Annotated in this window: 59 protein-coding genes (2 of these 59 running past the window's edge); 17 read left to right on the top strand and 42 right to left on the bottom strand. The window is 31.7% G+C overall.

Going from position 1 to position 57,671, the window contains the following annotated elements; all coding sequences use genetic code 11:
- Nucleotides 1–561, bottom strand: partial view of a cation diffusion facilitator family transporter gene (locus tag AC1EUV_RS01605; RefSeq protein WP_480196907.1) — the 5' portion only. The gene continues 357 nt to the left of window position 1, outside the view; 561 of the gene's 918 nt are visible here — the first part of the coding sequence; the start codon lies at nt 559–561; its stop codon lies off the left edge, out of view.
- Between the two features lie 68 nt (nt 562–629).
- Between AC1EUV_RS01605 and dusB the strand changes: the two genes are divergently transcribed.
- Both dusB and AC1EUV_RS01615 read left to right on the top strand, forming a co-directional pair.
- Nucleotides 630–1,622 carry a tRNA dihydrouridine synthase DusB gene (dusB, locus tag AC1EUV_RS01610; protein ID WP_480196908.1) on the top strand — a complete coding sequence of 331 codons (993 nt, stop codon included), beginning with the start codon at nt 630–632 and terminating at the stop codon, nt 1,620–1,622.
- A gap of 1 nt (nt 1,623) precedes the next feature.
- Nucleotides 1,624–2,475 carry a hypothetical protein gene (locus AC1EUV_RS01615; RefSeq protein WP_480196909.1) on the top strand — a complete coding sequence of 284 codons (852 nt, stop codon included), beginning with the start codon at nt 1,624–1,626 and terminating at the stop codon, nt 2,473–2,475.
- Here the strand turns inward: AC1EUV_RS01615 and AC1EUV_RS01620 are convergent.
- The 29 genes from AC1EUV_RS01620 to AC1EUV_RS01760 form a co-directional block, all read right to left on the bottom strand.
- On the bottom strand, nt 2,472–3,713 hold the full coding sequence (locus tag AC1EUV_RS01620; protein ID WP_480196910.1) for a cation:proton antiporter: 1,242 nt from the start codon (nt 3,711–3,713) through the stop codon (nt 2,472–2,474). The genes AC1EUV_RS01615 and AC1EUV_RS01620 overlap by 4 nt on opposite strands.
- The gene (locus tag AC1EUV_RS01625) at nt 3,714–4,139 is read right to left on the bottom strand and encodes an SRPBCC family protein (protein WP_480196911.1); all 426 of its coding nucleotides are present in this window, start codon (nt 4,137–4,139) and stop codon (nt 3,714–3,716) included.
- 3 nt (nt 4,140–4,142) lie between these two features.
- A complete protein-coding gene (locus AC1EUV_RS01630; RefSeq protein WP_480196912.1) occupies nt 4,143–4,811 on the bottom strand; it encodes an ion channel in 669 nt (222 codons plus the stop codon).
- Nucleotides 4,808–5,884 carry an adenylate/guanylate cyclase domain-containing protein gene (locus AC1EUV_RS01635; protein ID WP_480196913.1) on the bottom strand — a complete coding sequence of 359 codons (1,077 nt, stop codon included), beginning with the start codon at nt 5,882–5,884 and terminating at the stop codon, nt 4,808–4,810. The genes AC1EUV_RS01630 and AC1EUV_RS01635 overlap by 4 nt, the downstream gene beginning before the upstream one ends.
- 45 nt (nt 5,885–5,929) lie before the next feature.
- Nucleotides 5,930–9,049 carry an efflux RND transporter permease subunit gene (locus tag AC1EUV_RS01640; protein WP_480196914.1) on the bottom strand — a complete coding sequence of 1,040 codons (3,120 nt, stop codon included), beginning with the start codon at nt 9,047–9,049 and terminating at the stop codon, nt 5,930–5,932.
- A 17-nt stretch (nt 9,050–9,066) separates the two neighbouring features.
- Nucleotides 9,067–10,149 (bottom strand): efflux RND transporter periplasmic adaptor subunit, encoded by a 1,083-nt coding sequence (locus AC1EUV_RS01645; protein ID WP_480196915.1) that lies wholly within the window; start codon nt 10,147–10,149, stop codon nt 9,067–9,069.
- Nucleotides 10,150–10,175: 26 nt separating this feature from the next.
- Nucleotides 10,176–12,518, bottom strand: a complete 2,343-nt coding sequence (locus AC1EUV_RS01650) for a TolC family protein (protein ID WP_480196916.1) — start codon at nt 12,516–12,518, stop codon at nt 10,176–10,178.
- Nucleotides 12,519–12,615: 97 nt separating this feature from the next.
- Nucleotides 12,616–16,317 carry a metallophosphoesterase gene (locus AC1EUV_RS01655; protein ID WP_480196917.1) on the bottom strand — a complete coding sequence of 1,234 codons (3,702 nt, stop codon included), beginning with the start codon at nt 16,315–16,317 and terminating at the stop codon, nt 12,616–12,618.
- 62 nt (nt 16,318–16,379) lie between these two features.
- Complete coding sequence (locus tag AC1EUV_RS01660) at nt 16,380–16,655, bottom strand: hypothetical protein (protein WP_480196918.1); 276 nt, start codon at nt 16,653–16,655, stop codon at nt 16,380–16,382.
- Nucleotides 16,642–17,169: a peptide-methionine (S)-S-oxide reductase gene (locus AC1EUV_RS01665; protein WP_480196919.1), complete on the bottom strand. Its 528-nt coding sequence runs from the start codon at nt 17,167–17,169 to the stop codon at nt 16,642–16,644. Before AC1EUV_RS01665 ends, AC1EUV_RS01660 begins: the two co-directional genes overlap by 14 nt.
- Entirely contained in the window at nt 17,159–17,560 is a 402-nt protein-coding gene (locus AC1EUV_RS01670; protein ID WP_480196920.1) for a hypothetical protein, read from the bottom strand. Before AC1EUV_RS01670 ends, AC1EUV_RS01665 begins: the two co-directional genes overlap by 11 nt.
- 18 nt (nt 17,561–17,578) lie before the next feature.
- Entirely contained in the window at nt 17,579–18,523 is a 945-nt protein-coding gene (locus AC1EUV_RS01675) for an aldo/keto reductase (protein WP_480196921.1), read from the bottom strand.
- Nucleotides 18,520–18,987 (bottom strand): carboxymuconolactone decarboxylase family protein, encoded by a 468-nt coding sequence (locus AC1EUV_RS01680; RefSeq protein ID WP_480196922.1) that lies wholly within the window; start codon nt 18,985–18,987, stop codon nt 18,520–18,522. The genes AC1EUV_RS01675 and AC1EUV_RS01680 overlap by 4 nt, the downstream gene beginning before the upstream one ends.
- A gap of 18 nt (nt 18,988–19,005) precedes the next feature.
- Nucleotides 19,006–19,257: a peptide methionine sulfoxide reductase gene (locus AC1EUV_RS01685; RefSeq protein ID WP_480196923.1), complete on the bottom strand. Its 252-nt coding sequence runs from the start codon at nt 19,255–19,257 to the stop codon at nt 19,006–19,008.
- A gap of 25 nt (nt 19,258–19,282) precedes the next feature.
- Nucleotides 19,283–19,672: a YHS domain-containing (seleno)protein gene (locus AC1EUV_RS01690; protein ID WP_480196924.1), complete on the bottom strand. Its 390-nt coding sequence runs from the start codon at nt 19,670–19,672 to the stop codon at nt 19,283–19,285.
- 10 nt (nt 19,673–19,682) lie between these two features.
- Nucleotides 19,683–20,213: an N-acetyltransferase gene (locus tag AC1EUV_RS01695; protein ID WP_480196925.1), complete on the bottom strand. Its 531-nt coding sequence runs from the start codon at nt 20,211–20,213 to the stop codon at nt 19,683–19,685.
- Nucleotides 20,213–20,698 carry a peroxiredoxin family protein gene (locus AC1EUV_RS01700; RefSeq protein WP_480196926.1) on the bottom strand — a complete coding sequence of 162 codons (486 nt, stop codon included), beginning with the start codon at nt 20,696–20,698 and terminating at the stop codon, nt 20,213–20,215. Before AC1EUV_RS01700 ends, AC1EUV_RS01695 begins: the two co-directional genes overlap by 1 nt.
- Nucleotides 20,699–20,782: 84 nt before the next feature.
- Nucleotides 20,783–21,337 (bottom strand): peptide-methionine (S)-S-oxide reductase MsrA, encoded by a 555-nt coding sequence (gene msrA / locus AC1EUV_RS01705; protein ID WP_480196927.1) that lies wholly within the window; start codon nt 21,335–21,337, stop codon nt 20,783–20,785.
- The gene (gene msrB, locus AC1EUV_RS01710; RefSeq protein WP_480196928.1) at nt 21,327–21,788 is read right to left on the bottom strand and encodes a peptide-methionine (R)-S-oxide reductase MsrB; all 462 of its coding nucleotides are present in this window, start codon (nt 21,786–21,788) and stop codon (nt 21,327–21,329) included. Before msrB ends, msrA begins: the two co-directional genes overlap by 11 nt.
- Nucleotides 21,789–21,904: 116 nt before the next feature.
- The gene (locus tag AC1EUV_RS01715) at nt 21,905–22,405 is read right to left on the bottom strand and encodes a hypothetical protein (RefSeq protein ID WP_480196929.1); all 501 of its coding nucleotides are present in this window, start codon (nt 22,403–22,405) and stop codon (nt 21,905–21,907) included.
- Nucleotides 22,406–22,428: 23 nt separating this feature from the next.
- Nucleotides 22,429–22,734, bottom strand: a complete 306-nt coding sequence (locus AC1EUV_RS01720) for a DUF6787 family protein (protein WP_480196930.1) — start codon at nt 22,732–22,734, stop codon at nt 22,429–22,431.
- A gap of 102 nt (nt 22,735–22,836) precedes the next feature.
- The gene (locus AC1EUV_RS01725; RefSeq protein WP_480196931.1) at nt 22,837–23,457 is read right to left on the bottom strand and encodes a cytochrome P460 family protein; all 621 of its coding nucleotides are present in this window, start codon (nt 23,455–23,457) and stop codon (nt 22,837–22,839) included.
- Nucleotides 23,458–23,484: 27 nt separating this feature from the next.
- Complete coding sequence (locus AC1EUV_RS01730) at nt 23,485–24,591, bottom strand: cytochrome P460 family protein (RefSeq protein WP_480196932.1); 1,107 nt, start codon at nt 24,589–24,591, stop codon at nt 23,485–23,487.
- A 71-nt stretch (nt 24,592–24,662) separates the two neighbouring features.
- Complete coding sequence (locus AC1EUV_RS01735; protein WP_480196933.1) at nt 24,663–25,508, bottom strand: helix-turn-helix domain-containing protein; 846 nt, start codon at nt 25,506–25,508, stop codon at nt 24,663–24,665.
- 90 nt (nt 25,509–25,598) lie between these two features.
- A complete protein-coding gene (locus AC1EUV_RS01740) occupies nt 25,599–26,441 on the bottom strand; it encodes a helix-turn-helix domain-containing protein (RefSeq protein ID WP_480196934.1) in 843 nt (280 codons plus the stop codon).
- Between the two features lie 133 nt (nt 26,442–26,574).
- Nucleotides 26,575–26,934 (bottom strand): hypothetical protein, encoded by a 360-nt coding sequence (locus AC1EUV_RS01745; protein WP_480196935.1) that lies wholly within the window; start codon nt 26,932–26,934, stop codon nt 26,575–26,577.
- Nucleotides 26,935–27,015: 81 nt separating this feature from the next.
- Nucleotides 27,016–27,369, bottom strand: a complete 354-nt coding sequence (locus AC1EUV_RS01750) for a hypothetical protein (RefSeq protein ID WP_480196936.1) — start codon at nt 27,367–27,369, stop codon at nt 27,016–27,018.
- 102 nt (nt 27,370–27,471) lie between these two features.
- Entirely contained in the window at nt 27,472–28,506 is a 1,035-nt protein-coding gene (locus AC1EUV_RS01755) for a helix-turn-helix transcriptional regulator (protein WP_480196937.1), read from the bottom strand.
- A 12-nt stretch (nt 28,507–28,518) separates the two neighbouring features.
- Nucleotides 28,519–28,704 (bottom strand): hypothetical protein, encoded by a 186-nt coding sequence (locus AC1EUV_RS01760; protein ID WP_480196938.1) that lies wholly within the window; start codon nt 28,702–28,704, stop codon nt 28,519–28,521.
- A 143-nt stretch (nt 28,705–28,847) separates the two neighbouring features.
- On the opposite strand from AC1EUV_RS01760, the gene AC1EUV_RS01765 reads away from it, so the two are divergent.
- Nucleotides 28,848–30,047 (top strand): Pycsar system effector family protein, encoded by a 1,200-nt coding sequence (locus AC1EUV_RS01765; protein WP_480196939.1) that lies wholly within the window; start codon nt 28,848–28,850, stop codon nt 30,045–30,047.
- A gap of 60 nt (nt 30,048–30,107) precedes the next feature.
- Here AC1EUV_RS01765 and AC1EUV_RS01770 read toward each other — a convergent pair whose 3' ends face one another.
- From AC1EUV_RS01770 to rbfA, 3 genes are all read right to left on the bottom strand, one after another.
- Nucleotides 30,108–32,492, bottom strand: a complete 2,385-nt coding sequence (locus AC1EUV_RS01770) for a GAF domain-containing protein (RefSeq protein WP_480196940.1) — start codon at nt 32,490–32,492, stop codon at nt 30,108–30,110.
- Nucleotides 32,493–32,592: 100 nt separating this feature from the next.
- A complete protein-coding gene (locus tag AC1EUV_RS01775) occupies nt 32,593–33,792 on the bottom strand; it encodes an ABC transporter permease (RefSeq protein WP_480196941.1) in 1,200 nt (399 codons plus the stop codon).
- Entirely contained in the window at nt 33,793–34,185 is a 393-nt protein-coding gene (rbfA, locus tag AC1EUV_RS01780) for a 30S ribosome-binding factor RbfA (RefSeq protein ID WP_480196942.1), read from the bottom strand.
- A 96-nt stretch (nt 34,186–34,281) separates the two neighbouring features.
- On the opposite strand from rbfA, the gene mce reads away from it, so the two are divergent.
- From mce to truB, 5 genes are read left to right on the top strand one after another with little or no spacing between them, the layout of a single operon-like run.
- Nucleotides 34,282–34,689, top strand: a complete 408-nt coding sequence (gene mce, locus AC1EUV_RS01785; RefSeq protein ID WP_480196943.1) for a methylmalonyl-CoA epimerase — start codon at nt 34,282–34,284, stop codon at nt 34,687–34,689.
- 33 nt (nt 34,690–34,722) lie between these two features.
- The gene (locus AC1EUV_RS01790) at nt 34,723–35,601 is read left to right on the top strand and encodes a cell division protein FtsX (RefSeq protein WP_480196944.1); all 879 of its coding nucleotides are present in this window, start codon (nt 34,723–34,725) and stop codon (nt 35,599–35,601) included.
- 4 nt (nt 35,602–35,605) lie between these two features.
- Complete coding sequence (locus AC1EUV_RS01795) at nt 35,606–35,863, top strand: DUF3098 domain-containing protein (protein ID WP_480196945.1); 258 nt, start codon at nt 35,606–35,608, stop codon at nt 35,861–35,863.
- Nucleotides 35,863–36,657, top strand: coding sequence for an undecaprenyl-diphosphate phosphatase (locus AC1EUV_RS01800; RefSeq protein ID WP_480196946.1), 795 nt, complete (start codon nt 35,863–35,865; stop codon nt 36,655–36,657). Before AC1EUV_RS01795 ends, AC1EUV_RS01800 begins: the two co-directional genes overlap by 1 nt.
- Nucleotides 36,658–37,350: a tRNA pseudouridine(55) synthase TruB gene (gene truB, locus AC1EUV_RS01805; protein ID WP_480196947.1), complete on the top strand. Its 693-nt coding sequence runs from the start codon at nt 36,658–36,660 to the stop codon at nt 37,348–37,350.
- On the opposite strand, the gene AC1EUV_RS01810 is transcribed toward truB, so the two are convergent.
- Complete coding sequence (locus AC1EUV_RS01810; RefSeq protein ID WP_480196948.1) at nt 37,336–37,935, bottom strand: thioredoxin family protein; 600 nt, start codon at nt 37,933–37,935, stop codon at nt 37,336–37,338. The two genes, truB and AC1EUV_RS01810, sit on opposite strands and share 15 nt — an antisense overlap.
- 64 nt (nt 37,936–37,999) lie before the next feature.
- Nucleotides 38,000–38,944 (bottom strand): NAD-dependent epimerase/dehydratase family protein, encoded by a 945-nt coding sequence (locus tag AC1EUV_RS01815; RefSeq protein WP_480196949.1) that lies wholly within the window; start codon nt 38,942–38,944, stop codon nt 38,000–38,002.
- 97 nt (nt 38,945–39,041) lie between these two features.
- On the opposite strand from AC1EUV_RS01815, the gene AC1EUV_RS01820 reads away from it, so the two are divergent.
- The 3 genes from AC1EUV_RS01820 to AC1EUV_RS01830 all read left to right on the top strand — a co-directional run bounded on the left by AC1EUV_RS01820 (nt 39,042) and on the right by AC1EUV_RS01830 (nt 43,999).
- Nucleotides 39,042–39,551: a hypothetical protein gene (locus AC1EUV_RS01820; protein ID WP_480196950.1), complete on the top strand. Its 510-nt coding sequence runs from the start codon at nt 39,042–39,044 to the stop codon at nt 39,549–39,551.
- A 76-nt stretch (nt 39,552–39,627) separates the two neighbouring features.
- Complete coding sequence (locus tag AC1EUV_RS01825) at nt 39,628–43,035, top strand: T9SS type A sorting domain-containing protein (protein WP_480196951.1); 3,408 nt, start codon at nt 39,628–39,630, stop codon at nt 43,033–43,035.
- Nucleotides 43,036–43,126: 91 nt separating this feature from the next.
- Entirely contained in the window at nt 43,127–43,999 is an 873-nt protein-coding gene (locus AC1EUV_RS01830) for a cupin-like domain-containing protein (RefSeq protein WP_480196952.1), read from the top strand.
- On the opposite strand, the gene AC1EUV_RS01835 is transcribed toward AC1EUV_RS01830, so the two are convergent.
- On the bottom strand, nt 43,989–44,456 hold the full coding sequence (locus tag AC1EUV_RS01835) for a regulatory protein RecX (RefSeq protein ID WP_480196953.1): 468 nt from the start codon (nt 44,454–44,456) through the stop codon (nt 43,989–43,991). The two genes, AC1EUV_RS01830 and AC1EUV_RS01835, sit on opposite strands and share 11 nt — an antisense overlap.
- A 189-nt stretch (nt 44,457–44,645) precedes the next feature.
- Between AC1EUV_RS01835 and AC1EUV_RS01840 the strand changes: the two genes are divergently transcribed.
- A complete protein-coding gene (locus AC1EUV_RS01840; RefSeq protein WP_480196954.1) occupies nt 44,646–47,900 on the top strand; it encodes a hypothetical protein in 3,255 nt (1,084 codons plus the stop codon).
- A 163-nt stretch (nt 47,901–48,063) separates the two neighbouring features.
- Here AC1EUV_RS01840 and AC1EUV_RS01845 read toward each other — a convergent pair whose 3' ends face one another.
- Both AC1EUV_RS01845 and AC1EUV_RS01850 read right to left on the bottom strand, forming a co-directional pair.
- Entirely contained in the window at nt 48,064–49,602 is a 1,539-nt protein-coding gene (locus AC1EUV_RS01845) for an Rne/Rng family ribonuclease (protein ID WP_480196955.1), read from the bottom strand.
- A 286-nt stretch (nt 49,603–49,888) separates the two neighbouring features.
- Nucleotides 49,889–50,179, bottom strand: a complete 291-nt coding sequence (locus AC1EUV_RS01850) for an HU family DNA-binding protein (RefSeq protein ID WP_480196956.1) — start codon at nt 50,177–50,179, stop codon at nt 49,889–49,891.
- Nucleotides 50,180–50,314: 135 nt separating this feature from the next.
- On the opposite strand from AC1EUV_RS01850, the gene mutY reads away from it, so the two are divergent.
- Genes mutY through gldD form a run of 4 tightly spaced genes read left to right on the top strand, consistent with a single transcriptional unit; the run spans nt 50,315 to nt 53,748 of the window.
- The gene (gene mutY, locus AC1EUV_RS01855; protein WP_480196957.1) at nt 50,315–51,352 is read left to right on the top strand and encodes an A/G-specific adenine glycosylase; all 1,038 of its coding nucleotides are present in this window, start codon (nt 50,315–50,317) and stop codon (nt 51,350–51,352) included.
- A 36-nt stretch (nt 51,353–51,388) separates the two neighbouring features.
- Nucleotides 51,389–51,838, top strand: a complete 450-nt coding sequence (locus AC1EUV_RS01860; protein ID WP_480196958.1) for a single-stranded DNA-binding protein — start codon at nt 51,389–51,391, stop codon at nt 51,836–51,838.
- A 22-nt stretch (nt 51,839–51,860) separates the two neighbouring features.
- Nucleotides 51,861–53,165 carry a gliding motility-associated protein GldE gene (gldE, locus tag AC1EUV_RS01865; RefSeq protein WP_480196959.1) on the top strand — a complete coding sequence of 435 codons (1,305 nt, stop codon included), beginning with the start codon at nt 51,861–51,863 and terminating at the stop codon, nt 53,163–53,165.
- Nucleotides 53,158–53,748, top strand: a complete 591-nt coding sequence (gene gldD / locus AC1EUV_RS01870) for a gliding motility lipoprotein GldD (RefSeq protein WP_480196960.1) — start codon at nt 53,158–53,160, stop codon at nt 53,746–53,748. The genes gldE and gldD overlap by 8 nt, the downstream gene beginning before the upstream one ends.
- Here the strand turns inward: gldD and AC1EUV_RS01875 are convergent.
- The 3 genes from AC1EUV_RS01875 to AC1EUV_RS01885 all read right to left on the bottom strand — a co-directional run bounded on the left by AC1EUV_RS01875 (nt 53,745) and on the right by AC1EUV_RS01885 (nt 55,637).
- A complete protein-coding gene (locus tag AC1EUV_RS01875) occupies nt 53,745–54,761 on the bottom strand; it encodes a COX15/CtaA family protein (RefSeq protein ID WP_480196961.1) in 1,017 nt (338 codons plus the stop codon). The genes gldD and AC1EUV_RS01875 overlap by 4 nt on opposite strands.
- A gap of 81 nt (nt 54,762–54,842) precedes the next feature.
- A complete protein-coding gene (locus AC1EUV_RS01880; protein ID WP_480196962.1) occupies nt 54,843–55,184 on the bottom strand; it encodes a hypothetical protein in 342 nt (113 codons plus the stop codon).
- Nucleotides 55,185–55,271: 87 nt separating this feature from the next.
- On the bottom strand, nt 55,272–55,637 hold the full coding sequence (locus tag AC1EUV_RS01885) for a cation transporter (RefSeq protein WP_480196963.1): 366 nt from the start codon (nt 55,635–55,637) through the stop codon (nt 55,272–55,274).
- Between the two features lie 142 nt (nt 55,638–55,779).
- On the opposite strand from AC1EUV_RS01885, the gene AC1EUV_RS01890 reads away from it, so the two are divergent.
- Complete coding sequence (locus tag AC1EUV_RS01890; RefSeq protein ID WP_480196964.1) at nt 55,780–56,649, top strand: DMT family transporter; 870 nt, start codon at nt 55,780–55,782, stop codon at nt 56,647–56,649.
- Between the two features lie 54 nt (nt 56,650–56,703).
- On the opposite strand, the gene AC1EUV_RS01895 is transcribed toward AC1EUV_RS01890, so the two are convergent.
- A protein-coding gene (locus AC1EUV_RS01895) for a M16 family metallopeptidase (RefSeq protein ID WP_480196965.1) crosses the window boundary here: on the bottom strand, nt 56,704–57,671 show its 3' portion. 1,096 nt of this gene lie beyond the right edge of the window; only the last 968 of its 2,064 coding nucleotides appear in the window; its start codon lies beyond the right edge, outside the window; the stop codon is at nt 56,704–56,706.

The following is a 57,671-nucleotide window of genomic DNA, read 5'->3' on the forward strand; positions in this document are numbered from 1 at the left end:
ATCTATCTGATGCCATCCTGTATAATGAATCATTATACCAGAAATTACCACACCTACAGACACCATGGCATCAACGAGTAAATGAATAAAGGCTCCTTTTATATTAATATCATCTTTTTGCCCTTTATAAAACAAAAAGGCTGAAAGGGTATTAATAAATACCCCAATCAGTGCAACAATAATTATTACTTTTCCTGATACTTCCGGCGGAGCATCAAAACGTTCAATAGCCTCTTTAGCAATGTTAAAAACTACAGCAACTAATAAAACAGCATTTATTAGTGAAGCTAATATTGAAGCTTTTTTATAGCCATAAGTATACAATTTTGTAGCTGCTTTTTGCGTAAGTTTTAGTCCAATCAAAGAAATAATCAGACTTGCTACATCACTTAAATTATGAGTAGCATCTGCTATTAAAGCTAAAGAATTATGCATAAAACCATATACAAATTCAATAGCTGTAAAAACAGCATTTAAAAAGATACCTATATAAAAAGCTCTGTTTATTTGTGATAAATCGGTAGGGCCATGATGATGCCCTTCGTGACTATGCTCTGACATACTGTTAAACTTACTCGTAAATATATAAATAAGATTTTTCCTTTTACAGGAATGTGTAAATTTGCACCGTGGTAAAAATAGATAACATAGAGCTACCAGACTTCCCGCTATTGTTGGCGCCCATGGAAGATGTCTCTGATCCGCCGTTCCGAGCTTTATGTAAAGAACAAGGAGCTGATGTAGTGTATACCGAATTTATTTCTAGTGAAGGACTCATTCGTAATGCTGCAAAAAGCACAATGAAATTAGACATCTACGAAAAAGAGCGCCCCGTAGGGATACAAATTTTTGGAGCAAACCTTGATTCCATGCTTCAAACCATAGACATTGTTGAGAAGTCAAATCCTGATATTATAGATATCAATTTTGGTTGTCCAGTAAAAAAAGTAGTTTCAAAAGGTGCGGGAGCAGGTATCTTGAAAGATATCTGTTTAATGGAAAAACTAACGGCTGAAATGGTGAAGCGTACTAACTTACCTGTAACTGTTAAAACCCGTTTAGGTTGGGATCATGACTCCATAAAAATTGTAGAAGTAGCTGAACGATTACAAGATGTTGGCATTAAATCTATTGCTATACATGGTCGCACGCGTGCTCAAATGTATAAGGGTGATGCCGATTGGAAGCCTATTGCGGCAGTAAAAAACAATCCTAGAATGCACATTCCTGTGTTTGGAAATGGTGATGTTTCTACCCCAGAACGAGCTAAAAAAATGCGTGATGATTATGGTTTAGATGGAGCAATGATTGGCAGAGCCACTATTGGCTACCCTTGGTTTTTTAGAGAAGTAAAACATTTTTTTGAAACTGGTGAACACTTACCAAAACCTACTTTAGAAGAACGCGTTAAGGTAGCGCGTCGTCATTTAGAAATGTCTATTGATTGGAAAGGTGAGCGCTTAGGTGTAGTTGAAACTCGCCGACATTATACCAATTATTTTAAAGGTATTCCGCACTTTAAAGAATATCGTTTAAAAATGGTAACATTAGATGATCCTCAAGATGTATATAATGTATTTGATGAAGTACTTGAAAAATTTACGGATCATCAATTTGCTTAAAATGCGAGGATTCTATTTTCTTATTATTCCCTTTTTGCTTACAAGCTGTACCAACTTTGGGCAATTAAAAGTATTGGCAGATCTTCCTAAATCTTTAAAAGAAGTTTCAGGTATGGAAACTACTCCTAAATCTAATCTTATTTGGATGTTGAATGATAGCGGTAATAAACCCCAATTATTTGGCTTAAATGAAAAAGGAAAGATCAAAAAAATACTAAAAATCAATGCTAAGAACCATGACTGGGAAGATTTAACTTCTGACACACAAGGAAACTTTTACATTGGTGATTTTGGAAATAATGCTAACAAACGTAAGAACTTAACCATATTAAAAGTAAACGCTACAGACTTAAAATCCGACAAAAAAGTAGAAATAGAGCGTATCAATTTTAGGTATCCTAATCAGGAAAAATTCCCGCCTAAAAAAAAGCAAATGCATTTTGATAGCGAGGCATTTTTCTTTTATAATGACAGTTTATATATTTTTACCAAAAGCCGTGTAAAGCATAAATTTGGTAGAACCAATATGTATAAAGTGCCAGCTAAAAGAGGAAATCATGTGGCTACATATGTAAACTCATTTGAATCTTGCAAAGACATGGAGTGTTGGATAACGGCTGCAGATATTTCTAAAGATGGTAAAAAAGTAGTGCTAACAAATCACAAATCTGCTTGGGTATTTACAGATTTTAAAAAAGATGATTTCTTTTCAGGTAAAGCAACTGAATTACCTTTTGAAGCTGACTTGTCTCAAAAAGAAGGTGTTTGCTTTAAAAATGATACAACATTATATATAACCGATGAACGAGCTCATGGTTCTGGTGGTAACTTGTATGAATTTAAAATTGACTAATTCTTTACCTGTAATTTCTTAACCAACTTTTCTATAGTCAATCCTTGTATTAGAATTGAAAAAACTACTACTATATATGTGATTACTAAAAATAAATCACGATGCATTTCTTGAGATAAACCAAGTGCTAAGGCAATTGAAATTCCTCCTCGCAACCCCCCCCAAGTCATAATCAAGTTAGTATTTGGTACAAAATCGAGTTTCTTTTTAAATAGATTTACCGGTAGTAGTAGAGATAAATATCTACATGCTAAGATAATCGGAATTGCTATCAACCCAGCGGTAATAAATTTACCATCATATACTAATACCAGCATTTCCATACCAATTAGCACAAACAAAATAGCATTCAATAAAATATCTATGAGCTCCCAAAATTTATCTACATAAAGCTCAGTGGTTTCAGACATTGAAGAATCACGAATGGTATCATTCCCTACAACTAATCCTGCTGCTACCATTGCTAAAGGAGCAGATACATGAAATTTTTGTGCGATAATTGTACCGCCCATCACCATGGCTAAGGTTATAATGACCTCAATATCAAAATCATCAATAGATTTTAGCATTTTAAAAGTTAACCACCCTAAAGCTAATCCTAAAAGTACACCTCCAAACACTTCAACTCCAAAAAGTTCAGCTACACCCCAAAAAGAAGCATCTCCACTACCAGATGCTATTTGATAAATAGTTAAAAAGACTACCACACCAACACCATCATTAAATAATGACTCTCCTACAATTTTAGTTTCTAATTTTTTTGGCACACCTGCCTTTTTAAGTATTCCAAGCACAGCAATAGGATCTGTTGGAGAAATTAATGCACCAAAAAGTAAGCAATAGATAAATGCAACATCTAAACCTAACAACGGTAAAATATAATACATTACTCCTCCTATCAAAAATGTAGAAGTTAGCACTCCTAATGTGGCAAATGATAAAATAGGCCAACGTTGCACTTTTAATTGCTGAAAATTAGTATGCATAGCTCCCGCAAAAAGCAAAAAACTAAGCATATGATCTAATAATAATTCCTTAAAATCAATTTGTTTTATAAATGCCACCTCTGCCTGTAATAGTGTGTCATCAAAATAACTTAATGCAAACACTGCTAATGTGTAAATAATGGTAATAAGCATTAAGCCTATAGTATTTGGCAGTTTTAAAAACCGTACGTTTATATAGCCAAAAATTGCCGAAAGTGTTATAAGTGCAGTAAATATTAAGTAATAGTCCATCTACTTTTTATTGAGGTACAAATGTAAGTGGTTTATAAAATAATTCCATCCTGCCATACCACTTTCTCTTTTAAATTCTGGTATGTCTGCCGTAAAAGTTTCAATGCCAGTACTGGTCAATCGTAATCTTACTTTATTAGATTCTTTGAATAATTCAAAATACACGAGTCCTTTTCCTTTATATTCCTTATATCTCCAATCATAAACAATTTTTTCTCTTGGAAGTACTTCAATAATTTCCCATAGATGGGTAAACTTTCGGTCTTCATTTTCAATTAAAAATTGTGTTTTAAAACCTACTTCAGGTTTAAAATCAGGAATATTATCAAAAAACCACTGTACTATTTGATGATGTTCAGTTATAGCTTTCCAAACTACTTCTAAAGGTTGATCAAAAGTTTTTTCAACAACAATCGGCTCTGCCATAATTTAGTCTTTTACAGAATGTCTAATATATTTTTCAACTACAACAGCAGTAATAATTACCATATAAAACTGACCTACAAGGCCTACTAAAACAGCAGCTTTTTGCGCTATAGCTGTTGCTGGAATAATTTCTCCATAACCTATGGTTAATAAAGTAATATACGCATAGTATAAAATGTTATCAGATCGCACTTCAAAATCATTATTCTCCATTAAAATTCCTTGAAAAGAACCCGGGTTTATTAACTCGATTGACATAAATAAGAAGAAAGCTAAAAACCCTAACGATATATAACCACTCATTAAACCTATGATAACATTCTTAGTTACTCGTTTTGCTTTCCAAACTTGACCAATAATATTCCAGGTAACAATCAAATGAAAAATGAAATAGATCGACAATCTAATTAAAATGTTCTCTGTATTATCAGATCTAGTGATCATATCTGACCCAAAAATAAAAGCTGCGACTGCAAATAATCCAATAGAAAACCACATTAGCTTTTTCTTTTTAGAAATCATTAAAATACCTGCTGCTATGCTTACTAAATATAACATTGGAAGCAGAGTATATTCGTAAAAATCATGTGGAAAGAACAATGAACCAAACAATATAGTCAGTTGAGTTGCCAAAAACATTTCGAAACGATATTTATATAATTTAATAATCATATCGTTTGAATTGTATGAATTTTAACCTCTTTATGCTTTCCTTTTAACAATACCTTCCCTAAAAAAGTAGCAGAAAATCGGCTTTTAAATGTAAGATCGTTTAATAAGTTTTCAGAGATTAAAATTGAGACGTTATAATTATTACATTCTCCTTGAATACGTGCCGAGGTATTAATAACATCTCCATGATAAGCAAGTTCCTTTTTAACTACACCAACTTCGGCAACCATAAGAGCACCGCCATGTAATCCTGCTTTGAATTCTGGTACCAATCCGTATTTTTCGAGATAATAGTCAGATTTTGATTGTTTTTTCTTCTGAAATGCAAAGAATAAATCCACACAGTTATTATTAGCCAACCCTTTTTTATAAGGCCAACTTAATACTACTTCGTCGCCTACATATTGGTAAATTTCGGCTTCATATTTAGGGACCACTTCATTGAGATCATAAAAACAATCTTGAATCATTTTACTGTATTTGTGGTGCCCTAATTTTTCAGCAATCGTAGTAGAATCCTTAAGGTCCAGAAACATAAAGATTCGTTTTTCTTCTTGTGGATTGCGATACTTACCTAATAACATGTTCAACAATACGCCTTTACCAAACTTATCTGAGACTATTTTTATAAATGAAAAAAGTAAGGTCGCTATTGCCATATATGCAATAATTGCCCAAAACGATTTGTCCTGTCGCCACCACCCTATACTTGTGTCTACGTCTAACTCATAAATACCTGCAAACAAACGCATAGCTAAAGTAAAAACTACTATAGTAATTGCTAAATATGAGAATGTTTTAAGTAAAAGCATAAAACCTATACTCAGCCGTTTTGAAACATAGTTGTTTATTAATAAATCAATATTTGCATACAAAACACCTATTAAAAAACCTACAAAAACAGAGGCTATTAAACCATTGAATACTAAGTCTTCTTGCTCAACAATAACTTCAAATCCTATTTCGTTTTCAAGACCGTAATATCTAAAAATAACCCATAATCCCATGACAATTATCCAGTATATGGAAGATTGTCCTAGGTTTTTGAAATATGTTTTTAAATTTTTGGTCATATTTTGGTTGGTGGACGCCAAATATACATCAAACACTCAACAACTCTACTCGTTTAATAAAGTTTCATTAAATTGATATCCTTTATAATTTACCCTAAATAGAGCACTATACAACGACGGAATAAACAAGAGGGTGATAATAGTACCAAATAACAGCCCAACCATAATACCTATAGCCATACCTTCCCACATTTCACCTCCAGAAATATATAGTGGTATCAAACCTAGCACCGTTGTAAAAGTAGCTAATAGAATTGGTCTAAAACGCTGCAAACAAGCAGCAATAATTGCATCTTGTTCGGTTCTACCTAAATCTCGCTGTTCTATTTCCATTCTATCTATGAGAACAATCGCATTATTTATTACGATTCCTGCCAAGGAAATAACTCCTAAAAAAGGCATAAAACCAAATGCTTCTCTAAATACCAATAAGCCAATTACCACACCAATAATACCTAAAGGAATTGTGAGCACTACCATGCCCATTTTTCTAAATGAATTAAACTGAATAATTAGTAGTAAAACAATAATAAAACCTGAAATTGGCAAATAACCAATTACAGACCCCATGCTTTCTGCTGATTGTTTTGCATCACCACCAAACTCATAGGTATAATCTTGTGGCCAATTTTGTTTTTGCTCTTCGAGCCAAGGTGTAATTTCTGAAGTAATAGCAGAGGCATTTCCACCTACACGTAATTCACTTGTAATATTTACTGTTCTTCGCAAATCGAAACGTTTTATTTTAGCATATTGCCACTGCGGAACAATAGATGCCACTTGTAACAATGGTACACTTCTGCCCGTTGCTTGCGAATACACATTTAGTGTTTCTAAAGATGCTAATGATTGCTGTTGAGTATCATCACTACGCATCAAAATAGGGATGGATTTATCATCCTCTCTATATTCACCTGTTTGAAAACCATCTAAAACAGTTTGCAATGATGTTGCTATGTCTTGACTTGTTACACCTGCAGACTGTGCTCTATTCTGATCAATTTCTATTAAGAATTTTTTACTCTTTGGTCCCCAATCATCTTTTACATTCTTGGTTCCTGAAATACTCGATAATTTTAACTTGACAGCTTCCGCTATTTGAGATAAATCATCAGGATTACTACCAGATATTTTTATTTCAATTGGCGTTCCGCCTCCACCTGCACCTAATGCGCCTACTTTAATATCTGCATTCGGAAAATTATTAAAAGTGAAATTATCTAATTTAGATATCATGGCATTATTTTCATTAAAAGAAGATGTATTTACCAATATATGTGCGTAATTAGAATTTGCTTCGTCTGGAGAATATCCTAAATCATACGACTCGGGCCCTTCACCAATATATGATGACCAATCAAAAATACCAGTTGTTTTTTCAGTATTTACTTGTAAAGAATCTGCCATAAACTGTTCGATACGTTTTACTACTTCTGTGGTACGTTCAATTTTATTTCCTTGAGGAAGATTGATATCAATAGTAATCATATTACGATCACTATCAGGAAAGAAGATAAAAGGAATCTTAGTAAAGCCATATAACGATGCAAAAAAGATTAGAAAAATACCAACAATAACCTTCCATTTGTTAGCTAAAGCCATTAATATCAAATCTTTGTAATATTCTTTAAGTTTGTTAATAATTCTATCTATAAAACTTGGTTTCTTAGTTTCTTTTGGTTCAACTTTTAAAAATAAATAACAGAACAGCGTAATAACTGTTAACGCAATAATCCAAGAAGACAATAATGCAATCGTTATCACAACAAAAATGGGCCCTACAATATCACCCATAGTAGTTGGCGATAAATAGAATGCTAAAAATGCGGCCGACGTTGTCAATGTTGAAATCAATAATGGCATCCATAATTCTGAAAAGGCATCTATTGCAGCTTTTTTACGTTCTATACCCTGTTCCATCTTTACCATAATGGTTTCGGCTACTACTATAGCATTATCTACCAACATCCCTAAAGCCATTATTAAAGCAGCTAAGGTCACCTGATTCAGCCCCATATTAATGATTCCCATAATCATGAGTGTCATAATGGTAACAATGGGAATTAAACTAGCAATAACAAACCCTGTTCTAATACCTAAAAAGATGAGCATAACTAATAATACAATACCTATAGATTGCATCAAATTACTGATGAAATCACTTACTTTAAAATCTATATAAGTATCTAATGAAGACACCCTGGTTAGTTCTAGACCTATGGGCAATTTTTGTTGCCATTCATTCACTACTTTATTAACTTCTTCACCTAGTGCAATAACATTTGCATTCTTTTTTAAGTTAACATGTAGTGAAATAGCATCTTTACCATTAATTCTTACTTTTTGTTGCGGTGGGTCTATATAAGATTGTGTGACCGTAGTTATATCACCCAATTTTACTAACTGTGAACTATTGTTGTTACCAACAGAAATCAACATGTTTCTAATATCTTCAACAGAATTAAAATTACCTGTAGGTTCTAAGATTATTCTTTCATCACCCAAATTAATCTGGCCGCCAGAATTTAAAATATTAGTAGATGCTATAGATTGCTGTAATTTGGAAGCCGACAACCCATATTCTTTTAACCTTGTATTATCAAACTCTACGAATACTCGCTCTTCTTGTTCACCACCCATTTCTACTTTAGCGGCATCTGGAATTTTTATCAGAGCATCTTTAATATCATCCGCATATTCCTTCATCTCAGCATAATTATAACCATCTGAAGTTAGCCCAATTACTATACCATAAACGTCTCCTATACCATCGTCGTTTAAAGAAGGATTCACTCCTTGTGGTAAGCCTTGCAACGCGTTTAGCTTTCTACGCAACCTGTCCCAAACAGATTGCATTTTTTCTGCAGAAACTTCATCTTTTAAAACAACACTAACAACTGATAAACCTGTTCTAGACGTACTAGCTACTTCTTTTAATTCTGGTAATTCTTGAGCAACTTTTTCAATTTTGTCGGTAACTAATTGTTCAACGCGCTCTGGACTGGCTCCAGGAAATTGAGAGACTACTGTAGCTACTCGAACAGTATATGGAGGCATACTATCGCGTGATAAACCCGAATACATTACCAGACCCATCAGTACTATGGTAGCCAATACCATAAAAGTGATTCGGTTTTTATCTATAGAAAATTGAGCTAGATTCATTTGGTTAGTTTTTGGTATTACTGAAGTCTTACTGCTTGTCCATCTAATAAAGTTTGTAGTCCTGCTGTCGCAATCTTTTGCCCTACTGATAATCCAGAAGTAATTTCAAACCCTTCTGCTGTTAAATTACCAATGGTAATTTGTTGCTTTTTTACTTTAGCAGCTTCCCCTTCTTCTATTAAAAACACAAAACGACCTTTACTATCTTCACCAACTGCATTAGCCGGAACAACTAAAATGGTATTGTCATTTTTATGATCACCAAAATCGAATGTTACGTTAGAAGCCATGCCACTTTTTATCTCATCACTAGGATTAGTAACTGTAACACGAACAGGGTATGTAGCTGTATTAGCATCTACTGCAGGCGCAACTTCGGTAACTTTACCTTTAAATTTTTTACCTGGTAATGACGAGAAATCAACATCAACAGTCATATTATTTTTTACACCATTGATAACACTTTCTGGTATTCCTAAAGTAATTTCCATATCTGTACCTGCATTTAAAGTTGCAACTGCTTGTCCTGGAGTTACATTTTCATCTATTTCAGAAGTTACAGCGGCAATAAGACCATCTTCTGGTGCATAGAGGTAACCATATCGTATTTGCTCTTGTTGAATAGCTACACCGCGCTTAGCTGATTGGTAACTTTCTTGGGCTGTTTTATAAGCATTTTTAGCCGATTCAAAATCACTTAAACTCGTACTTCCTTTTTCATACAATGAACGTACACGATTTAAGCTCAGTTTAGCAGTATTCATTTGTGATTCGGCACTATTTAGTTGTGTTACAGATTGTTCATACGATAAACGAGAAGCAACATTATCTAGTTTAGCCAACAATTGTCCTTTTTTAACTTTCTGCCCAAGTTTAACATTGTATAGCGTGATGATTCCTGAATTTCGGAAACTTAAATTGATGATCTTATCGGTTTCTGCAGTTCCACTAAAGGTTCTGATCTTTTCACCTCCCAGATAACCTACTTCTTGAAATTTAACTGGGCGAACAAATTTTTCGGTTTCCTTTTTTTCTTCAGAACAGGAAAACAAGAATCCTGCTATGGCAGCTATACTAAAAATCTTTATTATTTGTTTCATTGTACTTTGTTTATCTTTTGGTTAGCTTAATTTCTTCCAGTTAAAAATTCTAAAAATCGTTGAGTGAATTTGTTATTTTCTTCTTCAGTATTCAGTAAAAAATAATACCCCATAAAGCGCTCTAGCTGCAATCCGTTAATTAAAAAATTATAGACTGCATTGGTACGCGCTAATTGAGCATTTAGATAATTATTTTGAGCATCTATTAACTGAATTATATTTACTGCACCATTGGCATAGGATGCCTGCGTGAGTTCTAAAGCTTCTTTGGCAGTCTCTTCTGATACTTTTGATAACTCAATATTCGATATTTGATTAATTACATTTAAAACTCCAATTCTCACATTGCTTGCAATGGCTAATTCGGTATTTTCTTTATTTATATTTAATTGATCTTTTTGAATAATATTTGTCTGACGATTGATATTTGTTTGATTCTGATTTAGAATAGGAATTGAGACATTTACACCTACATTATAGTTATCATCTAATAATGAAAAACCTGGAGGCGCAGTGCTCCCCGCACCGCTTCTACTAAATGTTCTGTTGTACTGTCCTTGAAGCGCAACAGTTGGTAAAAATCGCCCGCTTGAATTTAATTTTAAGTTACGCTCAATAGCGTCTAAGTTAAAGCTTAATGATTTTAATTCTGGTGCATTGTTCTTGGCTTCTTCTGTTAAAAAGGTAATAAATGGTTCTCTAGAAGTTGGGTCATCTAAAATTTTAGCAAATTGATCATAATTGTATCTTTTAAAGATACCTTCATCTAATTTTACATCTTCTACATCTATTTCGGTTTCAACCGGATTATTAAGTAACTGATTTAGCCCCACAAAGCTCTGTTCTAACTGATTAATAGCTTCTACCATAGACTGTGTATTCTGTGCCATTTGACTTCGAAAACGAAGCATATCTGATTTACCAGATTGGCCTGCATCAAAATTCTGCTCAGCAATTTGTAAGTTTCGCTTTGTAAGATCTAGATTACGCATTTGAATTTGCGTATTTGCCTTTAAAATCAACACATTAAAATAAGCATTGGTTGCATTAAAAATCGCATCTAACTCGGCCGCATTAAAATTTTCTTGTTGTGCTTGTTGTAACTTTTTCTGAATAGAAATATTTGCGTTGGCTGCTTCAGAAAAAATAGTTTGTTGTAAGGTAATATTTCCTGAGGTAGAAAATTCTGGATTCTGCCCATTACTAGCCTCTGCAGCTTCGGGATCTACATAAGTACCTGTTCCAGAAGCCGTTAAACTTGGCAAATTGTTACTCTTAGCCGTTTTTACATCTTGCGTACTTAATTCTATGTCTTTTTTTTGTGACCGTAAAGACAAATTTTGCCCTAAAACATCATCTATAACTTCTAAAAGATTATATGTTTTTTTAGACAATACATTTCTAAACTCTCCCACAAAATCAGTATCATTTATCAAACTAAATTTTATTGGAATTCCAACCAATTCTGCCGTATTATAATTAATAGTAAGTCGTGGACTATACTCTATAAAAACTGGCATATCAGATAATGGCGTGCCATTAATATATCCTTCTACAGACAATGAAATTCTACGCAAAAACTGATCAAAACTCTCATCAGCTTCATTTGTTGCCATGATTCCTTTTTTAACTTGTTCTACACCATTGATGGTAAAAGAAGGTAGTTTTCTTTCTATAAACGTATTTGATAAAATTTCTAGCTCAACATCATTTAAAAAGAAACCTCCAGCCATATATATAGCATCTATGCCATCTAGATTTGATGTAATATCTGAAACTGATTCAAAAGGAATTAATTTATAATTTGCTTTTAGAGTTTTAAATTCTTTATCGAAGGTTTCCTTAAGTGGAAGAATCTCTAAAAAAGGTTTTTCTATAACAATTCCTAAATTTTTAAAATTGGTTAGCTCTTTAAACTTTGTGAAATCTTCTAAAAAAGATTCAGACTCAATTAAATATGTGAAATTTTTAATACCAGAAGTCTTTTTTTTAAAATCTATGGTGCTAAAATCTCTATTTACTGCACCAAATAAAATCGTTGGTTTTTGATGTATTGTTTGACCACTTACAACCTTATTATTAACAACTCCAAATGCTAGAATAATATCAGTATTGTTATTTAATAACTGTTTATAATTCTGTTCCGCCTTTTGAAGATCATGATAGCTTACCAACATATTTTCTCTCGAAAATTCTATGACAGCATCTTCGCCAACAACAGTTTTTACTTGAGTTCTTAGTTTCTCTAATAAGGGTTCTATTTCTTCGGTGTAATTATCTATTAAGATACCAATGTTATATGTTTTCTTCTGAGCAAAAACTACTATTGAAACAAATAGGAAAATAAAGAATAAGAGTTGTTTTTTCATTTTTGTTTGAGTTAGTCTTATAAATCTACAAAAAAAAACGAGATTAACTTGTAGCCAATCTCGTTTGAAACCTTAATATTTTAAGATCAATTCTGTTTTAGAAACCGAACCCTAGCTTAAAAGCTAATCGTAGTCCATCGTCACTACTAAAAGCTGAAATATTACCTGTCATCATATTAGCCATATTAATAAAGAAACCTCCACCAAATGATGTATTCCAGTCGTCGATATTATTTAAAGTTGGATTTATAACCATGTCATTGTCAATCCATACTTTACCAAAATCAGCTCCACCGTAAATACCAATATGGATAGGTAAAAAACCTGTTTTAAGATTACCAAAGTTCCAACGTAAATCAGTTGTTTGTACAAAAGCACTTTTGCCTGTAAAGCGTTCGTGTCTATATCCCCTAAGGCCTGTTCTTGCACCTAATTGTGCTCCTTGATAAAATTCAAAATCATCTCCTAAATTGATATGAGCTCTAGATTTAGTGGCAAATACTAACTGACCACTAGAGACTAGTTTATAATCAAAACCCAATTCTGGAATTAGATATCCAAATCCTTTAGAAGTGTCTACATTATTTTTATAACCAGCCAATACAGAAATTTGCATTCCTAAAGTTGGAAAAGCTTCCACATCAGCATTAGCAAATTTATATTCAATCTCGCCTCCATAAAAATCTTGCTTATCAAAAACTACATTATCCGCAGCTAACATTTCAATAAAGCGCCCTGCAGTTCTATCAACTTCGTTACTCTCATAAAATGGTGATAGCTTAAAAACAGATCCTTGCTGTCCTCTAAAAACCAAAGACAAGGCACCTCTAAATGTTCTAATCTTTACACGATTGTAATCAAGGTCAAAATTATCACCATCTTCAGCTTCAGGATTTAATGTACTATTTCCTAAACCAAAAAAATTCACAGCATAATTTGGGCTGTTAAATTGCGCATCTATCCCTAAATTAACTCCATTAAATATGTTGGCAAATTCTCCGCTATAATTCAAATCAAATCCGCTAGTGGCGAAATAATAGGCTGCCGAGATTATATGCTTAGAAGTAAACGGATTACGCTCAAAACCATAAGCTGTATAGGTATTACTAACGCCAATTCTAAACCCATCATCTGGATTTGCACCAATAGTTGGTATAAATTGATTTGTATTGTTCTTTAGTTTTTTAAAATCATAAACATTTGATTCATAATCATCTCTTATACGCAGTCGAGCTTTCTTAGCTTGCGAAACATCATTCTTTTTGCTTTTATAATCATAGACGAAGATTCTACCTCCTTCAGTAATAATATATTTGTCGTTATTTTGACCTCCTATTAGTCTTAATTTTATCTTATTGTTTTTACCCTTAGCCTCAAATATATCATCATCATCTAAACCATAGATCCAAATTTCTTTAGTCTCGTTTGGGTTGTATGTTCTCTTATGAAAGATATCTGCTTTTTCTCCTTTTTTAATCCGCTGAGCTGTTACTGTTACTTGATGGTTTGGAGAACATTCTATTGTAAAATAGTCATCCTTATCTGTACCTTTTACCACAATAAATTTGTTAACTACATCAAAATATCTATCTGAAATAGCTTGTAAGTTTGATCTTCTAGCCTTTAATTTTCTCTTTATCTCATCTACAGTTTTATCTCTTACTTCTTTAGGGAAATTTAAAAAAGCTTTATCTATTGCGTCATCTGTCAGTCCTTTTTGGATATGTTTTACTTGAGCATCCCATATAGCCTTACCAGATTCATTTATCAAAGCCATATCTAGAGGATACGGTTCTACATTCATTCCTTTTACATCTGTAAGATCTTCGTCATATTTTCGAAGTAATCTAGCAGTCGGAATTAACTTAACTGCTGCACCTAATAAAAAGCCATCAGACATTATAGAAAATGCTTGGTCTCTATCTCTAGGCATTGGTCTATAAACCGTTCTACCATTTTCTTTAAAGGCAATCCAGCGCCATTGGTCATCATGTCTATCCCAATCACCAATCAACATATCGAACAAACGAGCTCTTATATACGATTCTTCATCCAATACAAAATCTTCATCTTTATGTAGTTTTTCTAAGACATCATCTGTACTAATTAACTTATCTGAAAAACCAAAGCTTGCTTTATCTCCATGGTTATTTCCTGCACGTTCTTCGATCATATACAATTCGTCACCATATTCATCATTATAAACTCCTAAGGCTTTTTGTTTCGGAATGTAATACAGTTTAGGGTTGGTATGATATACTCCAACAGCGGCAGAAAGATCACCTATAGTAAATGGAGCATAAGGATGTGACCCAGCAAAGACATCATATAATAAACTTTCGGTAAAAGTATTGCCATCAAATTGTCCTTCTACATACTGATCTTTAAATAAAATAGCTTGTAAATATTGTGAGGGATTTTTCTTTAAAGCTCGAATTACATATTCTTGTCCTTTGTCATTTTGCATTCGCAATGACTTCGATTGATTTCCTCCTCCTCTACGTATAGATGTCAATCCTCCAAACAATGTATCTAAATTTACTGTCGGTACTTCTACTTTAGTACTAAAATATTTTCGATATCGGTCGCCCCATAAAAATTTATGAAACCCTCCTTTATCAGTTTGTTCGTCTGTATAAACTGATGCTTTTACAGTTGCTGGAAAGTTAGTATCATAATCTGGAATAGTAGTTTTTGCATTAGGCTTTAAAACTTGAGTTCCATACATAGGCTGCTCTTTATTCACATCAAAAAACCGAACAAACGAAGAACCATCATTAAAAACATCTAATCGCGCATAGCCATTTTTACCAGCGGCAAATTTAGCACCACCAACATTTCTAGTTCCTGTAACCTTAGAACCAGCTCCACTAACAATCTGATGAAGGTTATCTTCAACTAAATATTGCAAACTATGTTCGTGTCCTGAAACAAAAATTACTTTGTCATTCTGTTGAGCTAGGGCAACAACTTCGCGCTTAAATTCATTATACCGCTTGTTTTGAAGATCGGTAGGTGAAATACCTGTTGTGCGTCTCAGTACATTTTTAACTGTTCCTAAAACAGGTGTAGGTGTCATATGACTACCAAAAGTATACTGGCCACCATGTGGGCCGTTGGTAAACATAGGATGATGCAATGCTATAATGGTTGTTTTACCTCGGGTTTTTTTAATTAGTCCTCGCAACTCTTGATAAAATTTGTTCCGGGTTTTAATTTGACAATCGTCATTAATTGTTGGGTGATGATCCCAATTAGTAATATACCATTCAGAGTCGATTAAAATTAGCTCAATATCATCAGAAATTGTTACGCGCTTTAGCGGACAACCATCTTCTGGTAAAAAAGTATTTTTACCCAACGCATCTTCTACAAACTTTTCTTGACGTTTTAATCCTTTTAAACCAGAATACCAATCGTGATTACCAGGAATAAAAATGGTTCTTCCTTTAAAGTTTTTTGCTGATTCTACTTGAACCTTTAATCTATGCTCCGCTAAATTTCTATCATTCGCATTTTTTCCAGGAAGGCCATCTTCATAAATGTTATCTCCTAAAAAGATAGCTGTACTATTTTTTGATGCATCATTAAGTGCTTTCTGAAACGCATTCAAAGCCTCAGATTTTCGACCTAATTCAGAATTACCAGCATCTCCAATTAGATAAAAAGAATGCGCTATTTCTTTATCTGGAAACTGTGAATTATTTGCTTCCTTTTTTATATGTGTTTGGTAGGTAGCACACGAGTTTAAAAAAAATAGAGCAAAAAATACTCCTATTACCTTAAGTAAGTTTTTCATGACAGATCTGATTAGTATAGTTCTATAAAGTTAATAAATTATTGGTCTACCGACAACTGAGCTTAATTCTTGTCTTTAAAATCCATCTTACAAGTTTCACAGACCAATATATCTTCTTTAAGAATGATTTTATCTGTTTTCTCAGCTACTTGGTGAATAAAGTTGTTATAGGTATTGTGTTCAGGAGTAATATTGTTGGCCTTGATTTTTTTATAAAACTCTCCATCCCATTCTTGTTTTCCCCAACAGTTTGGGCAAACGCCCTCTGGGGCTTTACCGGTCGGTTCGTTATTCGATTTTTTTTGAAAATACAATTTTAAGTTTTCAATGAGGTTCATAATTCTTTGCTTTTATTTTTTGTTTTTCTGTATACTTTGCAAATTGGTGCGTTAAAAGTTCTAGTTTAGGGTTTATAAATGTTTCACAAAAGGGTTTATTCGGATTCGAATAATAGTAATTTAAAAATTGCTTTTCAGAAGATTTAAAGGACTTAAATTCTAAAACCTTCGTAATTATTTCTTCATCAAATTCTTCATGCAAATTATCTATAATTTTAATTACTTGTTGCTGTTGATCTTTATTAAAAAAATATACAGCAGAGCGATATTTCTTTCGCATAGAATGCTCACTGGTGCTTTTATGTGTTTGTAAATGAATTTCAATTAAAACTTCTAAGGATATCTCTTCACCATTAAAATAAACAATCACTGCTTCAGAAAAAGATTCATTCTCACCCGTAGAACTCACAAAACCTTGTTCTACTTTTGTAACTCCCTTTAAAGATTGAAATACTGCTTCTGTGCACCAATGACAACTACCACCAAATGCAATTTTATGAACCCTATTGCTCATCTTTTAATATGTGATTATTATCAAATTGCATTTTTCTAATGCCTACTGCTCTAAACGCATACACTATAAGTAATGTAAGTGCAATAAACACTAAAATTGTACCCAGATATAAAGTAATACTAGGTAAATCTAAAATTGATTGATTTTCAAAGATTACGCCTAAAATTCCCGATAACACGTAGCTCCCGGTTGCCAAATACAATAAGGCACTTGCCCTTGTTAACAAGCCTAATTGCCTTATTTTACGTTCAGAAATTTTATGTTGAAATTCTGTACACTTATTCGATAGTAAGCTCCCTATTTCTGAACTCAACGTCATCATTTGTGAGGTCGTAGACAAGATTAACATCCCTAATCCCGGAATAATAGTAATAGGTAAATACCAGCTCATAATTGTGTTATATTATTGTTAGTTCCAAGTTAATGCTTTTCTTTCGCCCCAGTATGTATTAGCGCTACTATTGAAATTATAGAGCATGTTTATTTCTTCTTCTGTTAATTGAAATAAATTAGTCTTGATATTATCTTCTAGATGCAAATCACTAGAGGCTCCACTCAGTATTATGCCTTTTGGCATAGTTATACTACAAAAATTAAGCGCAATGGCATCCACTCCTACATCATATTTTCTTGCCAACATTTCTGTATAGTTATACAACTCATTATAATGACTATAGTTTTTATTTCGAAAAAGTCTTCCATTCGCCAATGCTTCTTTAATTATAATAGACTTTCCCTCTTTATTTAGCCTATCAGAAATGTTCCTTAAATTTTGATCAAGGATATTATACGTAACTTGAAAAGCATCAAATAACTGTTTACTACCTACAGAAACATCCAATGCTTTTTTAATAACTTCAGTCTGGTTTGCTCCAGTAGTGGTAATTCCGATCTTCATTTTATATTCATCTTTTAAAAAAGCCAATCGATTTAAAATAGCATCGTTTTCAAGAACACCCGTTTCTAGTGTTGCCGAATGTATTTGATATATTTTTAAATGAGGTAGAAAATTTTTTGAAACATTCCATTGCTCATTTAATTTTGACAAACTATGTTCCTTTATTTCATGAATCTCTGCATCTTTATCAAAATCAGCCACATATGTATAACCCCACTTTGTTGCTATTTGTATACTCGAATCATTTTTAGATTTAAGCCATTTCAAGACTAACGCTTCGGCAAGTCCATACCCTGGTGCTGTATCAAAATAACGTATGCCTAACTCATATGCTTTCTCCAAAATTGCCAATCCGTTTTGTTTAAGCAATTCTAAATTGTAAAATTGTTGACCTTCTTGACGTATATTAATGTATTGCGGTCGACCCAATGCAGCTGTTCCAAGTCCTAATTTCATTTACTGTCTAAATAAGGTGTTTCTCCGTGCGCTAATTTTAAACGAGTCCATACATTCATATTAATGATAATAGCTGCTATTTCAGCAATCTCTTTTTCATCAAAATACTTTGTTAAACTATTATGATATTTTTGAAACTCCTTTGATTTTCCATCTGTTAATACATCACAATAAGCAAGTGTTACTTTTTCAATTTCAGTAAATAAATCACTATTGTACCACGATGAAATATTATCTGTTTTAGCATTAGAAATACCAATATCTCTAGATGCTTTAGAATGTAAAATAACACAATAGGCACATTCGTTTTTTTGTGCCACACGCAAACGTAATAATTGTGCCAGTTCTTTATCTACAGATAGATCAGCAGTATACCCAACCGCTTTGGCCATTTGCTTAGCTAAACCATGAAAAGGTATAATATCAGGATTAAATCTTATGTTTTTAAATTTTACGTTTTCCATAAATTTTTGTGATTATATTTAATTTATCAATTTAAAATCTTTTAAAAAGTTAAGCACTTTTTGCTCTGGCATTTCACATGGTTTTAATAATTCCTCATTAATTGTTACATAATAATTTAAACTAACAAAATCATTTCCACCTAATTCTTTAGCATAAATCTTATAGCTATTCCCATTATTAAATTCAGCTTTAGTGATGCCATATTTTTTGTTGTTATATAGTACTTCTGAATACCCTTTTGGGGTATTTTGAATACGTTTTAAAATCATTTTTTTAACTGTCTTATTAATTGTTTCAATCTAATTTTAATGTTTCCCATTCTACATCAGCCAGCTTTTGTAATTCTTCTGGATTCTTCATCCATTGTCTTCTCGTATCAATCAATCCAAAATATTTACTATAAAACATAAATAATTTATTGTCTTGAAGTATAAAGCTTTTAGGGTTTGCATCCACCAAAGCTCCCTCGCTCATTGCTATAGCGCAAAAGCCTCCATATTGAGGCAAATACTTTTTCGGATTATCAATAAACATTTGTTTGTTTTTTTCCGATTTAAACCAATAACTAGCTCCATCAAATTGTATGTCAATAGCTTGTTTTCCTTTTATAGCACGCTTCTCCTCTATAATTGAAACAAGATCATAACCTCGAACAGCTAATCCATTTTTTAGATTTTTTTTCATGAACTTAATTTTAACAAATAATAGAGTTCCATTTTTTACTTCGTCTAGCAACAGCTTTTATATAACTACAAATAGCAACAGCTTTGTAACCTTCTTCCGTTAATTTCTCAAATGTCTTTTCAACCAAGACCTTACCAATACCTTGTCCTCTTAAATGATAAGGCACTTCTGAATGCACTAAATACATTTTTTCATTTCGTAATTGATAATCGACTTTGGCGATTTCTCCATTAATATTTAAAACAAAACGTTTATTATCATTGTCATGATAAATGTCTAAACGACTAGGAATCAATTTATTTATCCATTTTACTAATTCTGCATCACTAGGATTTCTTAGTTTTTTCTCACCTATCGTTATTGTTGGAAAATTTAGCTTTCCGTTTTCATAGAGACCACGAAGTTCATTGGCATGCTCTATATTTTTTTCAACGTCTAAAAATTGATACGTTAGTTTTAACGCATCCAAAAACGACTTATAATGGTTTGTTTTATGACATCTGGCCGCACCGTATAATTTTATTGCTGGAAACTCACTCATTACTTAATTGATTTCAAAAATTCTATCGCAGCGTCTTCATTTAAATGAAAATCAGCAAATACCACATTATCATGTTGATCTATAAAGATAAACCACGGTGTTCCTCCAGTTTGATAATTCTTCATGATATTAGATGTTGACTTATCATCGTCACCAGCGTCATGACCAAATGGTATTTTTAGTTTGTACTGTTTTTGCGTTTCGAGTATTTTATCATAGGTGTTTGCTTCAAATCCTTCAAAAACTGTTTGAATAGCTAAAAAAACAACGTTAGCATTTTCTTCTAATGCAGTTGCCATTTTTTGTAATGCTGGCAATCCTCTACTATGGCAACCAGGACACCAACTTTGAAAGCAATACAGTACTTTAAACTTACCTTTAAAATCTGAAAGTTTTATCTGTTCTGTTTTATTTCCATTGGCATCTATCCAATGTTTTACATTGAATTCTTTTGCCGCTAGATTTTCTATTTGATTCTCATTCATTTGTACTCCATTTTAATCAAAAACAGCAGCCACTCAAAATCATTTTTTGAACAACTGCTGCTAAAAAATTATAATTCAAACTTATTAACCTACAACTACATCTTTTAACTTATCAGCATGTTGCTTACGAAGTTTTGCCAGTTTAGGTGTTATCACAAAACTACAATAACCTTGATTATTATTATTGTTGTAATAATCTTGATGATACTCTTCAGCTTCATAAAATTTACCTAACTCACTGACTTCGGTAACAATAGCCTTTTCAAAATACGATTTTAGTTGTTTTACAACCTCTTCAGCTATTATCCGCTGCTCATCATTATGATAATAAATCACAGATCTATATTGAGTTCCAGCATCTGCACCTTGTCTGTTTAATGTTGTTGGATCATGACTCGTCATAAAAATGACTAATAGCTCTTCATAAGAAATGATCGTAGGGTCAAAATGTATCTGAATAACCTCTGCATGACCAGTTAAGCCTGAACAAACTTCACGGTAGGTTGGTCTTCCCGGTGCATTACCGCCCGTATAACCCGAAACTACTTTATCAACACCTTTAATTTGTTGAAAAATTGCTTCTATACACCAAAAACATCCTCCACCAATAGTGGCTAATTCAAATTTATTATTCTTCATTTTGAACCTCCTTTTCTAATTTCATTGATTCTGAATTAATACAATAACGCAATCCGCTTGGCTCTGGTCCATCTGGAAATACATGACCCAAATGTGCATCACAGGTATTACACATAACCTCAACTCTAATCATGCCATATGAATTATCTTTTTCATATTTAATGACATTATCTTTAATAGGTTGTGTAAAACTTGGCCAACCAGTACCAGAACTAAATTTAATAGTAGAATCAAACAAAGGTGTATCACAACATACGCAGTTATATTTGCCAGCATCATGAATACTACATAACGCTCCACTATGCGGTCGTTCAGTCCCTTTTTGTCTTGTAATTCTAAATTGTTCTGGAGTCAATAATTCTCTCCACTCATCTTCTGTTTTTTCAACACGACGATTTGGCTTTGGATTACCTACTACAGAGAAATTAATTACATCTTTCCAAGTTAACATAAATTTTATCCTTTCTTTAATTATTATAGCACAAAAATACCGTTAGAAAGAGTCTAAAACAATATCAATACCTCCCAGAAAATTGGACTTTTTTCCTTAACTAATCTATTTGAAGCTTAAAATTCGTACCCTAAGTGAATTCCAGCAAAAGGCCTTACATTTTCTCCAAAAAGGGCTCCTGCTAAAGGGCCAATATGGAATTCACCTAATTTTAAATTCAATTCTCCTTCAATATACGCAGAAATTTCGGTGTCTTTATGAGAATTGGGTAACGAGAAACTTGGACCAACATTTACAGTGAGAATAGGCCAGGGTTTATGACTTACAAGAGCAGCTAGTTCATGCCCTATTCGATTATTTTCTTCAAAAATTATAGAATAACCAACTCCAAATGCCCATTTATGTGTAGTCCAATATGTTATATGCAATTCTGTTGCTGGATCAAATTTCTCTGATTCTGGATTGTAGGTAAATAGCCCTGATATCACAATCTCTAAACCAGGATCTTTTTTATGCTTGTTTACATCAGAACTTTTATGTTCATTTTCTTGAGCATTAATTTGAATTAAGGAAACAAATAAAAAACAAAATAATATAATCATTAATGTGTTTTTCATATTATCTAAATTTTAAAATTTAATTAGTCATTAAATAGCCTTTTAAATCCTAGTCTAGATAACATTTTCTTTTCCATATTCCAAAAAAACTTATGTTGCCCGAAGACGCTACCAACAACCACTAAAAGAATTTGATACAACACAAACATCAATAAAATTCTAAATGTCCAAAATACAATTGGATGAAGCGTTTCTAACGAAAGTCCAATAAATTGCATAAATGGTTTTGCTAATGCCACAGATAATGATCCGTTTATGGTAAATACCAATAAAATAACTAGTAATTGAAAGTTAGAATTTATATTCCAACGTTGTTTTAATTTTTCCATGTTTATAAAGTGATATAAACGTTAAACATGGAGAACTCTCGTTATAAAATCCTCCATGTTTAAAAAACTAAAATTATCAGCGTTTATAAATTAATATTTTATTTATCGTTTTGCGGTATTCTCTGGTGTTACATCTTCGCCTACATTTTTTGCTGACCTTAAAACCGGATAATGTTGGGTAAAAACAAAGTCATCTTTAGCACTAGCATTATGGCATGCGTTACATTGATTTGTTTTAAATGCTTTACCTGTTGCAGCCAATGTGCCTTCAGTTGGATTTGTAAAACTATAATATGCCCAATTACCAGGTTCATCTGGGAATAATTCTTTACTTTTTATAGTTGCTTCTAAACCAATAAAATCTCCCATAAAATAGCCATTACCACTTACAGCAGCTTTAGTACCAACACTTACTAATTCTTTTATTAGTATTGTGCCCTCTCTCCATTCGCCTGTTTTCTTATAATGATTATAACTTACGGGGTCAATATATACATTGTGAAATTCTGGGAATGCTGCTTTACCATCATTCATATCATTAGGTGTTAACGGCGTACCTACATAAACCCAACTTCTATAATCTGTAGGGCGCACTAGATCACCTTCGGCATTCATTGTAAAGTAAGATACTTTCTCATAATCACTATCTTTTTTTGAGTCTGTACATGATATTAGTAAAAGAGAAAATACTAGTACTATTAAGCTTAAATTCTTATAATTCATAATTTTAAATTTATCTGATTAGTTATTTTATTTTAAAGGAAACACTGTTCTTACCATATCATTACCAATTGTATGACAACTTGTACAACCTTTCACGCCATTACCAATGGCTGCAATTGCATTTTTATCGTCTACACTAGTTACCTCATACCAGAACCACCCTGTGCCATCATCTGATTTATCTTGGGTTTTCATCATTACAGCCCAACCAGCCAGTTTTTCATCTTTGTCAAACATTTCTTTAACAATACCAGAACCCATCGGGTGTTCTTCATTACCCGCTTTTAATGATTCTGTAATTTTATCGTTCATAAATACTTTAACAGGCAAACCTAATTTAGTATGTGGCCCAAGTGAAGGGTGTAATTTTGTTTCTTGATTTTTAAATTCTTGATATTTTTTTGAAACTAAGTATGCAAACAATTTATCCTTGTCTAACGGGATACCCAGATCAAGATTTTTTGGTGTTGGAGCTGTAGGGTCCCAAGTACCAGCATCAGAGAAAGCATTTGCTTCTGAAGCTGCTCTTTTAGCAGCATCTTCTGGTACTACACCTTCACCAACTGCTTTCGCAGCACTTAATACAGGGTAATGCTGTGTAAATACAAAATCATCTTTTGCACTTGCATTATGACATGCATTACACTGATTTGTTTCAAAAGCTTTACCGGTAGCCTTTAATTCTCCACCAGGATTGGTAAAACTAAAATAGGCCCAATTACCTGGTTCATCTGGGAAACGTTCTTTACTTTTAATAGTAGCTTCTAAACCTATAAACTCGCCCATAAAATAACCATTACCACTAACGGCTGCTTTTGTACCTACACTTACTAATTCTTTAATTAATATGGTACCATCTCGCCAAGTACCATTTTTCTTCCAATAGTTATAACTCATTGGATCAATATATACATTATGAAATTCTGGAAAAGGTGCTTTTCCGTTATTCATATCGTTCGGTGTTGTTGGCGTACCAACATATACCCACGTGCGATAGTTTTGTGGACGTTCTAATTCTCCAGCATCATTAAAGGTATAGTAAGACACCTTTTTATAATCTTGTTTTTCATTTTTACAAGAAAACAAGGCCAGAACGGCGATTAATAAGAATACTCTTTTTAGTTTGATTAGCATAATGCGATTATTTTAGTTAATGACTGATGAAATTACTTGTTGTTTGTTAAAATTCGCTGGACTTTTTTCTTTTAATTAATTGATTCTGTAAGCTTTTGCTGTGCTCTAAATTGCTTGGGCGTTAAGCCTGTATTCTTTTTAAAAAAGCGTGCAAAATAAGCTGGTTCATTAAATCCGATTTCGTATGAAATCTCTGTAGACTTATTTGTACTATATGCCAATATTTTTTTTGCCGCTAACAGTATTCTCTTATTCAGATAACTTTTAGGGTTCTCAATTTTTAGGTCAGAAAATATCTTTGTTAAAATTTTGGGTTGCACTCTTAGAATTTGTGCATATACAAATACATTATGCTCCATTTTAAAATTTTCGTTTATTAAAGACAGGTATTTATAAACTGCTTGGTGGTATTTAGAAATTTTATCTTCTGAAAAAGATTGCCTATGCTTCTTATCGATTGATTGTATTATTAATTCTTTAAAAGTTGTTTTTAAACTTTTATAATCTCCTTTATTTTGAATTGATCTTATGTTGTTAAGTTGAAACTTAAACTTTAAAAACTGCTTTTGACTAAATCTTAAAATATTGCAGTTTAACAGACTATCAAACAGTAAGCCATTAACCAAACGTTGAGTTTCACAATCGTCTTTGTCAAAAATATCATAATTAAAACTAAATTGAGAAATTATGCTACCCTTGGTTTTACATATAAAAACATCTGAGGCGTTTAAAAACAACACATTAGTATTTTTTACTATACATGTTTTAAAATTAACTTCACATTCACAATCTTTACTAAAGAAAATAATATGATACTTGTTCGAATTAACTATATGTAATAATTCATTTTTATATTCTTTTAGTGAGAATATATTACTTTCAATATTTTTGATTTGTATGTCTAGTACTTGTTGCATATCCTTTAAAGGATTATTACAACAAAACTATAGCGGGCGAGGTCCTTTTGAAATGTGAATTTTACCTAACTTGTAGTAGATTCTTCCTGTTTAAGAATGACTTTCTAACTCTTTATATTCTTTTGGCGAAAAACCTGTATGCCTCTTGAAGAATTTTGAAAAATGCCCCCCCTCAGAATACCCTAATTCGTAAGCAATCTGTTGTGTTTTTTTATCAGAAAACATCAATAGTCTTTTTGCCTCTAAAATTATTCTTTCATTAATTACTTGAAGTGGAGATTTATTATATGATCTGTTAAATAAATTAGATATGGTTTTAGGAGATTTATGGAGCATAGCAGCATAATCTGAAACTTTATGCTTCTCTTTAAAATTCATTTCTACCAGAATATTAAATTTTCTTACCAAGTCTAGTTTTTTATTTTCTATTTCTGGGTTTGGTAAATTTTTACGAGCAATTCTCGTTGACATTATAAGAAGTCTTTTTAATAAGACCATTAACATTTCACCTTGTACGTGATCTTTATTTTCAAACTCTTCTTCAAAAAACATAAAAAGTAGATTAAAGCTTTTTTCTTCTTTTTTTGTTAATTCAACTATTGGAGGTTTTGAAGATCCAAAAAACAAATAACCGTTGCAAGAGACCTCGCTATCATGATCTCTAATACAGTAAAAATCTCTATTAAAAATATACGAAACTGCTCCTTGAGTATAAGGTTCTATATATAATTTATTAAGAGGTGTGCAGAATATGATATGATTCTTTTTAATGTTTAAATGATAACCATCTATTGCCAAATCAAGATCATTCTCTTTTGCCCAAATAATTTTATAAAAATCACCTTCGCCTAAACGTTTATCAAATGATGCACAATTAAAATCAGTTAAAAATAGGCTACCTTGATTCGAAAAATTTACATATTTAAAATTCATTTAATAGTAAGGTTGGCTTTAGTTTTATAATATACTAAAATAAAATTGTTAGTCTAAAACAAATTGGACAAAAGACTTTTAAATATTCAATATAAACTGAATACTTAAAAGTGAGTTATAATTCTAAATTTATTTAAATTGTTGTTGCTACTTCTGGCTTATGCATACTCACCACTGCTAGTACAGTAGCTCCGTTGATCCAATAATAATAAGCATCTATTCCTTTAAAGGAAAAAATAAAAGGAGCTAGTATAAACACCGCTGCAACTAAGAAATCAACCAACAGATGCATTTTATAAGAAATTACAGGAAATACTCCTAAATGATGATCAGTTAATACAGTTAAAATTAGAGCCGCAATTCCAGTAGCTATAGATAATTGTAGTGCTAAAGGATTTGAACCACCAAGACCTAATAAAAAAGGGAGTGCTATTAAGGCAACTGCCACTGGGTAATCTAAGAATGCATGTATTCTTTTAGTTATAAATTTCATATTCTTAAGTTTTTATAGTTATATTAAATTGATCTTAAAAAAAAGATGATCATTCACCTCCCTTTTAAGATCACACATTATTTATTGTGCATTGAAGTATTCTTCGTGAATTACTTTACCATCAGCATTCCACTTACGACGAATTACTTCGTGCCAGTAAATCTTACTATTATCTTTCATATTGAAATCAAAGGTAAATTCAGAAGCAGATTCATTACCATCTACAATAGTATTATGTAGTTTAATACCATTTACTGCTGCAATAGCACCGGCGAAGCCTTCCATTTTTTCAACCATTTGTTGTTTATTGGTTGTTGCTATTCCATTATAATCTGAAGTTGTTGCATTGTCTGCAAAGAATCCTTTTACAGCATCTACAATTGCTCCTTGAGCTACGATACTATCCATTTTTGTTGCTTGTTCTTTAATGTTCATCTTTTATATTTTTAATGATTAAACTTTATGTTATTTACATTGCAAATATCTGAACAAGATGCAGTTAAGCTGTTATAGAAAACACGCCATAAGTTGTACTTTTTACTTTGTGAAAGTAGATGGAGAAGTTCCTACATAATTTGTAAAGAATGAAGAAAAATGACTCACTTCTTCAAAGCCCATAGCATAAGCAACTTCTTTAATGGGTTGCTCATTTCGAAGCATTTGTTTAGCTGATTGTATAATTTCTGATCTTATCAACTGTCCCAAAGAAACATGCATCTTTTGTTTTACTTTTTTAGATAAGGTTTTTACACTAATACTCATTTTATCTGCATAAAAATCAAGCTTATGTTCCTCTTTGTGAAATGATTGAATTAAATTAATGATGTCTTGCGTAAAAATATCTCTATTCTTGAAATCGAAATTATCTCTAAACTCTTTAGGCGTATGACCTGTTCTATTTTTAAAAACCCTATTAAAGTAAGCTGGGTCTTTATAACCTTGATCAAAAGCTATTTCTTGAATATTCTTATCAGTAAAAGCTATATCTTTTTTACTTTCTGATAGCTGTTTTTTACTGATTAGTTTGTTGATAGTGATTCCTAATTTATCTTTTACTAAATGCTGTACATTAAACGAACTATCAAGATGATTAACCAAAGCCTGAGCACTTATTTTATTGCTGAATTCATTATCGATAATTTCTTTAACATCAAAAATAATCTGGTACTCTTCTTTATTTGCTTGAAACGGGTTTTGCCAATACCATTGCTTTGTAGATATGTCTATTAACTGAGACATTTCATCATTAAATACTGTCTTGCCTAAAAAAGCTTGGCAATCTTCACATTCTTTAAAATTGATATATCCTAGTGAAATTAGATGTTTAAATAGTACTCGAACATCTTTAGACTGAAATAAAATGTCATCTGGAAAATCTATAAATCGTACCACAAAATCATCAGACATAAATTTTATGTACTGACCTTTTTCTAAAAAAATGGCTTTATCACTCCAATCATCATAATTCTTAAAATCAACTTGAATTGTACCTGTACCTTTAAGTATATGTACAAGTGTATATTTATTGATAAAATATACTTTGTTTATTTCAGCGTCAATTTTATTTACCATTAAAGGTTGAATTTAAAATGATTTTAAAATTACTTCATATTCCTTAAATCTATGCTCTCGAATTGGACGGATATATGGCTCGGTATTAAAATAAAGCAATAAACAAGGAGCAATACCATTGTACTTATCTACATATTCATATTTGGTAAGTTCACCATTCTTGATTCGCTGTTTTATTTTGTTATGATACGGGTACATTGATTTTCTAATAAAAAACAAAGTTAAAATTTATAAATGCAATTAAGAGCCAATTCATACGACAAAGCACTTTAAAATTACTTAGTTATTGTTTAAGCAATACTATATTGTTTTTATCTTTATTTTTGTTAAAATCCTTTTTCATGGAAAACGTATTAAAAGCTACTGAAGCTTTTGTTGTAAATTATTTAAACGACAATTTAGAATCAAAGTTTGTATATCATAATTTAGCGCATACACAACGCGTTGTAGAAAAACTAAAAGAAATTATAGAAGTAGGTGAATTAACTGAAGATGAGAAATTTCAATTGATTACTGCAGGTTGGTTTCATGATACAGGTTTTTCAAAAACAATAAATGGTCATGAAGAAGAAAGTACAAAAATTGCTTCGGCTTTCTTAAAGACTCAAAATGTATCTGAAGAAGATATAGCTGTTATAAATAAGCTTATCCTTGCAACAAAGGTCGGATATAAACCACAAACGGAACTTGAAAAAATTATTTGTGATGCCGATTGTTCACACCTTGGAAGCAAAAACTACAATGACTATAGTGAATTGCTTAAAAAAGAATGGGAAGTCACTAGAAATAAAGAAATTAAAGAAAGTGATTGGCTTCAAGAAAACATAGATTTTCTTACAAATGATCATCGATTTTACTCTGATATTGCTTCTGCTAAATGGGATAAGCAGAAAGGGAAAAATCTTGCTAGGTTGTTAAAATCACAAAACAAGCTAAAGCAAGAAAACACCAAGCTCAAACAAAAAAAGGATGAACTGGCCTTTAAGAAAAGTAAGATAGTATTACCCGAAAGAGGTATAGAAACCATGTTTCGTGTAGCTTTAAGAAATCATATTACTTTAAGTGATATTGCAGACACGAAAGCCAATATATTACTTTCTGTAAACGCCATTATTATATCATTAGTACTATCAAATTTATTATCAAAACTAGACAACCCGTCAAATCAATATTTGATTACCCCTACCATAATTTTTGTGCTTTTTACAGTAGCCTCGATTGTATTATCAGTTTTAGCTACAAGACCTAACGTCACTAAAGGGCAGTTTACCAAAGAAGATGTTGATAATAAAAAAGTAAACTTGTTGTTCTTTGGAAATTTTCATCAGATGAAACTTGATGACTTTGAATGGGCTATGGATGAAATGATGAAAGACCGTGATTATCTTTATAGTTCACTTACCAAAGATTTATATTTTTTAGGCTTGGTTTTAAATAGAAAATATAACTTACTTAGAACTACCTATACTGTTTTTATTGTTGGAATTGTAGTTAGTGTTATTGCTTTTGCGGTCTCATTTCAAATGCAAGGTGCACCTTAAGCATAAAAAAAGCAACCTCCTTCGAGGTTGCCTATTAAAAAACTAAAATATAGTCTTTATTTACGATTGAATGTCTTCCATTAATTCATCTATAGTAATGGTAGTCTTTTCATTAAAATCTTTTTGATAAATAACTTCAGCGCGAAGTGCCTTCAACCCAGAAACACCTTGTAAATCCTCTAACACAAGTTGTTCAACTTTACCAAGCATATTTTTAGACTGTAAATATTTGATATATTTTAAATATTCTTGTGCGTCTTTATCTTGAGAATAAACAATTGCAATCTTACCAGGAACCGTTAAGCGTTCATCTGTACCTTTTATATGTGCCTTGTCGATTCGTTTTTTAATAATCTCGTAACGGATATTATAAGCACCATCAACATCGAATTGCTTCTCGTCCATTCTGAACTTAATTGCCATAGGGTTGCTATGTACTAATATCAGTGACGCTACTCTTAATTCATGATCCATTTCATCTTTTAGCTTGTACGCTAAATTTTCCATTTCACACGTCATCTGCAACTGCCATAAACGGAGGTTATACAAATATAATGAATCATACACCTCACTCTTCACCATAGATTGACCTATATACATATTGTATTCAACACCATCGGTTTTATAACGCTCAAAATAATGTGGAAACATTAACTGAGCTTCATCTTGTTTTTTATCAATATAATTTGCCAATTTTTCGTTTAGCAACGTAACGCTATTCTCATAATCTTTACGCTCTTCGTAAACTACGTGCAAATTACTATCGAGACGATCCATATAAACTTTAACAAGTTGAGCTAAAGTTTTATTGATATTTTTAATGTGATTGAATACAGGGTAAATTTCACGTCTTAGAAAATCTAATATTCCTATTTCATCTCCCGCTTTTAAACCATCCTTAACCTCATTTAAATATTCATTTACACGAAATTTTAACTCACTATAAATCGGCAAAGGCTCACTTTTATTCGCTTCCCTTAATACGTTAATTGCCAACGTTAGTTGCGTGGTTAAATCATGTTTAATCGCTGTATTTCTAGCTAAAGATGATCCCTTTATATCTAACTGACCAAATAATGGAACTACATCATGAAAGACAATATCATCTAACTGTGGAGATTCAACACCACCAAACAGATCATTCTGATACTTTTCAGCAGCTTCATAGAAACGCCATTTTACCGTAGGATGTATAGATGTATAATGCTCTTGTATGGTTGCTTCTAAAACATTTTGATGTTCTTCTGCAGCTCTCTCAACAGCCATTTTAAATACCGGAATGATGTCACGTAATTTTTGCTGATTTACAGAGTTTAATTCGTAAGCTCTTGGTGAAGCGATCTCTAATAGCGCCAAATCATCATTAGTAGTTGCTTTTATTGGCACCAAAATAATACTATTTATTCCTTTCGATTTTAAATTCCAATAAAATGGATTCTGACTTGTCATTCTACCATACCTCTCAATATCAGAAATTGCCATTACTTCATGTTTTTTAAAGACGATATCCATTACACCTTCACAAAAATAATCGTGATTACAAGATATTTTGGCATTATCACTTAAAATAAGGCTCTCTGATTTTTTTGCAGAAGTCTCACATAACTCATCATTAATTGAATCGAAAACAGAATAACCTAACATTAAGTCGTTGATATTAAAAAACTCTCTTAGGCTTTGCTGTAGATCTCCAACAACATTATTATCAGTTCTAAGTAATGTTTCTTTAATAGAAGATAAGGTTTCATCTGCAGTAACATCAAACAAACTCATTAAACCAAAACCTTTAAAAATATAGCTGTTTGGCGGAAATTTTTCCTTCCAAACTTCCACATTGTCGTAATTGTCTAGTAGTAATTTTATATCTTCTTCTGTAACCTCTGGAGCCTCTTTTGTTTTGGTAATATCCATAAAATCACCATTAAAAGCTACACGGTAATGTTTCATAATCCCAGCTTTTTTATCTGGTATATCAAAGAAGAAAGGTCTTTTAAGGTCAATTGGTTTTTGATAAAAGAACGTTAAGATCATCGTACATGCCATGATGTACATCTGATCTTCTTCAAAATTTCTTATTCTAAAGTCATAGTCATCTCCTGCATTTTCTAAGATATTTTCAAAACGTTTGGTGAACTTAAATGATGTAAATGAAAATGGTACACTGGCAGCTTTAATTTCATTTAATGTTAAAATCTCTGGGAACAGCCCTTCGAGCATTAAATCAATCTCATCTTCATACTTTTTCAATAGAGAATGATCTGTAAACCCTTCTATCAATTCAGGGAACTGAGCTAAGTGCTTAGTTACTTGTTTTGCAGATCTATAATACGGATGATCTTTATCTTCAGCATACTTTTTATAAAACTCAAATACTTCTTTAAAACTAACATACAACTGTAAAGGAAGTTCTAAATTTCTGGTTATATCTGATTCTATTATTTTCATAACCTAATGGTTTTAACCTACAAAAGTAGTGATTCTTGAATATATGACGTATAATCAGACGTTTCCTGACTGATTTTGTAACATTATTTAACGTTAAATTTTATTGAACTATCTTTTTAGAAATCCGTGCACTAGCAATTTTTGCTGCTAAAAATCCTAATAAGATTATTGTTAAAACAACAATAAACACGTTAATTAACTTGAACTCTACAGGATAAGCCAAATTGTAAGTAATCATAATAAAGCCAAACTGTTTTTGAAGTAGCACAAAAATTATAGCGAGAGTTAAGCCAATAAACAAACCGAAAATTGTTAGTAGAAAGCCTTGAAATACAAATACTTTTCTTATTTCTTTAATTGTAGCTCCAATGCTGAATAGCGTTTTAAGATTCTCTCTTTTATCTAAAATCATCATTACAATAGCACCGACTACGTTAAACAATGCAATAATCAGAATCAGAGTAAATACTAAATAAGAAACTATATTCTCAGTATTAATCATTCTATAAAAAACAGCATTTAATTCTTCTCGTGTCTGAATTTTAAATCTATCTCCAAGAGCTTCTTGCAATTGATCTTTTATATTTAATTTATCAGAAGTGGAATCTAATTTCAACTCTATTGCAGATATTTGATTCGGTTTATAGCCTAAAAGAGCTTGAGTTAATTCTAAATTGGTGAATACATATTTACTGTCTAATTCTTCTGTTAACTTAAAGACGCCTACAGTTTGTAAGCCTATTTGATTAAATGCATTTCTAGGGTTATTAATATAACCTTTCCCAGGTTTGGGCACATATACTTTTAATGACTCCAATACATCATAAGTACCTAACGACAATGACGATGAAATTCCATTACCAATAACAGCAGAGTTAGGTAATTCTTTATCAATCCATTCACCTACATAAATAGCTGTGTCAATATTGTTTACTGTTAAGAAATTAGCATCAACACCTTTTATATTTGCGATATGATGTTTTTCTTGATAATTAAAAAAAGCTTTCTCTTCTAAAACCTTCGAAAACGATATAATACTTTTATCATTTAAAGCATCCTCGATTGAATCATTAAAAAAAAATGATTTTCCTTTAACAGATGAGATTTTAAGATCAGGATCAGAAACTCGAATAAAATCTAAACTAAAGTTCTTCAATCCAGAAAAAACTGACAATACTATAAATAATGCAGCCGCTCCAACAATAACTCCTAAAGTTGCGATTATAGTAATAATATTAATTGCATTATTACCGCTCTTAGAAAAAAGGTATCGTTTAGCTATGTAAAACGGAAAATTCAATTAGATCTTCTTTCGTTTATCCAAAACGTCTGGATTTTTGATAGGGTCTACATCTTTACCCCGTAAAGAATTATCAATATTTTCAATATAGTCTAAAGAATCATCAATATAAAAAGACAGATTTGGCACTCTTCTTAATTGATCTCTTGTTCTCTGTGCTAGTTCATGTCTAATTAGCGGCGTATTCGATTTAATACCCGCTAGCAATTCATTTCTTTTATTATTAGGAAAAACGCTTAAATACACTTTAGCCTGTGACAAATCTGTAGTTACACTAACTTTAGTCACCGAAATTATTACACCTTTCATCCCGCCTCTAGCGGCACTTTGCAATACATCGACTAGGTCTTTTTGCAAAACTCCAGCTATCTTTTTCTGTCTATTCGTTTCCATTTGGCAAAAATACGCTATAAAACTATTATAAATTCTATATTTTTGACGATTATTTATGGTTCCGCTTTCGCAGAATATCATTTTTACGTAAAAAAGATGAAAAAAATAGAACATATAGGTATTGCAGTTAAAGATCTAGACGCTTCAAATGATTTGTTTGCTCAATTACTAGGTAAAAAACATTATAAAATAGAGGAAGTTACTAGTGAAGGTGTTAAAACATCATTTTTTAAATCTGGGCCAAACAAAATTGAACTCCTTGAAGCCACAAATCTTAGTAGTCCTATCGCAAAATTCATTGAAAAAAAAGGAGAAGGTATTCACCATATTGCTTTTGCAGTAAAAAATATTCGCAAAGAGATTAAAAGATTAAAATCAGAAGGTTTTACAGTACTAAATGAAACACCAAAAAAGGGTGCCGATAATAAATTAGTGGCATTTTTACACCCTAAAACAACCAATGGTGTGTTAATAGAATTGTGCCAAGATATTGATGATAAATAAGTATATTGCACCAACTTTTTCATAGTAAAATTAATGAGTACTTCTTTTGAAAAATATCAAAAACGTCGATTAAGGTCGTCTTATGTTTCTGTAATAATGAGCATTGCTTTTGTATTGTTTTTAATTGGCTTATTGGGTCTTCTAGTTTTAAACACTAAGAAGATTTCAGACTATTTTAAAGAACAAGCTTCTATCACAATTTTCTTAAAAGATGAGGTCGAAAAAGATGAGCGAATTAGTTTTGAAAATACAATTAAAAGTAAAGAATATACCAAATCGGCGATATTTATATCTAAAGAAGAAGCGGCAGAAATAGCTAAAAAAGAAAACGGTGAAGATTTTATGGAGTTTTTAGGGTACAACCCTCTTAAAAATTCGATTGACCTATTTGTTAAGGCCGATTTTGTAACTCCAGAAAAAATGAGTGAAATAGAAACTGAGTTAAGTAAAAACGATGCTGTTTTTGAAATTTCTTATGACAAACCTTTAATTGGTCTTTTAACAGATAATGTAAAAAAGATCAGTCTTTGGGTGCTTATATTTAGTGGTATTTTTGCTTTGATAGCCATGCTCTTAATAAACAACTCTATTCGACTATCGGTTTATGCAAAACGTTTTACTATAAAAACCATGCAAATGGTAGGCGCTACCAAAAGGTTTATTAGAAGACCTTTTGTTTGGAGTAGTATTCAACTTGGTTTTATAGGCGCTTTGGTTGCTTTGGTTGCTTTGGCTATTGCGGTATATTATATCAATAATTATTTTCCTGAATTTAATTTACTGAACGATAAAATTTCACTTGGAATTTTATTTGGATCAGTCTTTTTAGCTGGGCTAATTATAACATGGGTGAGTGCTTTTTTTGCAACACAACGATTCTTAAACTTAAGAACAGACGAACTTTACTATTAATAGAATGGCAAAAGATAAAAAACAACAAAAAACTCAAGGAGAATTCCTTTTCGGAAAGCGTAATTATTTTATTATGCTTGTAGGTCTTATTATAATTGCTTTAGGCTTTATTCTTATGGCTGGTGGTGGTAGTGATGACCCAAATGTTTTTAATGAAGAAATTTATAACTTTAGAAGAATTCGTTTAGCACCTACTCTAGTGATTATTGGTTTTGTTGTCGAAATTTATGCTATACTAGCAAATTCGAAGAAAGATAATTAATGAGTTTTTTAGAAGCATTAATCTTAGGATTAATTCAGGGATTGACCGAATTTTTACCAGTATCTTCTAGTGGTCATTTAGAGTTAGCTAAAGCATTATTTGGTGATGATTCTTTACCGGAAGAAAGCTTAACTTTTACAGTTGTTCTTCACTTCGCCACGGCATTAAGTACGTTGGTCGTTTTCAGAAAAGAAGTTACAGAAATTTTCAAAGGATTGTTTCAATTTAAATGGAATGAAGAGCTTCAATTTTCATTAAAAATTATTGTTTCAATGCTACCAGCAGTTATCATCGGAGTTTTATTCGAAGAACAGTTGGAGTCTTTTTTTGGTGGTAAAATTTTACTAGTTGGCTGGATGCTTTTAGTAACTGCCATGTTACTTTTACTAGCCGACAGGGCAAAAAACACCAACAAGAATGTATCATATAATAATGCTTTTATAATTGGTATTTCACAAGCAATTGCTATGCTACCAGGTATTTCGAGATCTGGTGCTACTATTTCAACTTCCGTTTTGTTAGGTATTGACAGAACAAAAGCAGCTCGCTTTTCATTTTTAATGGTAGTACCTTTAATTTTTGGGAAAGTAGCAAAAGATATAATGGGCGGCGGTATTAATTTTGAATCATCGCAAATAGGTGTAATGAGTGTTGGTTTTTTAGCAGCTTTTGTATCTGGATTATTTGCATGTAATTGGATGATTACTTTAGTAAAGAATAGCAAGCTATCTTACTTTGCCATTTATTGTGCCATAATTGGTGCTATTGCCATTGGATATTCTTTATTAAATTAAATGACCGCTGAAAATTTTAAAAACGGACAAGTTCTTTTAATTGACAAACCTCTTGAATGGACTTCTTTTCAAGTGGTAAATAAGCTTCGTTGGGCTATCCGTAAGCAGTTTAATATTAAGAAAATAAAAGTTGGTCACGCAGGAACATTGGATCCTCTTGCAACTGGCTTATTGATTCTTTGTACTGGTAAATTCACTAAAAAAATTGATACATATCAGGCGCAAGTAAAAGAATATATTGGTGAAATTACAGTTGGTTCTACAACGCCATCATACGATTTAGAAACTGAGATTGATAAAAAATTCCCAATTGAGCATATTACGTATGAACTAATTCAGAAAACCGCCAAGCAATTTATTGGAGAGATTGAACAAAAGCCACCTATTTTTTCTGCGATAAAAAAAGATGGAAAACGCCTATATGAAATTGCAAGAGCTGGTCATACTACAGAAATAAAATCGAGAAAAGTAATAATTTCTGATTTTGAAATTACCAAAATTGATCTTGCAAAAATTGAATTTAGAGTTGTATGTAGTAAAGGGACTTACATCCGTTCATTAGCTCACGATTTTGGAATTGCTTTAAATTCTGGAGCCCACCTTTCCTCTTTGAGAAGAATAAAAATAGGAGAATTTTCAGTTAAAGAAGCAAAAACAATTGATGCATTCTTAAATGAATTAAGAGGCTTTTAAAAGTTTAAGAATATCTTCTTGTGTGTTTTTTCCTTTGTTCTTATTATACCATACCTGAAGATCTTTTTTAAACTCAGCATCTAAACTGCCGTGTTCCTTTTTATAGCTTTTTACCATTTCTGTGGCTCTTGATGGTCTTGGGCCCCAGTCTGCTATTACTTCATTTGTGACATCATCAATCGCAATCAATTTTGGTATGCTTCTGTTGCCATTGGTCAAAAATTTATTCATCAAAGCTTCATTATCATCTCTTAAAGCCACCTTTAGATTAATTTTATCGGAGAGCTCGGCTATTTTATTGATTATCGGTAAGGTTTGAGCGGCATCTCCACACCATCCTTCAGTTAAAACTAACCAAGTAATTTTCTTTTGAATATTCTCTGTAGCAGCAGCAACCTCTTCAGATAATTTTGTGGTTTTATCTAAACGCTTCATTCGCGAATCATTTAGTTTGCTATAATTTAATAGTGACTCCGTTTGCTCTTTACCTGTCGACTCACCTTTAGATAGTAAATCTTTAACTAAGTTTCTAAATTCAACATAAGACATAGCTTTTGACAAGCTTTCTTTGATAATTACATCCATATTAAAAATTATTTGCGGATAATTAGACATTTAAAAAAGAAAAACTTACAAGAATATTTTAAGTTTAATTATAAGTAGATTTTAAAGCGTCTATCATTACTTTAGTCATTGAAGTTAAATCAAGATCGTATTTCCAATTCCAATCTTTTTTTGCTTGTGAATCATCGATAGAATGTGGCCAACTATCAGCTATAGCTTGTCTAAAATCTGGTTTATAATCAATACAAAAATCAGGAATATGTTTTTTAATTTCTAACGCTATCTCTTCTGGAGTAAAATTGATGGCAGCAATATTATATGCGGTGTACTTATCTAGCTTTTCTTTTTGCATAATATCTACAGTTGCTTTTATAGCATCACCCATATACATCATGGGAAGGCGTGAATCTTTATTCAAAAAACAAGTGTACTTTCCTTCAGATAACGCTTTATGAAATATTTCAACTGCATAATCAGTGGTTCCACCTCCAGGCAACGTTTTATAACTTATTATTCCTGGATATCGAATACTTCGAACATCTACGTTGTATTTAATTTTGTAGTAATTACACCAATTCTCACCTGCAAACTTGCTAATTCCATACACAGTTGTTGGTTCAGTAACTGTGTTTTGTGGTGTGTTTTTCTTAGGAGTAGTAGGGCCAAAAACTGCAATTGAACTAGGCCAAAATATTTTATTAATCAATCCTTCTTTAGCTAAATCGAGTACATGAAACAATGAATTCATGTTTAGATTCCAAGCTTTATCTGGGTATTTCTCAGCCGTACCAGATAACATGGCACACATTAAGTAAACATCTGTTATCTTATATGTTTCAATAATATCTTTAATTTCATTCTTATCAGTGGCATCTAAAATTTCAAAAGTACCAGACCACATTAAATCAGCCTTGCCCGTAACAACATCAGAAGCAATTACATTATCATTTCCATAAATCTCGCGCAATTTCATAGTAAGTTCTGACCCAATTTGGCCACAAGCACCTATTACAAGTATTTTATTTTGCATCGTAAAAGTTAAAGATTAGCAAATATAATTAAACCTCTCATATCTAAACATTATTAATTTGTCTAAGAATGTTACTTTTGTGCTAAATCTTAATTTGATGATGTACAGATTTTTAATTATTTTTCTTTTGATCTTTTTTGGATGTAAAAATGAAGGGGGAAAACAATCAAACTCTTTTGAAGAAAAGAAATCAAAGAATGAATCTGACAAAATAACTCATAGTATTGGTGAGGTATTAAATCCAGACGCAAAAAAAATAATTGAACCATGGAAAGAATACTATTCTGTTGAAGAAACTCTCACAGAATATTATAATATAACGCCGATTGATGCTCTTACAAAAGCAAAATCATTATCTGATCTAACTCGGCAGTTAAAAGATTCGATTAGAATTAAACAATTTGATAAGCCAGACATTAAAATTCGGCTAAACGTATTACATAACACAGCGTTACGTTTAATGGACATGGAAGATATTTCGGAAATCAAAGATGAAGAAATAAAATCTGAAGTTAGTAATTTAATTAACTCTTTTTCGTCTATTAATAGCAAGATTAACAATATAACAGATAAAAAGAAGCTAGAAAAGCAGCTTTCAGAGTTTTAAAATTGATTTAATCTGTTAAAACTCTTAATATTTTGTTAATGCTTTATTAAATTTGCTAAATTTTAATTTCTTCTACATGAAAAGATCATTACTCTTGCTATCAATTATATTTACTCTTTCTTTAAACTCCCAAACTTTACCTCTTTTAGAAAAAGATAATTTATCAGAGAAAAATACTAAGTCAAAAGTTACATTTAAGGATTTAGTAGCTGACGGAAATTCTTATTTTTCGAAAATAGATGTAAACAAAAAAGGAAGCGGTTATAAACCCTTTAAACGTTGGGAACATCACTGGAGATATTACCTTCAGACGGATGGAACTATTGCTCCTTCGAAAGTTCTATGGAATGCTTGGAGTCAAAAAAATGATATGGCAAAATCCTCTAAAGCCACAAGTAATTGGACAGATAAAGGTCCTTTTGATCAGACGAGTAAAAGTGGACAAGGTAGGATTAATACCGTAGCTGTAGATCCAAACAATCCTGACATTATTTATGTAGGTGCACCAGCTGGAGGAATTTGGAAGTCTGTTGACTCAGGCGTAAATTGGGTTCCATTAACAGATGATTTACCACAAATAGGTGTTTCGGGCATAGCAATTGATGCTAACAATTCAAATATAATATATATTTCAACAGGTGATGATGATGCCGCTGATTCTTATTCGGTAGGTGTTTTAAAATCGACAGATGCTGGAGCAACTTGGAATGCTACCGGAATTTTAAATGGAAGTCCAATTTTGAGTAATGAAATAGTTATTGATCCAACTGATTCCAATAAAATATGGGTTGGTACAAGTAATGGCCTTTTTCTATCTACCGATGCAGGTGCGTCTTGGGATAATAAAATAATTAGTAACCACATTAGAGATTTTAAATTAAAACCTGGGGACCCAAACACTATTTATGCCGTTTCTTCTAACACTTTGTATGTATCTACCGATGGAGGAAATAATTTTCAACAAGTTGAGTCTGGTTTGCCTGATTCAAATGACTTAGGTAGATTACGTGTTGAAGTTACACCAGCTGCCCCAAATAATGTATATGTTCTTGGAGCTAAAACACAAAGTCAAAGTTATGCTTTTGAAGGTATCTATAAATCAACAAATAGTGGTGCTTCTTTTAGCAAAACTCAAGAAGTAAACGATATTTTCCAGAGCACACAGGCTTGGTATGACTTAGCGTTTGTAATTTCACCAACAGATGAAAATATAATGTTTGTAGGTGTTCTAGATATTTGGAAGTCTACTGATGAAGGTAACGATTTTACAAAAATTAACGACTGGAGAATAGTAAATTCTACTTTTACCCATGCAGACATTCATTTTATGAGGTATTATGGAAATATTTTATATGCAGGAACTGATGGAGGCGTTTATAGATCTACTGATAACGGAGCTTCATTTACCGACTTGACTAAAAACTTATCTATTAGTCAATTTTATAAAATTTCTGTTTCAAAACAGACTTCAACAAAACTTGCTGGTGGATTACAAGATAATGGAGGCTTTTCTTTTAGTAATAATGTTTGGAATAATTATCATGGAGGTGATGGAATGGATGCTGCGTCTGACCCAAATGATGAAAATACATTTTATGGTTTTACACAGTTTGGAGGAGTCTTGACTGTTACAAATAATGGTGGGGCAAATAGTTCATTTGTAACAAGCAGCCCTGTTCAAGGGAACTGGGTTACACCACTGGTGTCAAACAAAGGAAGTGACTTATATGCCGGTTATAACCATCTATATAGATTGGAAAACAATAGCTGGAATAAAATTTCTACAAGTGCTTTTGGCGGAAATTTGGAAGTCATTGAAGTTGATCCAAATAATAATGATAACATTTTTGTCTCTGTTGGAACAACATTATTTATAAGTAATAATAAAGGGAGATCATTTGATTCTAGAGACAATACTCAGACGGGACTTACTGGTAGTTTTATTAGCTCAATAGAAGTGCATAATTCGAATAGTAATATTGTGTGGGTATCAACAGCTGGGTCTAATCCACAATTTCCAAGTAGTGGTCATACCGGAGGAGGGGTTTTTAAATCTGTAGATGGAGGTCAAACCTTTACTGATATATCTTCTGGATTACCCTCTGAATCCAAATTTGTTGTAAGGCACCATCCTTTTTCTGATAATAATTCTATTTATGTTGGTACCGCTTTAGGTGTTTACCATATGAATGATAATGATGGAATCTGGGAGGTATTTTCTACTAATTTGCCCAATGTTGCTATTACAGATTTAGAAATAAACCCATATGACGCCACTATTACTGCATCAACTTATGGAAGAAGCATTTGGCAGTCGCCAATTCCAACAGTCACACTCCCTACAAATGAAGCTGATTTGATTAAAGTGGTATCACCAGACAATAGTGTATCTTGTGGTACAATTTTTCCTTCAATAAATGTTCTAAATAATGGTACTGCAGATTTAACTTCTTTGTCAATTAACTATAATTTAAATGGAGGGACAAATCAGGTTTTTAATTGGTCTGGCAATATAACATCAAATACTGTTGGAGCTATTGAATTACCTCAAATAAGTGCCCCAGAGGGATCCTATACTTTAAATATTGAATTAGTGCAAGGTAATGATGCTAATTTATTTAACAATAATAACTCTACTACCTTTGATATTAATCAAAGCCAAAGTGGTAAAATTACTTATACATTTGGTGATTTAAATCCTACGCGAAGACAAGATAATGGTGATTGGTTAGTTTCCAACAGTTTGTGGAAAACTGGCAAGCCTACGACTACTGATTTTAATGACCTTGCTGAATCAGCCTATGTGACAAACCCTACAGGAAATTATTCTGATGGTACTACGGCTTATCTTATATCTCCTTGTTATAATATATCGCGCCTAATAAACCCCGTTTTAAAATTTGACATGGCATTTGATATTGAGCTAAATTGGGATGTTTTTTATGTAGAATATTCTACTGATCAAGGCGCTGATTGGAAAGTTTTAGGTACAGCCAATGATCCAAATTGGTACAATAGCAGCTTTATAGACCCTAATAGGCCAATTACAATAGGTAAACAATGGACAGGTAAAGACACTACTTTAAAAGAATATAGCTATAATCTTTCGGAATTTGCTAATGAAACAAATATGATGTTCAGATTTGTTTTTGTATCTGACGCTGCGGTTAATGAAGAGGGTGTGGTTATTGATAATTTTTTTGTTGATGCTACCCAGGTTCTTAGTGTAAATGATTTAGATGCTACTAGCTTTGCTATATACCCCAACCCTTCAAAAGATATTTTTAATATTAGAAGGTCTAATTTCTTAGGTGAAAATATGGAAGTCAAAGTTTATGATATAACTGGTAAGTTAATTAAAAATCAAAAAAACATAATTAATAACAATTACCAATTAGATATGTCGGATGTTACTAAAGGCCTCTATTTCTTAAGAATTAATATTGATAATAAATTCCTTACAAGGAAATTGATTTTAGAATAAATCAACGGTTAAAATTCTAAAAAAGCTGCTAAATATGTCGGCTTTTTTATTTATTAAAATATTATATTTATCAATAATTTTTGATTTATAGATGTCGTTGAATCTTACTCAAATTGATACGGTAGAATCTATTACCAAAAAAGATTTTATTACCAATTATTTTAAAGCACAAAAACCTGTTGTAATAAAGTCACAAATAAAAGACTGGCCAGCTTTTAAAAAGTGGAATTTAGATTACATGAGTTCTATTGCTGGAGATAAAACTGTGTCATTGTATGACGACAGACCAGTAGATTATAAAGATGGTTTTAATGAACCACATGCTCAAATGAAAATGAGCGAATACATTAATCTCTTAAAAAAAGAACCTACAAAATATCGAATCTTCTTATGGAATATTCTAAAAGAAATTCCAGAGTTACAAAAAGATTTTTTTTATCCAGATTTTGGACTTCGATTAATGAAAGGATTACCCATGTTATTCTTTGGAGGTAGAGATTCTTATACCTTTATGCATTATGATATCGACTTAGCAAATATTTTCCATTTTCATTTTGAGGGTAAAAAACAATGTATTCTTTTCGATCAAGAGCAAAACAAATATTTATATAAAATTCCTCATTCTTTAATAACACGCGAAGATATCGATTTTTCCAATCCTGATTTTAATAAATGGCCAGTGTTAAAAAATGCTAAAGGTTATATTACAAATTTAGAACATGGTTATACTTTATATATGCCCGAAGGCTATTGGCATTATATGAAATATATTACACCAGGGTTTTCAATGAGCCTAAGAGCAATGGCTAGAAACCCTGAAAATTTAGGGAAAGCCGTTTATAACATCTTGATAATGAGGTTTATTGACAATTTAATGAGAAGAATAAAGGGTCAAAAATGGATCGATTGGAAAAATGAACAAGCAATAATCAGAACAAATCGATTCAACAATATTAAGGAATAAGCTCTAGGATTTTACGGTATACCAAATCTGATTCCCAACCTCTGTACAGTAAATAATCAGCTAATTTTTTACGTTTTTTGTATTTACTTTTTTCTTTAATTTCATTGAATCTCTTTAATGATAATGTATTGAAACTCTCTTCATAATCTAATTCGCTAATTTCTTTCAAGCCAGACTTAATATTATAATCAGAAATATATTTGGATCTTAATTCTCTAATTATCCGTTGCTTTCCCCATTTCTTTATCCTAAACTTTCCTCTTACATAAGTTTTAGCAAATCGCTCTTCATTTAAATAATTATTCTCTATTAAATGGATGATTATTAATTCTTTAACCGATGAAATCATATTCATTTCAGAAAGTTTTTTCTCAACTTCATAATGACAACGCTCTTGATATGAGCAATAATGTTCTAATCTTTTCCTTGCTTCGTCTACAGTAAAAGTTTTTTTCATAAAAAGTTTCAAAGCTCTAAAATAGAAATAAAATCAAGTAGAATCGATATAAAATGTATAGGATAAACGTTAATAAAGTTGTTATTAATATATAGTTATTAGGTCAAATTATCAATACTTGTTAAGTTATATTTACAAACCAAACCTTACAAGAATCCCCTTTGTAAGATCAAAATTAAATGAGGAGTCATGAAAAGAATTACAATCTTTTTATTATTGCTATGGGGAATTTTCGCCGCTAATGCGCAAACTATTATCGCTAAACAAAGTTTTGAAGCTTCTGGTGATACATGGTCTCCTTTGTCTTTTTCAACCCCTCCATGTGCAGTTGGAAATGATGTTTGGGATTATGTAAGTAGTTTTCCAGGAATACCTTCAGCAAGTGATGGCAGTCAGTTCTGGGGTATAAGAGACCTTAATGGAAGTTGTGGTGGTAATGGCTTTGAAACAATTTCATTTCCTAACATAAATATTTCTGCTAATTCTAATGTAGTATTTGCATTTGACTATAATGCAATTAGCTTTGAAAATAATGAAGATTTAAGATATGAGCTATTTTACGATAATGTTTCTCAGAGTGAAGTTATAGTTGTAAACGGCGTAAACGGAAATAGTGATAATACCAATGGATGGCAAACAGAATCAGTTAACATACCCTCTAATGTAACAAATGTAAGAGTAGTCTTATCTGCTAGAAACAACCATGGTAGTGATCGCGGAGGTTTTGATAATGTTCGACTATCTGGTATTGCAAGTTTTGACTCGGATAGTGATGGTGTTTTTAATCCATCTGACATTGATGATGATAATGATGGCATTATAGATTCTGAAGAAGGAGATTGTGCTCCAATTATTAATAATTCTAGTATAGAATCACCCTTAGTAACAGGTAGCACACCTTTTTTACAATCTTTTGACGGTGGAAATATTAAAATTTATAATGCTTCTAATATTCCTTTCTGGAATACCACCGCAAATGATAATGCTATAGAAGTTTGGAATAGTTCTAATTCGATAACAAATCCGCATGCTAATGCACATACTGGTAATCAATTTATAGAATTAAATGCAAATTTAGTAGCTTCTACTTATCAAGATCTTCCAACGGAGCCAGGCACCACATTGACATGGTCTGTTGCACATAGAGGCAGAAGCGGTACAGATAATGCTTCAGTTAGCATAGGTGCACCAGGAAATGTTTCTACTGTTCAAACAATGACTACTAATAATACAGCATGGGTTGTCTATTCAGGTTCTTATACCGTTCCAACTGGGCAAACAACTACAAGGTTTCAATTCGATTCTCTAGGTGGTGGTAGTGTTGGCAATTTTATAGATAGCTTTGTAATAACATGTACTGGAGCTTTAGACACAGATAACGATGGAATACCTAATAGTTTAGATCTAGATTCAGACGGAGATGGAATACCTGATAATGTTGAAGCTCAAAGTACCCAAAATTATACAGCTCCGAGTGGAAATGACACTAATTCTAATGGATTAGATGATATTTATGAAAATTCTACTGGTGTTGGTATTAATCCTATTAATACTGATAATATCGATTTGCCAGATTATTTAGATGTAAATAGTGATAATGCAGATGAAAATGATACTATTGAAGCAAATCTTTCTTTGTCTGGAAATGATTCGGATAATGATGGTTTAGATAATAGTATTGATACTTCTATTGGCTATAATGATCCTGGTGGGATAATAGACAATCCTTTAACGGGTGCAGTCATTTTACCTGATGCAGATAGTGATGTAAATTTTGGAGGTGATGTTGATTATAGAGATTCCCTTCCTGTATGTGGTTTTGTAACAATATGGAATGGTTCTAATTGGAGCAACGGTATGCCAAATTCTTATGCTTCTGTTACTATTAATGGAAATTACAACACATCAACAAATGGTGATTTTGATTCTTGTAATTGTACTATAAGTTCTGGAAATACAGTCACAGTCGCGGCAAATGATTATATTTTAATTGATAATGATTTAACCGTTAACGGAACTATAGAAGTATTACATGAAGGTTCTTTGGTAATGGTTGAAGATGATGGAAATGTTAATGGCTCAGCCAATATCCACAAAACATCAACACCCTTTAATCAATATGACTATATGTATTGGTCATCGCCTACTAGTGATGAAACTATTGGTAGTGCATTAGCTTCTTCAGAATCATCGAGAATATATACTTGGGACTACCAAGATGCGTGGGTTTTTACTCCTGGCCCTACAATTATGGGGCAAGGTATTGGTTATATAGCTATGGGAGATACTTCTGGTTCATTTCCTAAAACTCAATCTGTAGTATTTGATGGTCTTATAAATAATGGAACAATCTTAGCACCAATTAATATAGGCTCTCTAGATTTCGAAATCTGGAATCTTATCGGAAATCCATACCCATCTGCTATAAATGCGCAAACTTTTTTAGACGACCCTAGAAATTCTTCTATAGTGAATGGTACTATTTATTTATGGACACATAATACTCAAATATCAGAAGGCAATCCTGGAGGTGAGAGATTTAATTACGCAAGTAACGATTATGCTACGTACACATCGGGAACAGGTGGAGTTCAAGCAGGTTCTGGAGGTATTATTCCTAATGGATTTATTGCATCTGGGCAAGGGTTTTTTATTCAGGCAATTACAGCTGGGTCTGTAACATTTGACAACTCAATGAGAATTATCAATAATAACAATCAGCTTTTTAGAACAAATTCAAAAAAGTCCACATCAGAGAAAGATCGTATTTGGCTAGATTTAAAAAATGACAATGGTGTATTTAGTCAGATTTTAATTGGTTTTATTGAAGGAGCTACAGACGGAATAGATAGGAGCTTTGATGGAATACGATTTGATGGAGGTAGTTATGCTTCATTTTATTCAATTGTAGAAAATCAAAATTTAGCCATACAAGGGAAAAAATCAATTACTGATAAAGAGCACATAAAACTTGGTTTTTATTCATTTATAAACGAAGGCGACAGTTTGAAAATTGGCATCAATAATTTTGAAGGAAAAATTAACGAATATAATGCTTATCTAAAAGACAGGTTATTAGATATAACACACGATTTAAAAATCGAAGATTATTCATTTATAATGGAGGAACAAGGTGTATTTAATGATCGTTTTGAATTAATTTTAAGCAAATCTTCTGTTCTTAATACAGAAGAAAATATCATAAATCCTATAGATTTAGTCTTAATAAATCAAGAAAATACTCTTCACATAAGTACAACAAATGGAGCATTCATAAAAGATTTCAAAGCCTTCGATGTTTTAGGAAAACTAATTATTGATCAACGCCCAAATAAAGATAAATTTATAGTTAACACTAGTAATTTAAGAAAAGGTACAGTTTTAATTATTAATGCTACTTTAGAAAATAACCAAAAGATTACAAAAAAATTCCTGATACATTAAAAAGATAAAACGTGTTTTCAGCTGAAAACACGTTTTAATCCAAACTAACCAAACCTAAATCAATTTTTATTTTAAGACTTTAAAAAACTGCAAAGGTTTAAATTAATCCATAAAAAAATCCCATAACTTTTATTGTTATGGGATTTATTGATATAATAGTACCTTATTTTACAACTTTATCGTTTGCTGTAAAGAAACGATATTGTAAATACTGGTAAGCATCTCGTGGAATCACTTTAATCCACTTTTTATATTTGAAAAACCATTTGTTTTGTAATGATGGAAATCCTCCTTTAATATAGGATGCAACAAATGGATGTACATGTAATGTAACTCCTTTTACATCTTTAGAAAGTAATTTTTCTAATTGGCTTTCAATTTTATCAATCATAATGATTGGAGCCTCGACTTCTCCATTCTTATTAGGATTTTCTTCTTTTGTTTTAATAACCCTTTCAGGTCGTACTCTTTGTCTGGTAATCTGTACCAAACCAAATTTACTAGGTGGTAATACCTTGTGTTTTGTTCTAGATAATTTCATTTCATTTTTAAGATGTTCATACAGTTTATGTCTATGATCCGCTGTATGCATATCAATAAAATCAACTACTATAATACCACCCATATCTCTTAATTGCAATTGTCTAGCAATTTCAGATGCAGCAATTAAATTAACTTCTAATGCTGTATCTGCTTGTGAATTTGCTTTGTTTGAACGATTACCACTATTTACATCTATTACATGCAAAGCTTCGGTATGTTCTATGACCAAATATGCTCCTTTAGGCATTGATACTGTTCGGCCAAAAGACGTTTTTATCTGTCGCTCGATACCATATCTTTCAAAAATTGGAGTTTTAGATCTATGTAATTTTACTATAGATTCCTTTTCAGGAGCTATTCTACGCAAATAGATCTTTAGCTCTTCTACCAATGTTTTATCGTTTGTAATAATACTTGTAAAAGAATCATTAAAAACATCTCTTAAAATCGAAGATGCTCTATTCATTTCTGATAAAACTTTTGCAGGAGCTTGTGCTTTTGGTAGCTTTTCACAAAGCTTTACCCATTGCTGCAGAGAATTTTGTAAATCTTTATCTAAATCTGCTACTTTAATACCTTCGGCAACAGTACGCAGAATAACGCCAAATCCCTTTGGCTTAATACTTTGGGCAAGTCGCTTAAGACGTTCTTTTTCTTTTCTACTTCCAATCTTTTGAGATACAGAAACTCTATCAGAAAAAGGAACTAACACTAAATATCTACCGGCTATAGAAAGCTCTGAGCTTATACGAGGGCCTTTAGTAGATATTGGTTCTTTAACGATTTGTACTAATAAATTTTGACCAGCCTTTATAACCTGGTCAATACCTCCGTTTTTATTTATATCTTTTTCGAAACGGAAATTTTTTAAAGTGAATTCTTTTTGCTTACCTGTGCTTACTCGGTGTGTGAATTTACTTAAAGATAATAGTTGCGGACCTAAATCGTGATAATGTAAAAAAGCATCTTTTTCACTTCCTACATTTACAAAGGCTGCATTTAATCCTGATAATGTTTTTTTGATCTTAGCTAAAAATATATCGCCAACATTAAAATCATTATCGTTTTCATCTTTATGTAATTCAACCAACCTACCATCTCTTAATAAGGCAAAATCTATATCAGAGGAATTTGATCTAATTATTAATTCTGTTTTCACTCTGTATATGTTTTACACCCACACTAATTGCTGCTAAAAGCAATAATGCAGGTAGGTTAAATTAATCACAGGTTATTTTTTATAACCCGACGAAATTTATCTTAACAATAAATCTCTTTTTCAAAGAACGATTGTACTTCTTAAAAAGAAAAAATAGTTTAAAAACTATTTTTTCTTTTTGTGTCTATTTTGTCTACTTCTTTTTTTACGCTTATGAGTAGAAATTTTACTGCGTTTTCTTTTTTTACCACTAGGCATAGTTCAAACGTGTTTTATACTATTAATATTATTTTACTGGTACATTTTTCTTTACGCCTTCAACAAATACTTTTGCTGGTTTAAACGCTGGAATATTGTGTGCAGGAATCTTAATCGTAGTATTTTTAGAAATATTTCTACCTGTTTTTTCTGCCCTTGTCTTTACAGTAAAGCTACCAAAACCTCTTAAATAAACATTATTTCCACTCTCTAAAGAATTTTTAACTTCTTTCATTAAATCTTCTACAACTCTCAACACATCTGCTTTCTCAATTCCAGATTTATCCGAAATATTTGTAACGATTTCTGCTTTTGTCATTATTATTAAAATTTATATTATTATTTATTCCTTTTTAGGGGTGGCAAATATAAGATATTAAATCAATTTCAAAAAGCTAAATAGTTAAAATTTAATGAGATAAAAACAGTAATATTACCAAATCATTAAAAACGTATGCATTTTTCTAATACATTAATTTACTGGTATTTACAAAATAAACGTGATTTACCTTGGCGGAAAACAAAAGATCCCTATTCCATTTGGTTATCAGAAATTATTTTACAGCAGACCAGAATTGATCAAGGTCTATCTTATTATCACAAATTTACCGAGAATTACCCCACAGTTTTTGACCTTGCTAAAGCGGAAGAAAATGATATTTTAAAATTATGGCAAGGACTAGGATATTACTCACGTGCAAGAAACTTACATTTCTCCGCTAAGTACATAGTTAATGAATTGAATGGAAAATTTCCAACATCATATAAAGAATTATTAAAACTAAAAGGTGTTGGTGATTATACCGCTTCTGCTATATCTTCTATTTGTTATAATGAACCAACTGCTGTTGTAGATGGAAACGTGTATCGAGTCTTGGCTAGGTATTTTGGCATTGATATTCCTATTAATTCTACTAAAGGAGTTAAAGAATTTAAAGAACTAGCGCAAAGTTTAATTGACAAAGAGCAGCCAGATACTTTTAATCAAGCTATAATGGAATTTGGTGCCATTCAGTGTAAACCTCAAAATCCAGATTGTATAATTTGCCCTTTAAATTCAAGTTGTGTTGCTCTTGAAAATAAAAAGACAAGTCTACTTCCCGTTAAGGAAAAGAAACTAAAAATAAAAAAGCGCTACTTTAATTACCTTGTTATAGATGGAGATAAAACAATTCTTAACAAAAGAATGGGAAAAGGTATATGGCAGAATTTATATGAATTTCCATTAATAGAAAGTAAAAATGAAGTTGATTTAAATGAGCTTTTAGCTCAGTCTACTTTTGAACAGATTTTTAATAATGTAGCAACTGTAAAATCTTTCAATCAAGAACCCGTAATCCACAAACTATCTCATCAACATTTACACACAAAATTTTGGATAATTACACCTAAAGAAGCTATAAAAAATGGTGTTTCTTGGGATGAATTCGACAACTATCCTGTGCCTATTTTGATAGCTAATTTTGTGGAAAAATTTAAAAATAACGATTGATATTTTATTTATCTTTGATAAATAAATAGAATAAAAATGGCAGGTACACTTAATAAGGTTATGTTGATTGGGCATCTTGGCGATGAGGTAAAAATGCATTATTTTGATGGAGGTAATTCTATTGGTAGATTTCCAATTGCCACAAACGAAACATACACTAATAGACAAACAAACGAAAAGGTAACTACTACCGAGTGGCATAACATTGTTGTTAGAAATAAACTTGCTGAAATTTGTGAGAAATATTTAACAAAAGGTGATAAAATTTATGCTGAAGGTCGTATAAAAACCCGCCAATGGGAAGGTCAAGATGGCGGCAAAAGGTATACAACTGAAATACATGTTAATGATATGACCTTTTTGTCAACAAAAAAAGATTTACAGCAAAATCAGACAAACGAACCTTCTGCCATTAATGATCATAAGCCTTCAGAAAAACTGGTAAATGAGCAACCGCAAGATTATGAAGATGACTTACCATTTTAAGTTTAATTAAAATTTATTTTTATTGGATTCTGAGCCACCGAGTTTATATTTCTTAACTTCAGTTGATTGGACATTAACTTCAAGTGTAATTTTATTACTTGTTCTTTTATTAATTTCCGCGCTTATTTCTGGATCTGAGGTTGCATTTTTTTCGCTTTCAAAATCTCAATTAGAAGATGCTTCAAATGATACTTCTAAACAAAAAAATATAGTAGCTAGACAACTTGAAAATCCAAAAAAATTACTTGCCACTATTTTAATAGCAAATAATTTTATTAATATTCTAATCGTTTTATTATTTGCGTATATAGGAGAACATTTTTTTGGCGGCATAGAATCAACTTTACTACGTTTTGTAGTAGAAGTGATTATTATTACTTTTTTAATTTTACTATTCGGAGAAGTTTTACCAAAAATTTATGCCAATAGAAATTCCTTAAGTTTCGCATCATTAATGGCGCATCCGATAAATTTTTTGAATTCAGCACTAACCTTTCTGAGTGCACCTTTAATGAGTTTGACCACTATTGTTGAGAAGCGATTAGGTAAAAAGCAAACAGATTTTTCTGTAAAAAAATTATCTCAAGCATTAGAATTAACTTCAGAAGAGGCTACAACAAAAGATGAACAGAAAATTTTAGAAGGCATAGTTAGCTTTGGCAATACTGAGACCGTGCAGGTAATGTGCCCACGAATGGATGTTTTTGCCTTAGCGGATGATGAATCGTTTAATGAGGTAGTAGGCAAGATTATAGAAAACGGTCATTCAAGAATTCCTGTTTATAGTGACAATATGGATACTATTATTGGAGTTTTATACACCAAAGATGTATTACCACATCTGTCGAAAAAAACATTTCAATGGGAAAAATTGCTTCGAGAACCTTTTTTCGTTCCTGAAAACAAAAAATTAGATGATTTATTAAAGGAGTTTCAAGAAAAAAAGAATCATTTAGCTATAGTAGTTGATGAATATGGTGGAACTTCTGGTATTGTTACTTTAGAAGATGTTATCGAGGAAATTGTAGGAGATATTAGTGATGAATTTGATGATGATGATCTTTCCTATTCTAAGCTCGACGCTCATAATTATGTGTTTGAAGGAAAAATAGTACTTAAAGATTTTTATAAGGTTCTAGAAATTGATGAAACTGATTTTGAGGAACACAAAGGTGAAGCCGAAACCTTGGCGGGATTTATCCTTGAAATTTTTGGAAAGTTTCCTAAAAAGAATGAGATACTGAATTTTAAGAAGTATCAATTTAAAGTGGAAGTATTAGATAAAAAACGAATTAAACAAGTTAAAGTGACATTACCCAATGATTAAATATATTTTCTCACAGTCATTCTTGCGTAGGCAGGAATCCATATTAGTAGCGATTTTATGTCTTTTACTTGCATCCTGTAAAGAAGAAACTTTACCTAAACCAAAGGCTTTTTTAAGGTTGGCTTATAATGAAGTGGATTATCAAAAATCTACAACAGATTGTCCTTATGTTTTTGAGTATTCAAAAGGTGCAAATGCAAGTCCAAATTCAAAATGTTGGATTAATATTCAATATCCTTCTTTAAAAGCTTCATTAAATTTAACATATAGACCTGTAGAAGATAACTTAAAAGAATTATTATCAGAATCTGAAAAATTAACCTATAAACACTCAGTAAAAGCAGACGGTATCAGTGCGCAACCTTATTTAAATTCTGATAAAAAAGTATATGGTTCTTTATTAGAAGTTACTGGTAATGCAGCTTCGCCATTACAATTCCATTTGACAGATAGTACCAAACATTTTATTACTGGAGCTTTATATTTTGAAGTGCAACCAAATTATGATTCTATTTTACCGGCTATTAAACATGTAGAAAAAGACATTAAACATTTAATGGAAACATTAGAGTGGAAAAATTAAACTTTTTGTTTTCTACTTTGTAGAATCAAATAAAACTGTGCACCAAATAAAATAGCTGCAAAAAGCATATGTACTACTTGTGTACCAAACGGAAAGTTAAAATAATACATTAATACACCAGCCAAAACTTCAACCGTTAGAATTACTAAAATCCAAAAAAGCGAGGTGTATCCCAAGTTAAGTTTGCTATTTCTAAAAAACAACCAAATGTTTAACACTACCACTATAATGGAAAATGATCTATGAATTAAAAAATTGGTGTTTGATTCTAATTGCAATAATCCTTTATTATCAAATCCAATTAATTTTAATTGTTCATCTACAAACTCTCTAATATCTATACCTAAAATAATCTGAAGAATTGTTAACCAAAAGGCTATAAAAAGTAAATTTCTAAATAACCTATCTTCTCTAAATTCTTTTTTTAAGCTCGTCTTAAATTGTAACATTAATAATACAGCTACTATCAGTAACGCAACTAACATATGAATTGTAATTTTTGAAACTGCCAGGTTAGAATCAACAACCGTTTTACCTAGCCAAGCTTCAAACAACATTAAAAACAAAGCTAAAAATGACAGTAAAGTGAGTATTTTCTTTTCTTTCCAAAACTGCATTGAAGAAATTATAAGCAGTAGAAAAAAGATGCCAGATGCAGCTGTAGCAAGCCTGTTAATATATTCTACCCAAGTATGAGTGACATTAAATTTAGCATAATCGTGTTTAGTATAAGCTTTCCAATTTTGAGAGTTGAATTCAGTAGATGATACAAACTTACTCTTAGCCACAAACAAGGACTCATTCTTTATAATAACTAGCCCTTTTTTGAATTCAGTATTTGGTTTCCATAGCAGCTCTTCTTCACTTGTTGGCGGAATTAAATGTCCAAAACATTTTGGCCAATCTGGGCAACCCATTCCACTACCTGTCATACGAACCGTAGCTCCAGCAAGAATAATTACATAAACAGAAATTAAACAAACTTTAACTAGAACTGGAAAGTGTTTTTTCATTCAAGAAATTTCAACAAAGATAAATAAAGGCATAAAAAAAGGCTTCACAATGGAAGCCTTAATTTATAAGTTTTAAAAGAATTAGTTTTCAACTTTTTCTTTTACATCTTTAGCAGCTTTTTCAACAGCAGCAGCGCCATCTTTTACTACTTCTTTAGCACCATCTTTTACAGCATCAACTGCATCACCAGCTTTAGCAGCAGCAGAATCAGCTACTTTTTCTACAGCGTCACCAGCAGCTTTAACAGCGTCACCAGCAGCATCTACTGCATCTCCAGCAGCGTCAGTAGCAGCATCAGCAGCTCCTTCTACAGCTTCAACAGCATCTTTAGCATCTTCTTTTGCTCCTTTAGCAGTTTCCTTACACGATACAGCTACTAAACCTACGATAGCTAGCATCAATAATCCTTTTAATAATTTCATTTGTTTGATAAATTTAGTTTTATACGTTAACGAAACGCAAATTAACCAATTATATTTTATATAAACAAAGGTTTTTTTTGTTTTTATTTATTCAGTTTCAGCCACTTCTGTGACTTTATACAAGTCACCTCCGGCTATCTTTTCTACTGTCTTTACAATATCTTTTTTAGATAATAAATTGGTGTCATATTCTACAATACCTTTTTTCTCTTCGAAATTTACTAAAACATACTTTACACCTTCAGTTTTTGCCAATTTTGATTGAATAGTCTTGGCGCAACCTATTTGACATGTCATTCCTTCAATATCTAATGATACTTTCTTAAGGCTTACAGCCATTTCTTTTGCTCCTTTAACTGCAACCATCTTATCTTCTGTACTATTTGTTTTTGCACAAGAAAAAAATACAACTCCTAACAAAGAAAGAAAAAAGACACTTTTTATTAGCCTCATAATCAATATTTAATGATTTTAAGGCAAATGTAACGATAAATACTTTGTTCAAATAAGTTATAACTAAACTTTAACTTTTAAGTAAGAACATTAATTCAAGTTAAATTATTATACGACATTTGTTGCTTCGATATTTAACTAAATGAGTCAAAAAAAGCTACGCTGGTTCTACTTAGTCATTCTTGCAATTGTATGGGGAAGTTCATTTATTTTAATGAAAAAAGCCTTGATTGGCTTAACCCCAATACAGGTTGGAGCTTTACGAATTTTAATAACTGCTTTAGCACTTCTTTTAGTAGGATTTAAAAGCCTATTTACTATAAAAAAGCATCATTGGTGGTATATTTTCTTAACTGCCATATTAGGCACATTCTTTCCTGCATTTCTATTTGCTTATGCTATTAAAGGAATTGATAGTTCAATTGCTTCAATTTTAAATTCTCTAACCCCATTAAACACATTAATTATAGGGTTCTTAATTTTTGGTTTTGCATTTAAACGATCCCAATTATTTGGGGTTTTAATAGGATTAATAGGTACAGTAATTTTAATACTTAAAGGTGCTGCTTTGAATCCTGATCAAAATTATTGGTTTGCTTTATTACCAATTATTTCTTCTATCGGTTACGCTTTTAATGTAAATATTTTAAAAAAACATTTAGGTGATATTAGTGCTTTAGCTGTAACCACGGGTAATTTTGTTTTGATTATTATTCCAACACTAATAGTTTTATGGTATTCAAAATTCTTCACAACTTTTGAATACACGCCCGAAACTAAAACCTCTCTTCTTTATCTAACTATTTTAGCTGTAATTGGCACTGCTTTTGCAAAAACATTATTTAATAGATTGGTACAGATTTCTACACCTGTTTTTTCTTCTTCCGTTACCTACCTCATACCTATAGTTGCTATTTTTTGGGGAGTTTTAGATGGTGAAAATTTAAGTTTTATTCAACTAATTGCTGGTGGAATAATCTTGCTTGGTGTTTATTTAGCTAGTAAAAAATAAAAAGCCGAACATTTAAAATATTCGGCTTTTATAATTTATTCTAAGAATCTATTTTTATTTAAAGTCTTCTTCTGTTACTCCTTTATTAATTAAAACTTCAATTAAAGTCGATTCAACTTTTTGAGGCCCTAAAGATCCTTCTTTTTTTCCAGCAAACTTAATCCCATCAAAATCTTTATAATCAGAATATGTTGCTTCTTGAGATTGCGTTTTTCCACCCATATTGATTAAAGAAATTTCCTTCACCTTTAAACCAGAATCAACATCATAAAACATTGAAGCCGATACAGCTTCGCCAGGAACATCAATTTTATAAGCATCCTTACCGTTTATTGTTTCAATTCCAGCTAATTCAACTTTATCATTTGTTAAATAACTCAATTCCACGAAAGTGCCAAAAGAGTTTTTAAGGTCATTCAACATATTGGCTGGCATCGGCATCTTATTAGCACCTTGTTTCATATACATTTCAGAATCATTTGCAACTACCATCATCATTGGAGTGCCATTCATATAAGTAGTATTCTTATACTTATCTGCAACACGTTTTTCTTCTACCAATACTTTAGAGCCCATAGCTTCCGCTTCATATTTAGTAACAACGGAGTTAACTCCCTTTAATTTATCTAGACCGCCAATAGCTTTGATATAATTCTCTAATACGGTTTTAGCAGTAACTCCAGCAGGAATTGGCTTAGAAAATTTAGGTTTTTCAATACTATTGCCATATTTATCAAAGTAGTTCATTTTATATCCTAATTGTTCTAACTTATCAGCAACGTCTACTCCTTTACCAGTAACTATAATTCGAGCATTATCAATTTGAAAATATTTATTCGCTGCTTTTTGAACATCTTCTAAAGTCACAGCTTCAAAATTCTTTAAATAGTTTTCATAATAATCTGCTGGCAACCCTAATGTTTGAATATTCAAGGCATAGCTAGCTATCGTTGTAGGGCGTTCTAATGCTCTTACAAAACTTCCAACATATTTGGCTTTTACTAAGTCTAACTCGGCTTGAT

The sequence above is a fragment of the Maritimimonas sp. 2304DJ26-3 genome (genome assembly GCF_056591635.1).

Excerpts from the sequence above, each read along its gene's own strand:
- AC1EUV_RS01615 (WP_480196909.1), top strand. The coding sequence starts at position 1,624 with ATGCGAGGATTCTATTTTCTTATTATTCCCTTTTTGCTTACAAGCTGT.
- AC1EUV_RS01620 (WP_480196910.1), bottom strand. The coding sequence starts at position 3,713 with ATGGACTATTACTTAATATTTACTGCACTTATAACACTTTCGGCAATT.
- AC1EUV_RS01625 (WP_480196911.1), bottom strand. The coding sequence starts at position 4,139 with ATGGCAGAGCCGATTGTTGTTGAAAAAACTTTTGATCAACCTTTAGAA.
- AC1EUV_RS01630 (WP_480196912.1), bottom strand. The coding sequence starts at position 4,811 with ATGATTATTAAATTATATAAATATCGTTTCGAAATGTTTTTGGCAACT.
- AC1EUV_RS01635 (WP_480196913.1), bottom strand. The coding sequence starts at position 5,884 with ATGACCAAAAATTTAAAAACATATTTCAAAAACCTAGGACAATCTTCC.
- AC1EUV_RS01640 (WP_480196914.1), bottom strand. The coding sequence starts at position 9,049 with ATGAATCTAGCTCAATTTTCTATAGATAAAAACCGAATCACTTTTATG.
- AC1EUV_RS01645 (WP_480196915.1), bottom strand. The coding sequence starts at position 10,149 with ATGAAACAAATAATAAAGATTTTTAGTATAGCTGCCATAGCAGGATTC.
- AC1EUV_RS01650 (WP_480196916.1), bottom strand. The coding sequence starts at position 12,518 with ATGAAAAAACAACTCTTATTCTTTATTTTCCTATTTGTTTCAATAGTA.
- AC1EUV_RS01655 (WP_480196917.1), bottom strand. The coding sequence starts at position 16,317 with ATGAAAAACTTACTTAAGGTAATAGGAGTATTTTTTGCTCTATTTTTT.
- AC1EUV_RS01660 (WP_480196918.1), bottom strand. The coding sequence starts at position 16,655 with ATGAACCTCATTGAAAACTTAAAATTGTATTTTCAAAAAAAATCGAAT.
- AC1EUV_RS01665 (WP_480196919.1), bottom strand. The coding sequence starts at position 17,169 with ATGAGCAATAGGGTTCATAAAATTGCATTTGGTGGTAGTTGTCATTGG.
- AC1EUV_RS01670 (WP_480196920.1), bottom strand. The coding sequence starts at position 17,560 with ATGAGCTGGTATTTACCTATTACTATTATTCCGGGATTAGGGATGTTA.
- AC1EUV_RS01675 (WP_480196921.1), bottom strand. The coding sequence starts at position 18,523 with ATGAAATTAGGACTTGGAACAGCTGCATTGGGTCGACCGCAATACATT.
- AC1EUV_RS01680 (WP_480196922.1), bottom strand. The coding sequence starts at position 18,987 with ATGGAAAACGTAAAATTTAAAAACATAAGATTTAATCCTGATATTATA.
- AC1EUV_RS01685 (WP_480196923.1), bottom strand. The coding sequence starts at position 19,257 with ATGATTTTAAAACGTATTCAAAATACCCCAAAAGGGTATTCAGAAGTA.
- AC1EUV_RS01690 (WP_480196924.1), bottom strand. The coding sequence starts at position 19,672 with ATGAAAAAAAATCTAAAAAATGGATTAGCTGTTCGAGGTTATGATCTT.
- AC1EUV_RS01695 (WP_480196925.1), bottom strand. The coding sequence starts at position 20,213 with ATGAGTGAGTTTCCAGCAATAAAATTATACGGTGCGGCCAGATGTCAT.
- AC1EUV_RS01700 (WP_480196926.1), bottom strand. The coding sequence starts at position 20,698 with ATGAATGAGAATCAAATAGAAAATCTAGCGGCAAAAGAATTCAATGTA.
- msrA (WP_480196927.1), bottom strand. The coding sequence starts at position 21,337 with ATGAAGAATAATAAATTTGAATTAGCCACTATTGGTGGAGGATGTTTT.
- msrB (WP_480196928.1), bottom strand. The coding sequence starts at position 21,788 with ATGTTAACTTGGAAAGATGTAATTAATTTCTCTGTAGTAGGTAATCCA.
- AC1EUV_RS01715 (WP_480196929.1), bottom strand. The coding sequence starts at position 22,405 with ATGAAAAACACATTAATGATTATATTATTTTGTTTTTTATTTGTTTCC.
- AC1EUV_RS01720 (WP_480196930.1), bottom strand. The coding sequence starts at position 22,734 with ATGGAAAAATTAAAACAACGTTGGAATATAAATTCTAACTTTCAATTA.
- AC1EUV_RS01725 (WP_480196931.1), bottom strand. The coding sequence starts at position 23,457 with ATGAATTATAAGAATTTAAGCTTAATAGTACTAGTATTTTCTCTTTTA.
- AC1EUV_RS01730 (WP_480196932.1), bottom strand. The coding sequence starts at position 24,591 with ATGCTAATCAAACTAAAAAGAGTATTCTTATTAATCGCCGTTCTGGCC.
- AC1EUV_RS01735 (WP_480196933.1), bottom strand. The coding sequence starts at position 25,508 with ATGCAACAAGTACTAGACATACAAATCAAAAATATTGAAAGTAATATA.
- AC1EUV_RS01740 (WP_480196934.1), bottom strand. The coding sequence starts at position 26,441 with ATGAATTTTAAATATGTAAATTTTTCGAATCAAGGTAGCCTATTTTTA.
- AC1EUV_RS01745 (WP_480196935.1), bottom strand. The coding sequence starts at position 26,934 with ATGAAATTTATAACTAAAAGAATACATGCATTCTTAGATTACCCAGTG.
- AC1EUV_RS01750 (WP_480196936.1), bottom strand. The coding sequence starts at position 27,369 with ATGAACATTAAAGAACAAGCAACAAAAATGGATAGTATCGTAGCTCAA.
- AC1EUV_RS01755 (WP_480196937.1), bottom strand. The coding sequence starts at position 28,506 with ATGGTAAATAAAATTGACGCTGAAATAAACAAAGTATATTTTATCAAT.
- AC1EUV_RS01760 (WP_480196938.1), bottom strand. The coding sequence starts at position 28,704 with ATGTACCCGTATCATAACAAAATAAAACAGCGAATCAAGAATGGTGAA.
- AC1EUV_RS01765 (WP_480196939.1), top strand. The coding sequence starts at position 28,848 with ATGGAAAACGTATTAAAAGCTACTGAAGCTTTTGTTGTAAATTATTTA.
- AC1EUV_RS01770 (WP_480196940.1), bottom strand. The coding sequence starts at position 32,492 with ATGAAAATAATAGAATCAGATATAACCAGAAATTTAGAACTTCCTTTA.
- rbfA (WP_480196942.1), bottom strand. The coding sequence starts at position 34,185 with ATGGAAACGAATAGACAGAAAAAGATAGCTGGAGTTTTGCAAAAAGAC.
- mce (WP_480196943.1), top strand. The coding sequence starts at position 34,282 with ATGAAAAAAATAGAACATATAGGTATTGCAGTTAAAGATCTAGACGCT.
- AC1EUV_RS01790 (WP_480196944.1), top strand. The coding sequence starts at position 34,723 with ATGAGTACTTCTTTTGAAAAATATCAAAAACGTCGATTAAGGTCGTCT.
- AC1EUV_RS01795 (WP_480196945.1), top strand. The coding sequence starts at position 35,606 with ATGGCAAAAGATAAAAAACAACAAAAAACTCAAGGAGAATTCCTTTTC.
- AC1EUV_RS01800 (WP_480196946.1), top strand. The coding sequence starts at position 35,863 with ATGAGTTTTTTAGAAGCATTAATCTTAGGATTAATTCAGGGATTGACC.
- truB (WP_480196947.1), top strand. The coding sequence starts at position 36,658 with ATGACCGCTGAAAATTTTAAAAACGGACAAGTTCTTTTAATTGACAAA.
- AC1EUV_RS01810 (WP_480196948.1), bottom strand. The coding sequence starts at position 37,935 with ATGGATGTAATTATCAAAGAAAGCTTGTCAAAAGCTATGTCTTATGTT.
- AC1EUV_RS01815 (WP_480196949.1), bottom strand. The coding sequence starts at position 38,944 with ATGCAAAATAAAATACTTGTAATAGGTGCTTGTGGCCAAATTGGGTCA.
- AC1EUV_RS01820 (WP_480196950.1), top strand. The coding sequence starts at position 39,042 with ATGATGTACAGATTTTTAATTATTTTTCTTTTGATCTTTTTTGGATGT.
- AC1EUV_RS01825 (WP_480196951.1), top strand. The coding sequence starts at position 39,628 with ATGAAAAGATCATTACTCTTGCTATCAATTATATTTACTCTTTCTTTA.
- AC1EUV_RS01830 (WP_480196952.1), top strand. The coding sequence starts at position 43,127 with ATGTCGTTGAATCTTACTCAAATTGATACGGTAGAATCTATTACCAAA.
- AC1EUV_RS01835 (WP_480196953.1), bottom strand. The coding sequence starts at position 44,456 with ATGAAAAAAACTTTTACTGTAGACGAAGCAAGGAAAAGATTAGAACAT.
- AC1EUV_RS01840 (WP_480196954.1), top strand. The coding sequence starts at position 44,646 with ATGAAAAGAATTACAATCTTTTTATTATTGCTATGGGGAATTTTCGCC.
- AC1EUV_RS01850 (WP_480196956.1), bottom strand. The coding sequence starts at position 50,179 with ATGACAAAAGCAGAAATCGTTACAAATATTTCGGATAAATCTGGAATT.
- mutY (WP_480196957.1), top strand. The coding sequence starts at position 50,315 with ATGCATTTTTCTAATACATTAATTTACTGGTATTTACAAAATAAACGT.
- AC1EUV_RS01860 (WP_480196958.1), top strand. The coding sequence starts at position 51,389 with ATGGCAGGTACACTTAATAAGGTTATGTTGATTGGGCATCTTGGCGAT.
- gldD (WP_480196960.1), top strand. The coding sequence starts at position 53,158 with ATGATTAAATATATTTTCTCACAGTCATTCTTGCGTAGGCAGGAATCC.
- AC1EUV_RS01875 (WP_480196961.1), bottom strand. The coding sequence starts at position 54,761 with ATGAAAAAACACTTTCCAGTTCTAGTTAAAGTTTGTTTAATTTCTGTT.
- AC1EUV_RS01880 (WP_480196962.1), bottom strand. The coding sequence starts at position 55,184 with ATGAAATTATTAAAAGGATTATTGATGCTAGCTATCGTAGGTTTAGTA.
- AC1EUV_RS01885 (WP_480196963.1), bottom strand. The coding sequence starts at position 55,637 with ATGAGGCTAATAAAAAGTGTCTTTTTTCTTTCTTTGTTAGGAGTTGTA.
- AC1EUV_RS01890 (WP_480196964.1), top strand. The coding sequence starts at position 55,780 with ATGAGTCAAAAAAAGCTACGCTGGTTCTACTTAGTCATTCTTGCAATT.